Origin of the sequence: Avibacterium sp. 20-129, assembly GCF_026226845.1 — a bacterium.
Taxonomy (GTDB): domain Bacteria; phylum Pseudomonadota; class Gammaproteobacteria; order Enterobacterales; family Pasteurellaceae; genus Avibacterium.
The window spans coordinates 230,687-288,079 of sequence record NZ_JAKKOE010000003.1; the positions used below are offsets into that span (position 1 = coordinate 230,687).

59 protein-coding genes, 1 tRNA gene and 1 riboswitch (2 of these 61 only partly in view) are annotated in these 57,393 nt (G+C 40.2%); of the genes, 24 read left to right on the forward strand and 36 right to left on the reverse strand.

Annotated elements, in window-relative coordinates; all coding sequences use genetic code 11:
• Window positions 1–707 carry the 3' portion of a divergent polysaccharide deacetylase family protein gene (locus L5B90_RS10685; RefSeq protein WP_265762922.1) on the forward strand. Its footprint begins 169 nt before the window's first position, so 707 of the gene's 876 nt are visible here — the last part of the coding sequence; the start codon falls outside the window, past its left edge; the stop codon is at window positions 705–707.
• 17 nt (window positions 708–724) lie between these two features.
• Here L5B90_RS10685 and L5B90_RS10690 read toward each other — a convergent pair.
• Window positions 725–819, reverse strand: a tRNA-Sec gene (locus tag L5B90_RS10690).
• A 244-nt stretch (window positions 820–1,063) separates the two neighbouring features.
• Here L5B90_RS10690 and selA point away from each other — a divergent pair.
• A complete protein-coding gene (gene selA, locus L5B90_RS10695; protein ID WP_250363703.1) occupies window positions 1,064–2,449 on the forward strand; it encodes an L-seryl-tRNA(Sec) selenium transferase in 1,386 nt (461 codons plus the stop codon).
• Window positions 2,446–4,305, forward strand: a complete 1,860-nt coding sequence (gene selB / locus L5B90_RS10700; RefSeq protein ID WP_265762923.1) for a selenocysteine-specific translation elongation factor — start codon at window positions 2,446–2,448, stop codon at window positions 4,303–4,305. The genes selA and selB overlap by 4 nt, the downstream gene beginning before the upstream one ends.
• Before the next feature lie 205 nt (window positions 4,306–4,510).
• On the opposite strand, the gene cysE is transcribed toward selB, so the two are convergent.
• Together cysE and gpsA are read right to left on the reverse strand one after the other, a co-directional pair.
• On the reverse strand, window positions 4,511–5,308 hold the full coding sequence (cysE, locus tag L5B90_RS10705; RefSeq protein WP_250363705.1) for a serine O-acetyltransferase: 798 nt from the start codon (window positions 5,306–5,308) through the stop codon (window positions 4,511–4,513).
• Between the two features lies 1 nt (window position 5,309).
• The gene (gpsA, locus tag L5B90_RS10710; RefSeq protein ID WP_265762924.1) at window positions 5,310–6,323 is read right to left on the reverse strand and encodes an NAD(P)H-dependent glycerol-3-phosphate dehydrogenase; all 1,014 of its coding nucleotides are present in this window, start codon (window positions 6,321–6,323) and stop codon (window positions 5,310–5,312) included.
• A 191-nt stretch (window positions 6,324–6,514) separates the two neighbouring features.
• Between gpsA and L5B90_RS10715 the strand changes: the two genes are divergently transcribed.
• Window positions 6,515–6,811 carry a type II toxin-antitoxin system RelE/ParE family toxin gene (locus L5B90_RS10715; RefSeq protein ID WP_250363707.1) on the forward strand — a complete coding sequence of 99 codons (297 nt, stop codon included), beginning with the start codon at window positions 6,515–6,517 and terminating at the stop codon, window positions 6,809–6,811.
• 4 nt (window positions 6,812–6,815) lie between these two features.
• Window positions 6,816–7,118 carry an addiction module antidote protein gene (locus L5B90_RS10720; protein ID WP_250363708.1) on the forward strand — a complete coding sequence of 101 codons (303 nt, stop codon included), beginning with the start codon at window positions 6,816–6,818 and terminating at the stop codon, window positions 7,116–7,118.
• Between the two features lie 42 nt (window positions 7,119–7,160).
• Here L5B90_RS10720 and secB read toward each other — a convergent pair whose 3' ends face one another.
• The gene (secB, locus tag L5B90_RS10725; protein WP_250351438.1) at window positions 7,161–7,673 is read right to left on the reverse strand and encodes a protein-export chaperone SecB; all 513 of its coding nucleotides are present in this window, start codon (window positions 7,671–7,673) and stop codon (window positions 7,161–7,163) included.
• An 18-nt stretch (window positions 7,674–7,691) separates the two neighbouring features.
• Complete coding sequence (locus L5B90_RS10730; protein WP_265762926.1) at window positions 7,692–8,138, reverse strand: rhodanese-like domain-containing protein; 447 nt, start codon at window positions 8,136–8,138, stop codon at window positions 7,692–7,694.
• Between the two features lie 269 nt (window positions 8,139–8,407).
• On the opposite strand from L5B90_RS10730, the gene L5B90_RS10735 reads away from it, so the two are divergent.
• From L5B90_RS10735 to L5B90_RS10745, 3 genes are all read left to right on the forward strand, one after another.
• Complete coding sequence (locus L5B90_RS10735; protein WP_250351436.1) at window positions 8,408–9,721, forward strand: anaerobic C4-dicarboxylate transporter; 1,314 nt, start codon at window positions 8,408–8,410, stop codon at window positions 9,719–9,721.
• A 144-nt stretch (window positions 9,722–9,865) separates the two neighbouring features.
• A complete protein-coding gene (locus L5B90_RS10740; protein WP_250351435.1) occupies window positions 9,866–10,534 on the forward strand; it encodes an NAD(P)H-dependent oxidoreductase in 669 nt (222 codons plus the stop codon).
• A gap of 92 nt (window positions 10,535–10,626) precedes the next feature.
• Window positions 10,627–11,088, forward strand: a complete 462-nt coding sequence (locus L5B90_RS10745; RefSeq protein ID WP_265762927.1) for a DMT family transporter — start codon at window positions 10,627–10,629, stop codon at window positions 11,086–11,088.
• 257 nt (window positions 11,089–11,345) lie between these two features.
• On the opposite strand, the gene pssA is transcribed toward L5B90_RS10745, so the two are convergent.
• On the reverse strand, window positions 11,346–12,707 hold the full coding sequence (pssA, locus tag L5B90_RS10750; protein ID WP_265762928.1) for a CDP-diacylglycerol--serine O-phosphatidyltransferase: 1,362 nt from the start codon (window positions 12,705–12,707) through the stop codon (window positions 11,346–11,348).
• A gap of 173 nt (window positions 12,708–12,880) precedes the next feature.
• Between pssA and L5B90_RS10755 the strand changes: the two genes are divergently transcribed.
• Entirely contained in the window at window positions 12,881–13,915 is a 1,035-nt protein-coding gene (locus L5B90_RS10755) for a TrmH family RNA methyltransferase (protein ID WP_265762929.1), read from the forward strand.
• Here the strand turns inward: L5B90_RS10755 and L5B90_RS10760 are convergent.
• On the reverse strand, window positions 13,910–14,170 hold the full coding sequence (locus tag L5B90_RS10760) for a YfhL family 4Fe-4S dicluster ferredoxin (RefSeq protein WP_250351636.1): 261 nt from the start codon (window positions 14,168–14,170) through the stop codon (window positions 13,910–13,912). The genes L5B90_RS10755 and L5B90_RS10760 overlap by 6 nt on opposite strands.
• Before the next feature lie 73 nt (window positions 14,171–14,243).
• On the opposite strand from L5B90_RS10760, the gene L5B90_RS10765 reads away from it, so the two are divergent.
• The 3 genes from L5B90_RS10765 (at window position 14,244) to fbaA (ending at window position 17,439) form a co-directional block, all read left to right on the forward strand.
• Entirely contained in the window at window positions 14,244–14,957 is a 714-nt protein-coding gene (locus L5B90_RS10765) for a ribonuclease T2 family protein (RefSeq protein ID WP_265762930.1), read from the forward strand.
• A gap of 159 nt (window positions 14,958–15,116) precedes the next feature.
• Entirely contained in the window at window positions 15,117–16,286 is a 1,170-nt protein-coding gene (locus L5B90_RS10770) for a phosphoglycerate kinase (RefSeq protein ID WP_265762931.1), read from the forward strand.
• 73 nt (window positions 16,287–16,359) lie between these two features.
• The gene (gene fbaA / locus L5B90_RS10775; protein ID WP_250351429.1) at window positions 16,360–17,439 is read left to right on the forward strand and encodes a class II fructose-bisphosphate aldolase; all 1,080 of its coding nucleotides are present in this window, start codon (window positions 16,360–16,362) and stop codon (window positions 17,437–17,439) included.
• A gap of 245 nt (window positions 17,440–17,684) precedes the next feature.
• Here fbaA and L5B90_RS10780 read toward each other — a convergent pair whose 3' ends face one another.
• The 9 genes from L5B90_RS10780 to L5B90_RS10820 form a co-directional block, all read right to left on the reverse strand.
• Window positions 17,685–18,041: a diacylglycerol kinase gene (locus L5B90_RS10780; protein ID WP_250363716.1), complete on the reverse strand. Its 357-nt coding sequence runs from the start codon at window positions 18,039–18,041 to the stop codon at window positions 17,685–17,687.
• A gap of 85 nt (window positions 18,042–18,126) precedes the next feature.
• Entirely contained in the window at window positions 18,127–20,358 is a 2,232-nt protein-coding gene (relA, locus tag L5B90_RS10785) for a GTP diphosphokinase (RefSeq protein ID WP_250363717.1), read from the reverse strand.
• A 13-nt stretch (window positions 20,359–20,371) separates the two neighbouring features.
• On the reverse strand, window positions 20,372–21,685 hold the full coding sequence (gene rlmD / locus L5B90_RS10790) for a 23S rRNA (uracil(1939)-C(5))-methyltransferase RlmD (RefSeq protein ID WP_265762932.1): 1,314 nt from the start codon (window positions 21,683–21,685) through the stop codon (window positions 20,372–20,374).
• A gap of 3 nt (window positions 21,686–21,688) precedes the next feature.
• Entirely contained in the window at window positions 21,689–22,399 is a 711-nt protein-coding gene (gene recO / locus L5B90_RS10795) for a DNA repair protein RecO (RefSeq protein ID WP_265762983.1), read from the reverse strand.
• A gap of 175 nt (window positions 22,400–22,574) precedes the next feature.
• Window positions 22,575–23,702: a sugar ABC transporter permease gene (locus tag L5B90_RS10800; RefSeq protein ID WP_265762933.1), complete on the reverse strand. Its 1,128-nt coding sequence runs from the start codon at window positions 23,700–23,702 to the stop codon at window positions 22,575–22,577.
• A gap of 2 nt (window positions 23,703–23,704) precedes the next feature.
• Complete coding sequence (xylG, locus tag L5B90_RS10805) at window positions 23,705–25,219, reverse strand: D-xylose ABC transporter ATP-binding protein (RefSeq protein WP_265762934.1); 1,515 nt, start codon at window positions 25,217–25,219, stop codon at window positions 23,705–23,707.
• A gap of 73 nt (window positions 25,220–25,292) precedes the next feature.
• Window positions 25,293–26,291, reverse strand: coding sequence for a D-xylose ABC transporter substrate-binding protein (gene xylF / locus L5B90_RS10810; RefSeq protein WP_250363720.1), 999 nt, complete (start codon window positions 26,289–26,291; stop codon window positions 25,293–25,295).
• Between the two features lie 213 nt (window positions 26,292–26,504).
• Entirely contained in the window at window positions 26,505–27,920 is a 1,416-nt protein-coding gene (gene nhaC, locus L5B90_RS10815; RefSeq protein WP_265762935.1) for a Na+/H+ antiporter NhaC, read from the reverse strand.
• A gap of 11 nt (window positions 27,921–27,931) precedes the next feature.
• Entirely contained in the window at window positions 27,932–29,098 is a 1,167-nt protein-coding gene (locus L5B90_RS10820) for a MalY/PatB family protein (protein WP_265762936.1), read from the reverse strand.
• 275 nt (window positions 29,099–29,373) lie between these two features.
• On the opposite strand from L5B90_RS10820, the gene xylA reads away from it, so the two are divergent.
• The 7 genes from xylA (at window position 29,374) to L5B90_RS10855 (ending at window position 36,212) form a co-directional block, all read left to right on the forward strand.
• Complete coding sequence (gene xylA, locus L5B90_RS10825) at window positions 29,374–30,693, forward strand: xylose isomerase (RefSeq protein ID WP_265762937.1); 1,320 nt, start codon at window positions 29,374–29,376, stop codon at window positions 30,691–30,693.
• An 85-nt stretch (window positions 30,694–30,778) separates the two neighbouring features.
• A complete protein-coding gene (gene xylB / locus L5B90_RS10830; RefSeq protein ID WP_265762938.1) occupies window positions 30,779–32,224 on the forward strand; it encodes a xylulokinase in 1,446 nt (481 codons plus the stop codon).
• 129 nt (window positions 32,225–32,353) lie between these two features.
• Window positions 32,354–33,535, forward strand: coding sequence for a XylR family transcriptional regulator (locus tag L5B90_RS10835; protein WP_265762939.1), 1,182 nt, complete (start codon window positions 32,354–32,356; stop codon window positions 33,533–33,535).
• A 100-nt stretch (window positions 33,536–33,635) separates the two neighbouring features.
• Window positions 33,636–34,370, forward strand: a complete 735-nt coding sequence (rsmE, locus tag L5B90_RS10840; RefSeq protein ID WP_265762940.1) for a 16S rRNA (uracil(1498)-N(3))-methyltransferase — start codon at window positions 33,636–33,638, stop codon at window positions 34,368–34,370.
• A gap of 24 nt (window positions 34,371–34,394) precedes the next feature.
• Window positions 34,395–34,952, forward strand: coding sequence for a YqgE/AlgH family protein (locus L5B90_RS10845; RefSeq protein WP_250351118.1), 558 nt, complete (start codon window positions 34,395–34,397; stop codon window positions 34,950–34,952).
• On the forward strand, window positions 34,952–35,371 hold the full coding sequence (gene ruvX / locus L5B90_RS10850; protein ID WP_250351119.1) for a Holliday junction resolvase RuvX: 420 nt from the start codon (window positions 34,952–34,954) through the stop codon (window positions 35,369–35,371). The genes L5B90_RS10845 and ruvX overlap by 1 nt, the downstream gene beginning before the upstream one ends.
• Before the next feature lie 235 nt (window positions 35,372–35,606).
• Window positions 35,607–36,212, forward strand: a complete 606-nt coding sequence (locus L5B90_RS10855; protein WP_250351120.1) for a YagU family protein — start codon at window positions 35,607–35,609, stop codon at window positions 36,210–36,212.
• A gap of 72 nt (window positions 36,213–36,284) precedes the next feature.
• Here the strand turns inward: L5B90_RS10855 and L5B90_RS10860 are convergent, their stop codons facing one another.
• Together L5B90_RS10860 and L5B90_RS10865 are read right to left on the reverse strand one after the other, a co-directional pair.
• Complete coding sequence (locus tag L5B90_RS10860) at window positions 36,285–36,740, reverse strand: NUDIX domain-containing protein (RefSeq protein ID WP_265762941.1); 456 nt, start codon at window positions 36,738–36,740, stop codon at window positions 36,285–36,287.
• Window positions 36,733–37,434: a pseudouridine synthase gene (locus L5B90_RS10865; RefSeq protein WP_265762942.1), complete on the reverse strand. Its 702-nt coding sequence runs from the start codon at window positions 37,432–37,434 to the stop codon at window positions 36,733–36,735. The genes L5B90_RS10860 and L5B90_RS10865 overlap by 8 nt, the downstream gene beginning before the upstream one ends.
• Before the next feature lie 110 nt (window positions 37,435–37,544).
• Between L5B90_RS10865 and icd the strand changes: the two genes are divergently transcribed.
• On the forward strand, window positions 37,545–38,801 hold the full coding sequence (gene icd, locus L5B90_RS10870) for an NADP-dependent isocitrate dehydrogenase (protein ID WP_265762943.1): 1,257 nt from the start codon (window positions 37,545–37,547) through the stop codon (window positions 38,799–38,801).
• A gap of 76 nt (window positions 38,802–38,877) precedes the next feature.
• Here icd and L5B90_RS10875 read toward each other — a convergent pair whose 3' ends face one another.
• The 3 genes from L5B90_RS10875 to L5B90_RS10885 are packed head-to-tail and all read right to left on the reverse strand — an operon-like array spanning window position 38,878 to window position 43,610.
• A complete protein-coding gene (locus tag L5B90_RS10875) occupies window positions 38,878–41,358 on the reverse strand; it encodes a GIY-YIG nuclease family protein (protein WP_326938242.1) in 2,481 nt (826 codons plus the stop codon).
• Entirely contained in the window at window positions 41,345–42,856 is a 1,512-nt protein-coding gene (locus tag L5B90_RS10880; RefSeq protein ID WP_265762944.1) for an Eco57I restriction-modification methylase domain-containing protein, read from the reverse strand. The genes L5B90_RS10875 and L5B90_RS10880 overlap by 14 nt, the downstream gene beginning before the upstream one ends.
• A gap of 4 nt (window positions 42,857–42,860) precedes the next feature.
• Complete coding sequence (locus tag L5B90_RS10885) at window positions 42,861–43,610, reverse strand: hypothetical protein (RefSeq protein ID WP_265762945.1); 750 nt, start codon at window positions 43,608–43,610, stop codon at window positions 42,861–42,863.
• A 122-nt stretch (window positions 43,611–43,732) separates the two neighbouring features.
• On the opposite strand from L5B90_RS10885, the gene L5B90_RS10890 reads away from it, so the two are divergent.
• From L5B90_RS10890 to L5B90_RS10900, 3 genes are all read left to right on the forward strand, one after another.
• Window positions 43,733–44,179, forward strand: coding sequence for a hypothetical protein (locus L5B90_RS10890; RefSeq protein ID WP_265762946.1), 447 nt, complete (start codon window positions 43,733–43,735; stop codon window positions 44,177–44,179).
• A gap of 133 nt (window positions 44,180–44,312) precedes the next feature.
• Window positions 44,313–44,945 (forward strand): ribosome biogenesis GTP-binding protein YihA/YsxC, encoded by a 633-nt coding sequence (gene yihA, locus L5B90_RS10895; RefSeq protein WP_250363743.1) that lies wholly within the window; start codon window positions 44,313–44,315, stop codon window positions 44,943–44,945.
• Between the two features lie 343 nt (window positions 44,946–45,288).
• Window positions 45,289–46,824: a YifB family Mg chelatase-like AAA ATPase gene (locus L5B90_RS10900; RefSeq protein ID WP_250363744.1), complete on the forward strand. Its 1,536-nt coding sequence runs from the start codon at window positions 45,289–45,291 to the stop codon at window positions 46,822–46,824.
• Window positions 46,825–46,887: 63 nt separating this feature from the next.
• Here the strand turns inward: L5B90_RS10900 and L5B90_RS10905 are convergent, their stop codons facing one another.
• The 3 genes from L5B90_RS10905 to ubiK all read right to left on the reverse strand — a co-directional run bounded on the left by L5B90_RS10905 (window position 46,888) and on the right by ubiK (window position 49,198).
• A complete protein-coding gene (locus L5B90_RS10905) occupies window positions 46,888–47,574 on the reverse strand; it encodes a metallophosphoesterase family protein (RefSeq protein ID WP_250363745.1) in 687 nt (228 codons plus the stop codon).
• A gap of 8 nt (window positions 47,575–47,582) precedes the next feature.
• A complete protein-coding gene (gene nadR / locus L5B90_RS10910; RefSeq protein ID WP_250363746.1) occupies window positions 47,583–48,854 on the reverse strand; it encodes a multifunctional transcriptional regulator/nicotinamide-nucleotide adenylyltransferase/ribosylnicotinamide kinase NadR in 1,272 nt (423 codons plus the stop codon).
• An 80-nt stretch (window positions 48,855–48,934) separates the two neighbouring features.
• Window positions 48,935–49,198: a ubiquinone biosynthesis accessory factor UbiK gene (ubiK, locus tag L5B90_RS10915; protein ID WP_250363747.1), complete on the reverse strand. Its 264-nt coding sequence runs from the start codon at window positions 49,196–49,198 to the stop codon at window positions 48,935–48,937.
• Window positions 49,199–49,294: 96 nt separating this feature from the next.
• Window positions 49,295–49,440: riboswitch (FMN riboswitch) on the forward strand.
• A gap of 116 nt (window positions 49,441–49,556) precedes the next feature.
• Here ubiK and ribB point away from each other — a divergent pair.
• The gene (gene ribB, locus L5B90_RS10920; protein ID WP_265762947.1) at window positions 49,557–50,204 is read left to right on the forward strand and encodes a 3,4-dihydroxy-2-butanone-4-phosphate synthase; all 648 of its coding nucleotides are present in this window, start codon (window positions 49,557–49,559) and stop codon (window positions 50,202–50,204) included.
• A 677-nt stretch (window positions 50,205–50,881) separates the two neighbouring features.
• Here ribB and rplQ read toward each other — a convergent pair.
• From rplQ to rplF, 12 genes are all read right to left on the reverse strand, one after another.
• Window positions 50,882–51,271 carry a 50S ribosomal protein L17 gene (gene rplQ, locus L5B90_RS10925; RefSeq protein WP_250363749.1) on the reverse strand — a complete coding sequence of 130 codons (390 nt, stop codon included), beginning with the start codon at window positions 51,269–51,271 and terminating at the stop codon, window positions 50,882–50,884.
• Window positions 51,272–51,310: 39 nt separating this feature from the next.
• Window positions 51,311–52,300: a DNA-directed RNA polymerase subunit alpha gene (locus L5B90_RS10930; RefSeq protein WP_126371196.1), complete on the reverse strand. Its 990-nt coding sequence runs from the start codon at window positions 52,298–52,300 to the stop codon at window positions 51,311–51,313.
• 32 nt (window positions 52,301–52,332) lie between these two features.
• A complete protein-coding gene (rpsD, locus tag L5B90_RS10935; protein WP_250351134.1) occupies window positions 52,333–52,953 on the reverse strand; it encodes a 30S ribosomal protein S4 in 621 nt (206 codons plus the stop codon).
• 28 nt (window positions 52,954–52,981) lie between these two features.
• Entirely contained in the window at window positions 52,982–53,371 is a 390-nt protein-coding gene (rpsK, locus tag L5B90_RS10940) for a 30S ribosomal protein S11 (protein WP_012072238.1), read from the reverse strand.
• Window positions 53,372–53,386: 15 nt separating this feature from the next.
• On the reverse strand, window positions 53,387–53,743 hold the full coding sequence (rpsM, locus tag L5B90_RS10945; RefSeq protein WP_017805524.1) for a 30S ribosomal protein S13: 357 nt from the start codon (window positions 53,741–53,743) through the stop codon (window positions 53,387–53,389).
• A 140-nt stretch (window positions 53,744–53,883) separates the two neighbouring features.
• On the reverse strand, window positions 53,884–53,997 hold the full coding sequence (gene rpmJ, locus L5B90_RS10950) for a 50S ribosomal protein L36 (protein ID WP_005548767.1): 114 nt from the start codon (window positions 53,995–53,997) through the stop codon (window positions 53,884–53,886).
• 26 nt (window positions 53,998–54,023) lie between these two features.
• Window positions 54,024–55,349: a preprotein translocase subunit SecY gene (secY, locus tag L5B90_RS10955; protein ID WP_250363751.1), complete on the reverse strand. Its 1,326-nt coding sequence runs from the start codon at window positions 55,347–55,349 to the stop codon at window positions 54,024–54,026.
• A 7-nt stretch (window positions 55,350–55,356) separates the two neighbouring features.
• On the reverse strand, window positions 55,357–55,791 hold the full coding sequence (rplO, locus tag L5B90_RS10960; RefSeq protein ID WP_250351136.1) for a 50S ribosomal protein L15: 435 nt from the start codon (window positions 55,789–55,791) through the stop codon (window positions 55,357–55,359).
• Between the two features lie 4 nt (window positions 55,792–55,795).
• Entirely contained in the window at window positions 55,796–55,975 is a 180-nt protein-coding gene (gene rpmD / locus L5B90_RS10965; protein ID WP_103854522.1) for a 50S ribosomal protein L30, read from the reverse strand.
• Window positions 55,976–55,981: 6 nt separating this feature from the next.
• A complete protein-coding gene (rpsE, locus tag L5B90_RS10970; RefSeq protein WP_103854523.1) occupies window positions 55,982–56,482 on the reverse strand; it encodes a 30S ribosomal protein S5 in 501 nt (166 codons plus the stop codon).
• A 15-nt stretch (window positions 56,483–56,497) separates the two neighbouring features.
• A complete protein-coding gene (gene rplR, locus L5B90_RS10975) occupies window positions 56,498–56,851 on the reverse strand; it encodes a 50S ribosomal protein L18 (RefSeq protein WP_046098797.1) in 354 nt (117 codons plus the stop codon).
• Window positions 56,852–56,864: 13 nt separating this feature from the next.
• Window positions 56,865–57,393, reverse strand: partial view of a 50S ribosomal protein L6 gene (rplF, locus tag L5B90_RS10980; RefSeq protein WP_046098796.1) — the 3' portion only. Its footprint extends 5 nt past the window's final position; only the last 529 of its 534 coding nucleotides appear in the window; its start codon lies off the right edge, out of view; the stop codon is at window positions 56,865–56,867.

The window sequence follows — 57,393 nt, forward strand, 5'->3', positions numbered from 1 at the left end:
CAGTTTATGCGATGCCAAAAGAAATTTCGGTAGCAATCATTCCTTCCGCCCCCTATGCCAAACAACGCAATCAACAAGCAATGCAACAAGGGCGAGATGTGCTTATTCATTTGCCTATGCAACCTATGGGGAATCATAAGATTGAATCTGGTGGTCTCACTCTCGGAATGTCGCAACAGACAGTACGAGAAAACGTGCAAAATGCCAAGAAAATTGTTTCTGCTGCCATTGGCTTAAACAATCATATGGGTAGTGCTGCAACCGCAAATCAAGATTTAATGAATAAATTAATGACCGTGCTACAAGAGCAACATCTCTTTTTTCTAGATAGCCGCACTATCGGGCATTCTGTCGCAAGTAAAACCGCAAAACAATACGGCATAAAAGCACTAGATCGCCATATTTTCCTTGATGATAGCGATGAATTTAACGACGTTCAACGTCAATTTCAACAAGCCATTACCTATGCGCGTAAACAAGGCACCGCTATCGTTATCGGACATCCCCGAAAAAATACGATTGCCGTGCTACAAAATGGCTTACATCACCTCCCTCAAGATATTCAATTAGTGAATATAGGCAGTCTATGGCGTGGTGAAAAAATCGTCCCACAAAAACCATTCATTATGCTCTTTAATGCAACACCCGCCCCGACATCCGTCGCCCCTTTTCGCGAAATACCATTACTAAGAGGGATACCAAAATAGAAGAGATCAAAAAGAAGTGGCGGAAGATAATGGGAGTCGAACCCACCCAAGATTGCTGGCAACCTTAACAGGATTTGAAGTCCTGCCGTTTCACCGGAAACGCCTATCTTCCAACAGTTTGCTCACTTTAAAGGAAATTTGTTGATTATTCAAGCCTATGTGAAAGTAAAATTATCGGTCCACATTTTATTGTTATTTTAATGTGCAATAACATAAGATCATTTTAGTAAAGTGCTACCGAAAAACACACCAATGCCATATCCTTTCAACATCTCTCGGCAAGACTTCCAGTTAAAAGCTGAATTTTTGATTAAAAAACAGTATGATTACAAGTAAAAGTTTACTAGGACGATAAAATGAGCAGCCTTTTTCAACAACTTCCTTCAATAGATAAATTGTTAAAACAGCGTGAAATTGCCCCACTGATTACAATGTTCGGTCATCGTGCGGTGGTTAATGTATGCAGAAAACTCCTTGAAGATGCCCGTTCTCAGATAAAAAAAACACAAACACTTCCCGATATTTTTCTTAATCAGGAAAACTTGCTTACCGAAATTCAGCGAACCCTCACCATACAACAACAAGTAAAAATTCAACCTGTGCATAATTTAACGGGAACTGTTTTACATACGAATTTAGGTCGGGCTTTGTGGGCTGAGGCTGCACAGCAAGCCGCATTATTAACGATGCAAGAAAATGTCGCATTAGAATATGACTTGCTCGCCGGAGAACGTAGCCACCGCGATAAGTATATTAGTGAGCTATTATGTAAGCTTACCGGAGCAGAAGCCGCTTGCGTGGTGAACAACAATGCAGCAGCCGTGTTACTAATGTTAGCTACCTTTGCAGCGGGTAAAGAAGTGGTTATTTCTCGTGGTGAGCTAATTGAAATTGGCGGTTCGTTCCGTATCCCTGATATTATGCAACAAGCAGGCTGTAAGCTAATTGAAGTTGGTACAACAAATCGCACCCATTTAACTGATTATCGCCGTGCGATCAACGAAAATACCGCCTTTTTAATGAAAGTTCATAGTAGTAATTACCAAATTTGTGGCTTTACGCATTCTGTCAGCGAAGCCGAATTAGCACAACTTGGTCAGGAAATGAATGTGCCTGTGGTAACCGATTTAGGCAGTGGAGCATTGGTGGATCTTTCACAATATGGCTTGCCGAATGAACCTACCGTACAAGAAAAATGGCAGCAAGGTGTGGATTTAATCTCATTTTCTGGGGATAAATTGCTAGGTGGCCCACAGACAGGCATTATTGTTGGAAAAAAAGAATTTATCGATCAACTACAAGCGCATCCGCTCAAGCGCGCGTTACGCTGTGATAAAGTCATTTTAGCGGGGTTAGAAGCAACGTTGCGTTTATATCTTCAACCTGAAAAATTGACAGAGAAACTGACGAGTTTGCACTTACTCACGCAGCCTGTCTCCGTATTACGCCAACAGGCAGAAATACTGAAAGTGCGGTTGGAAAATCAGTTAGATTTTGCCTATACCGTCCGTGTGGAACAAAGCCAAGCACAAATTGGCAGTGGCGCCCAACCCCTCGCCACGCTCCCTTCCATTGCGGTAACCATAGAAGAAAAAACATCGCAAAAATTGACCGCACTTATTGAACGCTTCAAACAACTCCCCCACCCTATCATTGGGCGAATTGAACAAAATAAATTATGGCTCGATCTACGTAGCCTTGCCAATTTTGAACGTTTATTAAATACCGTGGAGCAACTATGATTATTGTTACCTCAGGCCACGTCGATCACGGCAAAACCGCTTTGTTACGCGCTTTAACGGGTACTGATGCGGATCGCTTGCCAGAAGAAAAGAAACGTGGAATGACGATTGATTTAGGTTATGCCTATTTACCTTTACCACAGAAAACGCTGGGTTTTATTGATGTGCCGGGACACGAAAAATTTCTCTCAAATATGCTTGCCGGGCTAGGCGGAGTAGATTATGCAATGCTTATCGTTGCCGCAGATGAAGGTATTCAGCCACAAACCGCAGAACATCTCGCCATTTTACGCTTATTGCATTTTAAGCAAATTATTGTTGTCATCACAAAAGCGGATAAAGTCAGCGAAACACATATTGCAAACACCAAGCAACAACTGATGCAAGCATATCCATTTTTGGAAGAAAGCCCTTTTTTCATTACTTCCGCTTATACAGGGCAAGGTATTGACGAATTACAAGCACATTTAGCAAATTTGCCTTCTCTTTCTGATAACCAGCTGCCTTTCCGTTATGCGATTGATCGCATTTTTACGATTAAAGGGGCAGGAACTGTGGTAACAGGCACGGCATTCAGTGGGCGTATTGCTACGAATGAAGAACTGTACTTATCCACAGGAAAAAAAGTGCGTATTAAAAATATTCATAGTCAAGATCAACCATCAATGGTTGGAGAGGCCGGGCAACGTTTAGCCTTAAATATTCAAACCGATGTAGAACGAACTGAAATTCAGCGTGGAGACTGGCTTTTCTCTCATCCACCAACAGTTGCCACTGATCGCATTACCGTAGAAATCGAAGCGGCACAATGGATACAAGAAAGCCAAGCGGTGCATAGTTATCACGCCGCCTCGCATACAACAGGTAAACTCACATTGCTCGAAAATAAACAACTTTATCCACAGCAAAAAGCCCTAGCAGAACTCACTTTACAAGATCCATTATACTTAACCTATAACGATAAATTAATTTTACGTACAGGCGATGCCAAATCCTTATTAGCCGGCGCAAGGGTGATTGAAATTCACTCGCCAAAACGTTACAAGCGTACTGAAGTGCGGTTGAATTTTTTACATCATTTACTCACAACGCAAAACGTAGCTGAACGTTTAAGTTGCTATTTACAACATCGCCCAATGCCACTTACGGAATTAGCGTGGTTAGCACAACGTAAAGAAGAGGATTTACCCGATTTACTTGCAGAACGTCATATCGAAACCTGGCAAGGGTGGGCATTTACGCGCAGTTATCAACAACAGCAAAGTGAAAAATTAATTGCCACATTGACAGATTACCACCAACAATCTCCCGATCAACTTGGCTTAAGCAAAGCACGTTTATATCGCATTACGGCTATTCATCAGCCAGAAGCCTTAATTTATTATTTTATTGCTGACTTATTAGCCCAAGAGAAGCTTCAGCAAACGCGCGGTTGGTTGCATTTACCAGAACATAAAATTCGTTTTAATACAGAAGAACAGCAGTTATGGCAACAAGTCCTCACGCATTTTGAACAACAGCACGGACAAGCATTATGGGTGCGAGATTTAGCGAATTTGCTGGATTTAGATGAAAGCACGATGCGTAATTTTCTTTATAAAGCAGGGAAATTGGGCTATTTAACGCCTATTGTACGAGATCGTTTTATGCTTACAGAAACCCTGTATGCGTATGCCCATTGGGTAAAAAACATTATCTTGGAGAAGGGAGACATTTCAGTAAATCAACTCCGCGATGAATTACAATGGGGCAGAAAAATGACGGTACAACTTATGGAATATTTCGATCGCTGTGGTTTTTTACGCCGTAAGGGAAATGTGCATTTATTACGAGATGGCGATCTCTTTGATTACTAACCATAAAACACAAGTACGGTGAAAAATGGAGAAATTTATCACCGCACTTTTCTTAAATGCAAACACATTTTTATTGCCATTTATTTTTTCATCAATCCTTTTGCAAGCGGGATAAGATAACATCCTCACAACGTCCATTTATTTCAAACTAAAGCAACGATAAAGCAGATCAAGTATCAACCTATGTTGAACCTATGTTATTCCACTAAATATTCAAATTGATTTTCTCATCAATAAAACATTGATCCATTTCAAATGCCGGTTTTGCTGCTTTATCTTTACCAATGGTTTTTGAAGGAACCCCCGCAACAGTGGTATATTCAGGGACGGGTTGTAACACCACAGAATTGGCGCCAATTTTGGCATAACGCCCAATTTCAATATTACCGAGAATTTTTGCCCCAGCTCCAATCATCACCCCCTCCCTTACTTTTGGATGACGATCACCAGATTCTTTACCAGTTCCGCCTAGGGTAACGCCTTGTAGAATAGACACATCATTTTCGATAACAGAGGTTTCACCTACCACAATGCCAGTGGCGTGATCGAACATAATGCCACAGCCTATTTGTGCAGCGGGGTGAATATCTACATCAAACGCAACAGAAATTTCATTTTGTAAATAAATCGCCAACGCTTTACGATTTTGTTGCCATAAATAATGGGTAATACGGTAACTTTGTAAAGCGTGAAAACCTTTTAAATATAATAACGGCGTAGTCCATAACTCCACTGCGGGATCCCGCTGACGCACCGCACGAATATCACAAGCCGCACTGCCAATGATATCAGGTTCTGCTTGGTAGGCATCTTCAATAATTTCACGCAAGGTGATCGCGGGCATAATGGGATTTGCTAATTTATTAGCTAAAATATAACTTAATGCGTTACCAAGATTCTGGTGTTTTAGAATAGTGGAATGAAAAAAACTCGCGAGCATTGGCTCACATTCCGCTAATTCTTTTGCTTCTTGACGAAGTAAACGCCAAACTTCAACAGGCATTTTATTCTCCTTTTCGTTCTCGCCCAAGCAGACTGAATGCAACATCTTTGGCATTTTTAGCACAAAATAGGACTTGGTAAATTTGTTCGGTAATTGGCATTTCTACACCTTGTCGCTGAGCAAGTAAATAGGTTTCTTTGGTGTTATAAAATCCTTCCACCACCTGACCAATTTCAGCTAATGCCTGCTCGGTGCTTTTCCCCTGACCAAGCATTAACCCAAAACGACGATTACGCGATTGGTTATCGGTACAAGTTAGCACTAAATCACCTAAGCCTGACATTCCCATAAATGTATTGGGGTTTGCCCCGAGTGACTCCCCTAATCGGCTAATCTCCGCTAAACCACGTGTGATCAAGGCAGTACGCGCATTTGCGCCAAACCCCATTCCGTCTGACATTCCAGCCCCAATGGCAATCACATTTTTAATAGCTCCGCCAAGCTGAACACCGATCATATCTTGATTAAGATAAACACGAAAATGTTTACTGCAATGAATACGCGCTTGAAATTCTTGGGCAAACGCCAGATCGTGAGAAGCTAAGGTGATTGCCGTTGGCAGCCCTTGTGCAAGCTCTTTGGCAAATGTTGGGCCAGATAAAACAGCTAATGGATATTGCGTGCCAAGTTTTTCTTCTACCAGCTGTTGCAATAAACGCCCTGTATCTCGTTCTAAACCTTTCGTCGCCCAAACAATTCGATGCTCTGGCTGTAAGTGCGGTCGGATTTTTTCTAAAACTTCGCCAAAAACGTGGCTAGGTACAACAATCAATAAATCTCGTGATTTTTGCACCGCACTCGCTAAATTTGTTTCAATTTGTAATGCTTCAGGAAACGGAATATCTGGTAAAAAAGGCTGATTACAGCGTGTATCCGCCAACGCTTGCATATGTTCGGCATTATGTCCCCAAAGATAAGTAGGTGAACCGTTACGAGAGAAGCTGATTGCCAATGCCGTCCCGTAAGATCCTGCGCCAATGACAGTAATGGGTGAATTGGAAATATTGTTGTGCATTAATCATCTCCATAATGAAAATAAAAGTGAATCACACTCACTATTAATGCCTTGAGTTTAACCTACTTGAATTAGACTGAAAATAGAATTTTTACAGAAGTGAGTTAGTGGTGGGGCGTTATATAAAGCAGTGGATAGATTACCTTGCCAAATTGTATCCTATCTAATACAATTTATAAAAGGAGATGGGTATGGAAAAAATAAATGAAATAAGAACAACAGCCGAATTTGACCACTGGCTAATGAATTTAAAAAATCGCATAGCAAAAATGGCAATTATCAAGCGCATAGAACGAGCTGAGCAAGGAAATTTCGGTGATCATAAACCATTAGGTGGTGGGCTTTATGAAATGCGAATAGCAACGGGAGCAGGTTATCGTGTTTATTACATTCAAGATGGCAATACGTTATATTTTTTGTTGTGTGGTGACGATAAATCAACACAACAGGCAGATATTAACAAAGCAAGAATGATGATCGAGGATTAACATAATGAAATTAAAAGCAAATATTAAAACAAGTCATTTTGACGCAGCAAAATACCTTACTACGGAAGAAGATATACAGGCTTATTTAGCTGAAACCCTAAAAAGTGGAGAGCAAGAAGAATTTTTAACCGCACTTTCAACAGTTGCAAGAGCAAGAGGAATGACAGAGCTAGCTAAACAAACAGGTTTAGGGCGTGAAAGTCTGTATAAAACCCTATCCAAAGGCAGTAAACCGAGATTTGAAACCATACAAAAAATTCTCTTGGCGTTTAATTTGGAACTCGTGCCAACAATTAAAGGGCGGTGATTTTTTCCATAAAAAAGTGGGTCTTTCACCCACTTATTTTGATTAATTAACCGTTTCTGGTTTCTCGTCCTGTGCTTGCTCCGCTTGCTGACGCTCTAAATATTCCATAAAGAGTGCATCAAAGTTTACAGGAGAAAGATTTAATGGCGGGAAAGTGCCACGGTTTACAAGGCTTGCAATTAATTCACGCGCGTAAGGGAACAGCATATTTGGGCATTGTGAAGTTAAGCAATGGGCAAGTTGAACGCCTTCCAACCCACTTACTGTGAACACACCTGCTTGTTTTACTTCACAAATAAACGCCACATCACCACTTTCTTCAAGGGTGGTTTCGGTGGAAATGTTTAAACAGACCTCATAAAGATCTTCACCTAATTCAACCACTTCTGTGTTTAAATCAAAAGAAAGTTGAGGTTTCCATTCTTGTTGGAAAATATGGGGAAGATTCGGCGCTTCAAAAGAGACATCTTTAATATAGATACGTTGAATTTGTAATACAGCTTCTGTTTGTTGTTCTTGTGCTTCCGTTGCAACTTCTTGATTTTGCTCAGTCATTTTCTATTCCTCTATGAGTTATTTATCTTTTTTCACTAATGGCAAATTCGCTGAACGCCAACCTGCAATCCCTTCTTTTAACGCGTACACTTCTCGAAATCCTTGTTTAGCCAAAAGCTCTGCGGAAGTGCCAGCAGCCATTCCCGTGGCACACACAACCACAACGGGCTTGTCTTTATGCTGTTCAATTTTACCAATATTCTGATTTTTAATTTCGCTAGGTAATAAATGAATGCTGTGAATAATATGCCCACGTTCAAATTCATCAAGGGTACGCACATCAATTACTGTCGCCTCTTTATTATTCATTAAGCTAACGATCTCAGCATTCTCAATGGTTTTCACTTTGGTGGTGAACGCCTTGAAATAGGTGTAAATAACGAGAAAAAATACGGCTATCCAAGAAATAACCATTAATGTGTGATTTTTTGCAAAGGCGATTGCCATCGGTAGAAATTCTTGCATTTTACTCTCTATGTTTTAGTTCAAAATAAAGACCTAAGTATAACCGCACTTTATTCATCTTTCAAAGAAACTCTGTGAAATTCCCCACTTGTTAAGGTGGGTTTTATTCTAAATCAATGAATAAATAAAAATAATTAGAGCTTATATAGCGATTCACCGCGTTTATTGCTATATTATTGCGCGATTTTAAAGAGATTTTTCTCTTTTCATCATTGTATGTTCTTTTTGCAAAGAAATTATCTAATCAATATATTAAAAGAGGTTCGATTATGTTTTTTCTCCAATTTGCCATCGTATTGGTGTGCATTTTGATTGGTGCGCGCATTGGCGGTATCGGCTTGGGAGTGATGGGCGGTATGGGGCTTGCTATCCTCTCTTTTGGCTTCGGCTTAGCGCCTGCGGGTTTACCGATTAATGTAATGCTAATGATTATGGCGGTCGTTTCTGCCGCAGCGGCAATGCAAGCCGCAGGTGGTTTAGATTATATGATCAAAATCGCCACCAATATTTTACGTAAACACCCGAAATACATCACCTTTATTGCGCCTGCAGTAACTTGGACATTCACCGTATTAGCAGGAACAGGTCACGTGGCTTATTCTGTATTACCTGTGATTGCAGAAGTGAGTCGCCACAATGGTGTGCGTCCTGAACGTCCGCTTTCAATGGCGGTAATTGCTTCACAATTTGCCATTGTCGCTAGCCCGATTGCTGCTGCGGTGGTTGCGGTGGTTGCTTATCTTGAGCCACAAGGCATTCACTTAGGTGATGTGTTAATGGTAACCATACCTTCAACCATTTTAGGCTTAGCGCTTGCTTGTATCTTCGTCAATAAAATGGGTAAAGAATTAAAAGATGACCCAGAATATCAACGTTTATTACAAGATCCTGAGTATGTAAAAGAAAACCATACAGATGTTAATCCTGACAACATTCAATTAAAACCAACTGCGAAATTATCTGTCGGTTTATTCTTATTTGGTGCGTTATTAGTAGTATTAATGGGGGCATTCCCTGGCTTACGTCCAGTTTTTGATGGCAAACCAATGGGAATGGCACACGCCATTGAAATCGTGATGCTGACTGTAGGTGCATTAATCATTTTAACTTGTAAACCAAATGGTAACGCCATTACACAAGGTTCCGTGTTCCACGCGGGAATGCGTGCTGTTATCGCTATTTTTGGTATTGCGTGGTTAGGTGATACCCTGATGCAAGCGCATATGGTGGAAGTCAAAGAAAGTGTGAAAGTGTTGGTTGAAACCGCACCTTGGACCTTTGCTATTGCACTATTTGTGCTTTCTGTTTTAGTAAATAGCCAAGGCGCAACAGTTGCCACTTTATTCCCAGTTGGGATTGCATTGGGCATTCCAGCACCTGTGTTAATTGGGGTATTTGTTGCGGTAAATGGTTACTTCTTCATTCCAAACTACGGTCCAATCATTGCCTCAATTGACTTTGATACCACAGGAACAACACGTATTGGTAAATATATTTTCAACCATAGCTTTATGCTACCGGGGCTATTAAGTATGGCATTCAGCCTTGCGTTTGGCTTGTTGTTCGCCAATATTTTGCTGTAATTTTTACCGCACTTTATGCTATCAACTGGGGGCGTTGCTCCCAGTTTTTTTATGCCCTCATTCTGATACAAAAAGTTAGCTATGGCATTCCTTGCCAAACTTTCGCATAATATGGCCAGCTTTTTTAACAAGAGGAATATAATAATGACGATTTCCAAACAACAAATTCTTGATGCTTACCATTTTCGCCACGCGTGCAAACAATACGATCCCACAAAGAAAATCAGCGAGGAAGATTTTCGCTTTATCCTTGAAACCGCACGTCTTTCGCCAAGTTCCTTTGGATTTGAGCCGTGGAAATTTTTAGTGATTGAAAATCAGCATATTAAAGAACTCATCCGCGATACCGCGTGGGGAGCGAAAGATAAAATTATGGATTGTAGCCATTTTGTCGTTATCCTCGTTCGCCAACCCCAAACTCTTTTAGCAGATGGCGAATATGTCCCACATATTATGCGTGATGTGCATCATATCCCTGAAGATGCCCTTAAATTGCGTCAAGGTTTTTATCGCAACTTTACAGAAAACGATTTTGCGCTCACCGACAATCCCGTTGCGTTTTATCATTGGGCTTGCCGTCAAAGTTATATCGCCTTAGGCAATATGCTCACTAGCGCGGCAATGATTGGTATTGATAGCACCCCGATTGAGGGCTTTCCGCTAGAAAAAATGAATGATCTTTTTGTTGCAGAAGGGTTATACCGTGCAGATGAATACAAGCTCAGTGTAATGGCGGCATTTGGCTATCGCGTAAATGCACCGCGAGAAAAAACACGCCAAGCATTTGACGAAATTGTCGAATGGGTAAAATAAAAACCCCGTAAAATCCTACCGCACTTTATCCTATCAATAAAAATAAAGTGCGGTGCGAATTTTCTTCTTTTTAATCATTCTTTGGAATAGGTATGCTCATTTCATTTATTCTAATTGCACTTTGTGCAGGCGTTGCTCTTGCCACGCAAGCGGCGATTAATAGCCAACTGGCAGGCTCATTAATGGGACAACCCGTGGTCGCTGCATTGATTTCTTTTGCAATGGGAACCCTATTGCTGTTTTTTATTTGTTGGTGGAAAGCTGATTTATTCACCGCCTTGCAACAAGTGCCAAAACAACCAATATGGAAACTCATTGGTGGCCCGCTCGGTGCGTTAGTGGTCTTCACAACCATTTTTCTCGCCCCTAAAATGGGCGTAACCAATATGCTGTTTTTCATCATTATCGGGCAACTTATTGCCGCAGCGGTGATTGATCATTTTGGCTTGATTGGTATGACAAGTCGTCCAATCCAAATCTGGCAAATAATTGGCTTTGTGTTTATGGGCGCTGGATTAGTGCTATTTTTCTTTGGCAAAAAATTGTTTGGCTAGCTTTCAACACATCGATCGATAAGTGCTATCCTCATCTCAGGTAAAAATACTATAAAAAATTACCGCACTTCTTCATTGTCTTCCTATTTTCCCGTAATGGCGGGCTGGTGTGTCCGCCTAAAAAATATTGCCACACAAGCAATGTAAAGGCGATCATTTGGAAATGAGTTAGGATTTCCCAAAAAATTCCCCTCTTGCATCAAGAGGGGAAGAGTAAAAGTGTGGTAAGAACACATTGAAATGTAAAAAGTTTTCTTCTACAAAATCATCTTCACTAATTTATCCGCTTTAATACGGGCAAATTTTTTCAGCAGTTTTTGCACTGGTTCTGGATATTGCGAAAGTGCCTCCAGTTCTGTGTAGTGTGTGAGCTGTATGGTATGTTGGCGAATACAATCTAATTCTTGTTGTACTTGGGATTGCAGTTGTTGTGCTGGATCTTGAATGAGCAAGCCATTTTCTGCGTCTAAACGCCAAGCACGCGGGTTAAGATTGTTGCCGGTTAAAAGCATATAATGATCATCTACCCACACCCCCTTTAGGTGATAGCTGTTATCACCGTCTTTCCAAGTGCGAATAACCAGCTGACCTTGGTTGAGTTGTTGCTCAAATTTTTGGCTAAAACGGCGTAAATTACTTTCATATAAATAAGGTAGCGCGCCAGCCATTTTAAATGGCTGTGAAGGGGGAATATAAAAATCATTGGCAGTTTTATCCCCCACAATAATTTCAATTTGCTTGCCTTTTTGTAATAAACGCCGAATTTTTTGTTGCAATGGGCGAGGGAAATTAAAGTAAGGCGTACAGATCACCAATTTTTCCTGCACAATCTGAAAAAGATCTTCAATCGTACGGTTAAGCAGATTTGCACCACCGCCTAAGCCAAAAAGTGGGGTGATTTTTAGGCCAGAATTTTCTTCGTTTGCAAACTTATATTGTCCATCACTTGCCAAGCCTTTACGGAAAGCACGAATATGTTGGCGAATTTCTTTGGTTTTAGGACGCTCAACATTATCCAACGGTAATACTGCTTGATTACTCAGCAAATGCTGTTTGAGAAAATCTACCATTGAGTCTGTTAAAGCCGAATGAGTGATTTTATGATAACGATCGTAGCGATATTTTTCATTTTGCTGTAAATAAACATTATTGATACTCGCCCCACTGTATAGCAACGTATCATCAAAAATAAAGCCTTTAATGTGTAAAACGCCAAAAACTTCTCGTGTATTTACGGGAACACCGAAAAATAAATGAGCGTGTTCACCATATTGATGAATTGCCCGTTGATCACAATACCAGTCCGCATTTGTGGCTGTCTTTTCTGCCCCGAGTAAATTACGTTGAGCGCGATGCCAATCCACAAAAATTTTCACATCAAGATTCGGATTACGGCTTTTCGCGGCAAAGATCTCATTCAAAATCGCTTGCCCTGCTTCATCATTTTGCCAATAAAGTGCGGTGATATAAATGCGCGTTTTTGCTTCACGAATAAGCTGAATAATCTGTTGCTTAAATTCCGCAGGGTGATGAAGAAAATCAATTTGTGTTTCCTCTAAAGCCAAATAAGGCAAGGTTTGTAGATTTTCTTTCGCCCGTTTCGTTTTATTTATCAACATAATTTTTACTCTAATTTTAGTAATCTTTTTTGTTCAGCTCGCTAGTTTACAATATTTACTTCTCCGCTTGGTAGAAAAAAGATATTTTTTCGCTATAATGCTCACACTTTCTGACAAAGTGCGCTGAAAATTCGCCCACTTTTCTTATTTTTATCACAATTTGGTAACGCAAAATGAACGCAAAAAAACCAACCTTCCAACAAGCGGATTCCACAAAACGTTTCAATGAACGCTACGCTGGCGAAAAACAAGACAAAAAAGCACCGCACTTTTCGCGTGGAAAAAAGGAAGATAAACGCCCTTTTTCTCGAGAAAAGACAGCGTTCAAAGCAAGCGAAAAAGTACAACAACGTACAGAATTAACGATGGATAATGCACGTGGCACAGCCAATGTCAAAGTGGTAATTAAACGAACTGGGGAAAAAGAAAAACAGAAAAAAACAGGCCCTCTTTCCCCACGCGCGCCAGAAAAAATTAAGAAAAATCGCGCAGAAGAAATTAAAGTTTATGGTGAAAACACCTGTTTAGCACTTTTTGCTCAGCGTCCTGAAAGCATTGTTCGCGTATGGACTACCGTGGAAATGGCGCACCGTGTCGGGGAATTATTCAGCTATTTGGCGGCAAATAAAAAAGTCTATCACGTTGTAGATAATAAAGAACTTGCGTTAGTGAGTGGTACAGAACACCATAACGGCATTTGTATGCTGGTGAAAAAACCTCGTCATTTTACCCTTACTGGGTATCTAGACATTCCACGTCAAAAAGATGCCTTAGTGTTACTTGATAATGTACATAATGCCCATAACATCGGTGGCATTGTGCGAACTTGTGCGGTATATGGCGTGAAAGGGTTAGTATTGAGTGAAGCCGATTTACTTAACTCTGCTGCGGCAATGCGTGTGGCAGAAGGCGGTGCTGAATACATACATACGTTACTGACCAACAGCACAGAGCAGGGTTTAACTGAGTTGCGTGAAAAAGGCTATCAAATCGTACATCTAAGCCAAAACAAACAAGCCAAACCTTTCGCTCAGTTGAAATTAAGCGATAAAGTGGTCTTTGTATTAAGCGAAAGTGCGGGAGAAAATTTGGTAAAAAATCACGATGATATCGTGAATTTATCCCTTGCTAACCCACTTAACGCAGGTTTGAATGTTGCTGTTGCTGCGGGTGTTCTATTGGCAAAATGGGCAGAAAAATCCTTATAATTGATCCGCGTGATGAATAAGGACAAAGCGTTCCCATAACTGGGCTTCGCTTTCTTGATGATTAGGATCAGGCTTAATGCAGTTGCTGATTGGGCAAACTTTTTGACAGGTTGGGGTATCATAATGCCCCACACATTCGGTACAAAGATTTGGATCGATAAGATAAATATCTTCGCCCACAGAAATGGCATCATTCGGGCATTCAGGCAAGCACATATCACAATTTGTGCATTTCTCTGTAATTAAAAGTGCCATCATTTCCCCATATCATCATTGAAAGGGCGAGATTATAAAGAATCAGCAAGGAAAATTAAATAGGCAAAACAAGATGAGCAAGAAAAACAATAAAGGACTTTCTTTTTTAAGTACCCTAATCATTGCGGGCATTGCATTGATTTGGAATTATTTTCAACCTTCCGAAAAAACACCTAAACCGCAACCCACCTCACAATCGCAACCAAATACAACCGCACCACTTGGCAATAATTATGATTACATTATGCGTGATGATGCCATTGGACAAAATAAAAATGCGCCGGTGGATTATTATATGCTGGCATTGTCTTGGTCGCCGGGGTTTTGCCAAGCACAAAAGGAACGCTATAACGGTAAATTGCCACAATCGCTGATGAGCCAATGTGGCACGCAGCAGTATGGCTGGGTGATCCATGGATTATGGCCACAAAATGGCAATGCTCATTCCGTCAGTGATCATCCTCGTTTTTGTCAAGGGGATTTACCTATGGTTGATCCTAGCTTGATTAAGCCTTATCTTGCCGATAGCCCAAGCGCCAATTTATTACAAGGCGAATGGGAAAAGCACGGCGCTTGTGCGTTTAATGACGCCAAATCATATTTTGAAAAACAGCAAAATTTATACCGCACTTTAACCTTGCCAGATCGTGATTTACCACGCAAAGAATTATTTGCTTGGCTGAAAAAACATAACCCACAATTAAAAGGAGCCTACTTGAGAGCAAGCCATAATGAATTATTTATTTGTTATGACCTGAATTGGCAAGTGAGAGATTGCCCACATTAGTGCGCGCTTTACTCTATTTGGAGTAACAAAAGATCTATTATTTCTCAGAATTAAAAAAATCTGCCTGATTATTTGATCTAAAGCAGTTACAATCTAGTAATAACTGGGTATAATGCCATCCAGTTCTATTAATTTTTAAACAAATAAAGAGGGTAAATTATGTCAGTAATTAAAATGACCGACCTAGATTTAGCAGGTAAACGTGTGTTTATTCGTGCCGACCTTAATGTGCCAGTAAAAGAGGGAAAAGTAACCTCTGATGCACGTATTCAAGCAACCATTCCAACCTTAAAATTAGCCCTTGAAAAAGGGGCAAAAGTGATGGTTACCTCTCATTTAGGTCGCCCAACTGAAGGCGAATTCAAACCTGAAGATTCCCTCCAACCCGTAGTTGATTACTTAAAAGATGCAGGCTTTAATGTACGTTTAGCACGTGATTATTTAGACGGCGTAGAAGTGAATGACGGTGAAATCGTTGTACTTGAAAACGTCCGTATTAACAAAGGCGAAAAGAAAAATGATCCTGAATTAGGTAAGAAATACGCCGCACTTTGTGATGTATTTGTAATGGATGCCTTTGGTACCGCACACCGTGCGCAAGCTTCAACTTATGGCGTAGCAGAATTTGCCCCGATCGCTTGTGCAGGCCCGCTATTAGCAGCAGAATTAGATGCTTTAGGCAAAGCCTTAAAAGAGCCACAACGTCCAATGCTTGCTATTGTTGGGGGATCAAAAGTGTCAACCAAATTAACTGTGTTAGATTCTCTTGCTAAAGTCGCTGATCAACTGATCGTCGGCGGAGGGATCGCAAATACCTTTATTGCCGCAGAAGGCAAAGATGTAGGTAAATCCTTATACGAAGCGGATTTAATCCCTGAAGCACAACGCTTAGCAAAAGCAACCCAAATTCCTGTCCCAAGCGATGTGCGTGTTGGCTTAGAATTCTCTGAAAACGCACCAGCGATCGAAAAATCTGTTGATGATGTGCAAGCAGAAGAATCTATCTTTGATATTGGTGATAAAAGCGCAGAAGAGCTGGCAAACATTATCCGCAATGCGAAAACGATTCTGTGGAATGGTCCTGTAGGTGTATTTGAATTCCCTAATTTCCGTAAAGGAACTGAAGTGGTTGCCAATGCTATCGTTGAAGCAACCCAAAATGGTGCATTTTCTATTGCAGGCGGTGGCGATACCTTGGCTGCAATTGATTTATTTGGCATTAAAGATAAAATTTCATACATCTCAACAGGTGGCGGTGCATTCTTAGAATTCGTAGAAGGTAAAGTATTACCTGCTGTTGAAATCTTAGAAAAACGTGCGAAAAACTAATTTAATTCGATTGAAATAAAGGGGAATGTTCTTCCCCTTGAAACATTCCCAAAACTATATAGGAAATATTAATATGGCAAAATTACTAGACATCGTAAAACCGGGTGTATTAACAGGCGATGACGTACAAAAAGTTTTCAATTATGCAAAAGAGCATAACTTTGCATTACCTGCGGTAAACTGCGTAGGTACGGATTCCGTTAATGCGGTATTAGAAACCGCTGCACGCGTTAAAGCACCTGTGATTATTCAATTCTCTAACGGTGGCGCGCAATTCTATGCGGGAAAAGGGATTAAACCTGCAAGTGGCGCACGTCCTGATGTGCTTGGTGCGGTAGCGGGTGCAAAACACGTTCACGAATTAGCCGCTGAATACGGTGTACCTGTAATTCTTCACACCGACCACGCAGCGAAAAAATTACTTCCTTGGATTGATGGCTTATTAGATGCAGGTGAAAAACACTTTGCGGAAACAGGCAAACCGCTTTTCTCTTCACATATGATCGACCTTTCTGAAGAGCCAATGGAAGAAAATATGGCAATCTGCCGTGAATACCTTGCTCGTATGAGCAAAATGGGAATGACCCTTGAAATTGAAATCGGTATCACAGGTGGAGAAGAAGACGGCGTAGATAACTCAGATGTTGATGAATCACGTTTATACACACAACCTGAAGATGTACTTTACGTGTACGATCAATTAAACCCTGTAAGCCCACGTTTTACCATTGCAGCCGCCTTTGGTAACGTACACGGCGTTTACAAACCGGGTAACGTAAAATTAAAACCATCAATTTTAGGCGCATCACAAGAGTTTGTATCTAAAGAACGTGGTCTTCCAGCAAAATCATTAGATTTCGTTTTCCACGGTGGTTCAGGCTCATCAACCGAAGAAATCCGCGAAGCAATCAGCTATGGTGCGGTGAAAATGAACATTGATACTGATACCCAATGGGCAGCGTGGGAAGGCATCTTAAACTTCTACAAAGCGAACGAAGCATATCTTCAAGGCCAACTTGGTAACCCAGAAGGTGAAGATGCACCAAACAAAAAATACTATGACCCACGTGTTTGGTTACGCAAATCTGAAGAATCAATGTCTAAACGTTTAGAAAAATCGTTCCAAGATTTAAATTGTGTTGATGTTTTATAATCAGTAAAAGCAATTTCAAATATAAAAGCACTGACTAACCTCAGTGCTTTTTTCTTGTTGCATATTTTTTCTGTTGTTATCAAGAACAATGCACAGAATATAAAAAATCCCGAAAAGATTCACAATCTTGCAGAAAAATTGATAGATTTTGCTCCGCACTTTTACTTTATATAAAAGCCAAAAAGTGAGCCTCTTATCCTTAAGTGCGGTAAAAAAACAGTAAATTTTACACCGCACTTCTTTTGTCAGAAAAAGAGAATCCCTCCCCAAGTAATCACAACAAGGATCAGTGTCACAAATACCGCGGCGGAGCCTTGATCTTTCGCGCGCCCTGAAAGCTCGTGATATTCTTTACCAACGCGATCCACCACGGCTTCCACTGCACTGTTGAGCAATTCTACTGCTAGCACTAATAATACGGAGCCAACCATCAAGATCAATTCAATTTTGTCATCTGCGAGCCAAAAAGCCAGAGGGATTAAGATGCACGCGCAGAATACCTCGTGGCGAAACGCGGCTTCGTTTTTAAATGCACTTTTTAGCCCTTTTAATGAATAACCTGTGGATTTAATTAAATGGGTTAAACCCGTTGTTTTTTCCAATTTTCTTTCCTTATTAAATACGTTGAGTGTGATGGTTATATTTGTGCCGCGTTAATACAACGCAAAACAATTACGTTTTATTTAGTTATAACCGTTTCGCTTCAATCACATCATCTAATTTTGCTAAACGTGCTAAGACTTTGCTTAATATTTGTACATTGTTTAACTCAATTTCCATATCAATGGTTGCAAGTTGTTTTTTGTTATCTGTACGGCTCGCTACCCCTGAAACACTGATTTTTTCATTGGCAAGCACGGTGGTAATATCACGCAACAAACCGTGGCGATCACTGGCGATAATACGAATACTAATACGGAAACCACTCGCATAATTATCTCCCCAAATGGATTCCACCACGCGCTCTGGGTGGCTTGCTTGCAATTCTAAAAATTGTTCGCAGTCGCTACGGTGAATAGAAATACCGCGTCCCATTGTGATGTAGCCCACGATGTCATCTCCGGGAATTGGCTGGCAACAGCGTGCAATGTGGTGCATTAAATTGCCCACACCTTCTACGATCACATAGCCCTTTGAGTCATTTTTTTGCGCAGAATTTACCGCACTTTTCTGTGTAACGTGGCGTAAAATCTGTTCATCGGTTTCTTGTGGCGTGGTTTTAATCAGTTTACTTTGCAAAAAGTTAATGAGCTGATTAAGGCGAATATCGCCCCCACCGATGCCAGCATATAAATCGTCTAAATTTTTCAGGTTGTAACGTGGTAAAGCATACTGTTCCACTTGCTTGAGCGCAATGCCTAAACGCGTAATTTCATTCTCCAGCATTTCTTTACCTGCTGGAATATTTTTATCGCGATCTAATTTCTTAAACCACGCTGCAATTTTGGCACGAGATTTACTCGTATTGGTGAAACCTAAATTCGGATTAAGCCAATCCCGACTTGGGTTTGGTGTTTTTTGTGTAATGATTTCAATTTGATCGCCCATTTGCAGCTGATAGGTAAACGGCACAATACGTCCGCCCACTTTTGCCCCAATACAGCGATGCCCAATCTCACTATGAATCGCATAGGCAAAATCCAGTGGTGTCGATCCTGTTGGTAGATCGATGACCTCGCCTTTAGGCGTAAACACATACACCCGATCATCAAACACTTGGCTACGTAACTCAGCAATCACTTCACCTGAATCTGTAATATCATCTTGCCACGCTAATAATTTACGCAACCAAGCAATTTTATCTTCATAGGCCGAATGCCCCGTTACCCCTTCTTTATATTTCCAATGTGCAGCCACCCCAAGCTCCGCATCATCGTGCATTTGCTGAGTACGAATTTGCACTTCAATGGGTTTTCCACCTTTACCCAATACCACCGTATGAATAGATTGATAGCCATTTGGTTTGGGGTTGGCGACATAATCATCAAATTCTTTTGGTAAATGTTTAAAATGGGTATGCACAATGCCAAGGGCAGAATAACAATCTTGCAATTTCTGAACGATCACCCGCACTGCACGAACATCATATAAATCACTAAATTCTAAGTGCTTTTTCTGCATTTTTCGCCAGATACTATAAATATGTTTCGGGCGACCATAAACCTCCACTTGATCGATATTTTCTTGTAAATAGTGCGTAAGATCCGCCACAAAATCTGCGATATATTGCTCACGATCCAAACGGCGTTCTTTCAATAATTTAGCAATCATTCGATACTGCTCAGGATGCAAATAGCGGAAACAATAATCTTCTAACTCCCATTTCAACTGCCCGATGCCTAAACGGTTGGCGAGAGGGGCATAAATATTGGCACATTCTTTCGCAGCAAGCACTTTCTCTTCTTCGGAACAGCAATTTTCCGCATCTCGCAAAAAGGCAATACGTTCAGCCAGTTTGATAATCACGCAACGGAAATCATCTACCATCGCCAACAACATACGGCGTACATTGTCCACTTGCAGCGAATTGGCAGAATGGCTTGCATTTAACTGGCGAATGTTATCCATTTCCAGCACACCTTTCACGAGCTTACCAATCGCAGTACCGAAATCTTCCTCAATTTGTGCTAACTCAACAATATTATGACTTACCACAGGATAAATCATTGCGGTGATTAGACTTTCGCTATCCATATTCAGGCTGTGTAAAATTTCCACCATTTCTACACCAGAAAAGAGCGAGCAATGCAGTTGTGGCTTTTCGTCCGTACTTTGCTGCTGTTGGATTTTCTCTTGCGAATAATGCCACGCCCGCACTAATTTTTCCGTCAGCTCAGAAGAAAGCCCTAAACTTTCACTCCATTGTTCAATGACAAAATCTTTCGGGTTAAGTAGATGAGAACCTCGAACAGCAACCATAACGCCTTCCTATTTATTTCCGTTCAAATAGACTAATACTTTCTAAATGCCCTGTATTCGGGAACATATCGATCATTGCCACTTGTTTTACTTGATATCCAGCCTGCAAAAGCATTTCTGCATCTCGCACCAGTGTTGCTGGATTACAAGAGACATATACTATTTTTTCTGCCTTTAATTCCGCTAAAAAGGGGATCGCAAATGCCGCACCTGCACGTGGCGGATCAAGTAAGATTTTATTAAATTGCAGGCTTGCCCATTGTTGGGCTGAAAAAGATTGTGCTAGATCAGCCTGATAGAATTGGACATTTTTACATCCATTTCGTTCCGCATTTTGTGTTGCTTTATGCACCATTTCCGCCACACCCTCTACGCCCACCACTTGCTTGGCTTGAGCGCTTATTGGCAAGGTGAAATTGCCCATTCCGCAGAACAAATCCAGTACCTGATCTTGATCAGTTAAGTCGAGCCAATTCAATGCGGTATCAATCATCACCTGATTGAGTTGCGGATTAATCTGAATAAAATCACGTACATCAAAATGTAGCCGTTGCCCCTTGTTCAATTCATAATAAGGGCTTTCACCATAAAGCTGCTGAATTTGCTCATCATCTTGCAAAAACAGCATTAAATGTTCTTTTTGGGCAAATTCAATTAACAAAGTGCGGTCTTTTTCTGCCAAATTTTTTTGATGACGTAACAATAATGCCACACCGTTATCCGCACGTACCAGCTCAAGATGCCCTAAATTTTTCGGGTTAGACCAGTGCTGTAAAAGTGCGGTGATTTTTGGCAACAAATTATCCAGAGGCTTTTCGATCACAAGGCAAGATTGCACAGGTTCAATATTTTGCGAATTTTTCTGCCGAAAGCCAATGCGCAAGCCGTGCCTTTTATCCCAATAAAGACTTAATCGTAAACGGCGGCGATAATGCCATTGTTCACCGACAATTCTTGGCATTAATGCGATAGGTTCGCCTTGCAGTTTGCTTAAACGTTGGAATAATGCTTGCTCCTTTATCTGACGTTGCATTTCCAATGGAATATGCTGGGTTTGACAACCACCGCATTTTTCATAATAAACGCAGGCAGGCGGCACACGTTGCGCACTGGTTTCCAACCATTTCTTCGCCACCCCTTTGCCATATTGACGCTTTTCTTCCAACACCGCAACCTGCACCTTTTCATCGGGTAACGCATTTTCAATAAACCACGTTTTCCCTTGAATTTTCGCCACGCCTAGCCCTTGATAATCCAAGCCTTGCACCTTAGCGGTAAAAGTGCGGTGGTTTTTTTCAACTTTTTTTGGGGTATAAAGTAATGCCATAGGTTATTTCTGATATAAAATATGTTGAGTAAATAATTCCCGACTTTTCAAAGGCTTACTGCCCAAATAAGGCTTCAAGGCAATGCGCGTAAAACGTTTTGCTGCTTGCAATACCGCTTGATCGCGAAATTCTCGCCGTTCAAATGCCAGCAATTCTCTGCCATAAAAAGTCAGATTATCTTTAATTAGGGAAGCAATAAAGCCTTTTTCCTCACGATAACGATAAGTCATATTTTCATCAACTGGCTCACCTGACCCTGCACAGTGGCAAAAGTCAATCCCATAGCCCATCGCAGTCAGTAATTGAAATTCAAAGGTACGCAGGCTTGGCTCAACAGAATGAGACACACTAGCCAACCCCGTAATACATTTTAAATAGTCTTGGAAAATATCAGGATAAGGCGTTTCCACTGCTAATAAACGCATCAGGAGTTCATTGACATAAAAACCACTATAAAGTGCAGTAGGCTGCATAGGTAAGGTAAGCGAAGCGGCTTCAGCTTTGGTTAACGTTTTCACCTCGCCTCGTCCAGTCCAGCGCAACAGCAAGGGGGTAAATGGCTGCAAAATGCTTTTCCACGCTGAACGTTTCGTTCTCGCGCCTTTCGCCATCACGGTTAAACGTCCTGTTTCTTCCGTAAACAAATCCACCAATAAGCTTGTTTCACTGTATGCCCTACGATGTAAAACAAAGCCCCGCTGCCAGTTTTCGATAACATTATCCTTAGCTAATCATTCGTTGAAGTGCGGATATTTTAACAGATTTTTTGCAAAGTGAGGGGGAAAAGTGCGGTGGGATTTTTTTGTGTTTTTTAATAAAAATTTCATAAAAAAGCACCGCACTTTATGATTATCACAAGTACGGTGGCATTATAAGAGCGTTTTTCAATTACATTTTCTTTTTACTCATTGTATCCATCCAAACAGCAAGTAGTAAGATGCCGCCTTTGACAATATATTGCCAGAATGTAGGGACATCTAGCATACTCATTCCATTATCTAACAGGGCGATAATGAATGCGCCAATGACGACACCATAAACACTGCCGATACCACCAGCTAAACTTGCCCCACCAATGACACAGGCAGCAATGGCATCAAGTTCTGCATTTTGTCCTGCAGAGGGCGCACCTGCACCTAGACGAGCGCTTAAAATAAGCCCTGCAATCGCAACCATAAAGCCATTTAAGGAAAAAATAATTAATTTGACTTTCTCAACACTAATGCCTGACAATCGGGCAGCGTCAATATTCCCACCAATTGCATAAATATGACGGCCAAATGCGGTTTTTCTTGCCATAAACATTCCTATTACAGCTAACAAAGCCAGTAATAAAACAGGGAATGGAATACCGCGGTAGTCATTTAATAGATAAATGGCGCCCAAAATCGCTAAGGCAAATAACGCATATTTTAAGGTTTCTTGTGCGTTAGAAGGGACGGCTAAGTGTAAGTGCTTTCTTGCTTTTCTTTGGTAGATTCCCCAGCTTATAAAACCTAAAATCGCGATTGTACCAATCAAGAAGCCAGCGAGATCAGGCAAATAACCTTGTCCGATCATCGTCATCTCTGTGCTAATTGGGGAGACGGTTGTACCATTTGTTAAGCCAATTAAGATCCCTCGGAACGCTAACATTCCCGCTAAGGTAACAATAAATGAGGGGACTTTGCGATATGCAACCCACCAACCATTCCAAGCCCCAAACAAAATGCCGAGCAAAATAGTGGTAATAATCGTTAAAGACAGAGGCCAATCCCACCAAACATTTGTAATGGCAGCAAAGCCTCCTAATAAGCCCATTAATGACCCCACTGAGAGATCAATTTCTGCGCAAATAATCACAAAAACCATTCCAATAGCGAGGATTCCTGTGATGGAAGTTTGACGCAATAAGTTAGAAATATTTCTTGCACTTAAATATGCCCCATCGGTGGCGAATGAGAAAAATGCCATAATCACAATAATGGCAATGAGCATAATATAAACTTGTAGATTAATGGATTTTAGCTTAGACATAATTACTCCTTAAGTGCGGCTTCCATCACTTGTTCTTGCGTTAAATGATCGTTGATGAGATCGGCTTTGATTTGTCCTTGGTGCATCACTAAAACACGATCGCTAATGCCCAATACTTCAGGTAATTCAGAGGAAATGACGATAACTGCCACACCTTGTTGCGCTAATTGACTGATGAGTTTATAAATTTCATATTTCGCCCCAATATCAATGCCACGAGTAGGCTCATCTAAAATGAGAATTTTAGGATTGAGCAATAAGCATTTTGCTAAAATCGCTTTTTGTTGGTTTCCTCCACTTAAGCGTCCAATTGCTAAATCAGGGCTAGCGGTTTTTACGGTTAGTTTCTCAATAGATTGCTGAATGATGGTCTCTTCTAGTGGTTCATTAATGATATTGCCGAGCATACAATATTTTTTTAATGAAGAAAGCGTAATGTTTTTTCCTACTCCCATAATGGGAATAATGCCGTGTTTTTTACGATCTTCTGGCACCATAACAATTTGCTGTGCAATGGCATCAGCACAATGGCGAATATGAATAGAATGGCCTTGTAAAAAAATTTTTCCTTGATATTTCCCTTGATATGAACCAAATAGGCATTGTGCCATTTCAGTACGACCTGAGCCAACTAACCCTGCAACGCCTAATATTTCTCCTTTATGCAGACGGAAACTGACATTATCAACACGTTTAATATGGCGATTAATCGGATGCCAAGCCGAAAGCTGTTCAACGCGTAACATTTCTTCTCCGATAGGACGCGCTTCATAAGGGTAAAGTGAGGTAATTTCACGACCGACCATCATAGTAATGATGTCATCTTCTGTCATCAAGGCAGCAGGTTGCGTACCAATATGCTCACCATCACGGATAATACAAATTTTGTCAGAAATCGCTTTTACTTCATTTAATTTATGAGAAATATAAATACAAGCAATATTATGGGCTTTAAGATCTTGAACTAAGTTAAGCAGTATTTCGGTTTCTTTTTCAGTTAAACAGGCACTGGGTTCATCAAGGACTAATAAACGAACTTGTTTATTTAATGCTTTTGCAATTTCCACTAATTGTTGTTGCCCTAAACCTAATTCAGCAACCTTAATATTCGGATCGATGTCTAACTGAACTTGTTGTAAAATGGTTTTACAGCGTAGATACATTTCATTATCGTCCGTAATACCTAATTTTGTTCTTTCATTACCTAAAAACATATTTTCCAAAATGGTCATATTTTTAACTAATGTCAGCTCTTGATGAATAATTGCAATGCCTTTTTCTTCCGTATCTTTAATAGTTTTAGCGATTAAAGGTTCATTAGAAAAATAAATTTCACCAGAATACTCACCATAAGGATAAATACCACATAACACCTTCATTAAGGTAGATTTACCAGAGCCATTTTCACCACAAAGAGAAAGAATCTCTCCTTCATTCAGCTCAATAGAAATATGGTTTAATGCAGTAACATCACCAAACTTTTTAGTAATATTTTTCATTGATAATAATGTTGGCATACTAGAACCTCCTGATAAAGTGCGGTCTTTTTTTACCGCACTTTTTATACCGCTTTATTTCGCAGAAGTGAGATTATTTTTCAATTTGTGCTTTACTGTGGAATCCATCTTTAATAATGGTTTCTTCAATATTTTCTTTTGTTACGGCAATTGGATTTAATAAATAAGCCGGAACGTCTTTTAAGCCATTATTTAATACGGCATTTGATTCTGGTGTTTCATTTTTGGCTAATTGGACGGCGATTTCAGCTGCTTTATCCGCTAATTTAGTAATCGGTTTATAGACTGTCATCGTTTGCGTCCCTTGAACAATACGTTTAATTGCAGCAAGATCCGCATCTTGTCCTGAAATAGCCACTTTTCCTGCTAACCCTTGCGCACTCAAGGCTTGAATTGCTCCGCCTGCCGTTGCATCATTAGACGCGACTACGGCATCAATATTATTTTTATTTGCAGTCAAGGCATTTTCCATAATTTGCAGGGCTTTTTCGGCTAACCAAGAGTCCACCCATTGATCGCCTACAACCTTAATTTTTCCACTATCAATCAATGGTTGTAAGACTTTCATTTGTCCTTTACGGAATAATTTTGCATTATTATCAACAGGTGAACCTCCCATAAGGAAATAATTTCCTTCAGGTTTGACTTCAATAATACTTTTTGCTTGTAATTCACCCACTTTTTCGTTATCAAAAGAAACATAAAAGTCTAAATCAGCATTATTAATAAGACGGTCATAAGCTAATACTTTAATGCCCTCACGTTTTGCTTCACCAATAATATTACCTAATACTTCCCCATTGAATGGAATAATTACTAAGACATCGACATTACGGTTAATCATATTTTCAATTTGTGATATTTGTGCTGTTGCATCGCCATTGGCAGATTGAACAAAAACTTTTGCCCCTAAACTTTCTGCTTTTTTCACAAAAATATCACGATCTTTTTGCCAACGCTCCAAGCGCAAATCATCAATGGACATACCTATGGTGAGATCTTTAGCGAGAACAGGATTGGTTAATAACGTTAAAGAAGCTGCAAGGGAAAGGAAAAGATGTTTGATTTTCATAATAGCACCTCATATTAGGTTAAATTAATGATAGTTGAGCGCAACAACTTATTCACTCAATCCCTAGTTTGCTGAGGTTAAATTAATAATTCAATTATCAGATTTATTAATCCTATTATGTTTTTTCTTTTTTGTGATGAAGTACACAATAATAAAAAAATCGTTATTTCTTATCAAAGAGATAACGATTTTTACTTATTTTACCTATTTAACTTATACTTTATTTAATTTAGCAATACCAAATCCGGTGATCCCCCATAACATCGCAAATACGATACCACTCCAGCATAAAATTGCCCAAGGAAGATAAGATAGGGTCGCCACGCCAAGCGTTCCTGCCATATAAGCACCTGCTGCGGTCCAAGGTAAAATTGGCTCAATAATGGTTGCGGAATCTTCAGCCGTACGGCTTAGATTTTTTGGATGTAAGCCACGTTCTATATAAGCTTCGCGTAACATTTCGCCCGGAATTAAGATAGAAATTTGTCCATTACAAGTTACCCCAATCATCGTTAAACCACAAAGAATGGTGGTAAAAATTAAAGAGGCGGTTGAACGCACTAATTTTAATAAGTGTTTAATAATCACTTCTAAGGCACCGCTAAGAGATAAAATACCTGCAAATGAAAGCGCACAGAAACAGATCAATAATGTGCCCATCATTGAATTCATACCACCACGATTTAGTAGGCGAGCTAAATCACTACTAACCTGAATATCATTAGGAATCATCGATACATTAAAACCATTCACAGCACTATTCACCACATCTGCTAAGGCAAACTTCTGAATAAAAATCGCATTGAGTATGGCAACAAAGGCAGACAGTAACATAACTGGAATGGTTGGTTTTTTGCTGATAGACCCCCATAAAATAATGGCAACAGGGATAAGTAATAAAATGACATTAAAGTGATAAACTTGTTCTAAACCAGATATCATTTCAACCACTTTTGCCGGTGTGGCGGCATCATGTAAATTACCAGACATACCGTAAAAAATATATACAATAGCGGCAACGATAAAAGAAGGTAACGTAGTATAAAGTAAGTGGGCAATATGCTCATATAAATCCACTCCCGCAGCTGCTGAGGCAATATTTGTGGTATCAGAAAGCGGAGAAAGTTTATCACCAAAATAAGCCCCAGCGACAACAGCACCGGCGGTTGCCGCAAGATTCGCATCTAGACCTATTGCCACTCCCATAAAGGCAACCCCGACTGTTCCTGCGGATCCCCAAGACGTCCCCGTACAAACAGACACAATAGAGGTAAGTAATAAGGCGGTAATATATAAGAATTTAGGATCGATGACTTTTAAGCCATAATAAATCATCATTGGAATCGTTCCGCCAGCAATCCACGTCCCAATTAACAGCCCCACTGTAATTAAAATTAAAAGTGCGGGCATTGTTTTGGCAATTTTTCCTGCAATTGCCCCGAGCATTTCATCATAACTATAGCCAAGATACTTCACTAATCCACCGGCAAAAACACAAGAAATGATCATTAATGGCTCAGGTGGTAAATCGAAAAAGGCATAACCTAATCCGAGTAAGATAAGCATGACCAAAATTGGTGATAATGCTTCCATTAAACTTGGTGTTCGATGTAATTTAGTTGTACTCATCGTTATTCCCCTTATGCTTGTTGTTTTAACCCATCTCGAAGTTGAATTAAAGCCTGTTGTAATAAAGCCCGTGGCATTGCAATATTCATTCGGAAAAATCCCATTCCTTCGATCCCAAAATCTGTTCCCCAAGCCAGCTCCACTTGTGCAAGGTTGGTTATGCGATTTTTTAATGTTGCTTCATCTATCACTAATTTTTGATAATTCACCCATAGCAAATAAGTTCCTTCAGTACAAACCACATCAAATTGTGGTATTTCTTGGGCAAAAAAATGTGTTACGAATTGTTTATTTTCGGCTATTTCATTTTTAATTTGTGTTATCCAGCTATCACATTGTTGATATACCACCATAATAGCTGGAATAGAGAAATAATTAGGATTATGGATGCCAAGCTGCAATAAATTGCGGTGTAATTTTTCTCTAATTTTACGATTATGAATTAACAGGTTCGCAATTTCTAATCCCGGGATATTGAATGTTTTTGCTGGAGAGGTACAAATCATAGAATGATTTTTCACATAAGGCGTAATGCCCGCAATAATTTGGTGTGCTTGTTGGGTAAAAGTAAAATCAGCGTGAACATCATCAGAAATAATAAAAACCTGATATTGTTCGGCTAATTGTGCAATTTTTTGTAATTCTTCAAATGTCCATACTCTCCCTGTTGGATTATGAGGGGAAAGTAAAATAAATGTTTTAGCTTGCTTAAAGCAGGCTTCCAAACTTGTAAAATCAATATGATAACCATTATTTTTATAGACTAAAGGACAGCTTAGTAGCTCACGTTGGTTATCGGTTATGATATTGGTAATGGGGGAATAAGATGGCGTGAATAAACAAATTTTATCAGACGGTTGCGTGAATTCCCGTAAATAAATGGCAATGCCCTGAATAATTCTGGGACAAAATACAATCTCATTTTTATCAACGGGATAATGATAATGGCGTTTAATATAGTTTGCGACGACGTCAAAATAATTTTCAGGTAATAATGTATAACCATAAATGCCCGTTTTATTTGCTTTATCAAGTGCTTCAATCAATGCTTGGGGGGCAGGTAAATCCATATCAGCCACGGACATTGAAATATAGTTTTCGCCTCGATAATTATGCCACTTCGCACTATATTGTTCGATGCGTTCAGCTATTTGTTTTTTATAGGCTTTATGTGTCATATTCTTCTCCTTGTTTTAGAATTAGAAATACCCAGCTGATTACATAGCAAATTTAAACGCACTAAACGCATTTTTATTTTCTCCTAAGGTTAATTTAAAGTTTGCTGCTTTGTTTTACTATTCAGAAAATTAATATTGCTATTATGTTTTTTCTTTTTTGTGATCTTCTGCACAATAAAGAATAATCTTAATGAATAAATAAAATAACGTAATTGCTCCCTTTGCATTTTTAGTGAATGATGCGAATGAACTTAATGCAATAAGGAGAAAGAACGATGACAAACTATTTTGATAAAATTGATAAAATCCGTTATGAAGGGGTAAACTCAACCAATCCCTTGGCATTTCGCTATTATGATGCCAATCAAGTCATTTTAGGCAAAACAATGGCTGAGCATTTGCGTTTAGCAGTTTGTTATTGGCATACCTTCTGTTGGAATGGTAATGATATGTTTGGTGCCGGCTCGCTTGATCGTCATTGGCAAAAAAATAATGATCCGCTTGTTGGGGCAAAACAGAAAGCGGATATTGCGTTTGAATTTTTTACTAAATTAGGTATTCCTTACTATTGTTTCCATGATGTTGATATTGCGCCAGAAGGAAACTCCTTTAAAGAATATTTATATAATTTCCATACTCTTGTAGATGTTCTGGCTCAAAAACAAGCAGATACAGGCATAAAATTATTATGGGGAACAGCGAATTGTTTTACTAACCCACGTTATATGGCGGGGGCTTCGACCAATCCAAATCCAGAAGTCTTTGCTTGGGCTGCCGCACAAGTTGTCAATGCAATGAATGCAACCCAAAAATTAGGTGGTGAAAATTACGTATTATGGGGCGGTCGAGAGGGCTATGAAACCTTACTTAATACCGATCTAAAACGGGAACGTGAGCAAATAGGACGTTTTATGCAAATGGTTGTTGATCACAAGCATAAAATTGGTTTTAAAGGCACATTATTGATTGAACCAAAACCGCAAGAACCAACCAAACATCAATATGATTATGATGTGGCAACGGTTTATGGATTCTTAAAACAATTTGGTTTAGAAAATGAAATCAAAGTGAATATTGAAGCGAACCACGCCACACTTGCCGGCCATACATTCCAACATGAAATTGCAAGCGCTTATGCTTTAGGTATTTTTGGATCTATTGATGCAAACCGCGGTGATCCTCAACTTGGTTGGGATACCGACCAATTCCCAAATAGTGTTGAAGAAAATACATTAATTATGTATGAAATCTTGAAAAATGGTGGCTTTACTACAGGGGGATTTAATTTTGATGCCAAAATTCGCCGCCAAAGTTGCGATCCTTATGATTTATTTTATGGGCATATTGGTGCTATTGACGTACTTGCTTTATCACTCAAACGTGCAGCTAAAATGCTTGAAGAACAGCAATTAGAAAAAATTGTTGCGCAGCGTTATGCAGGTTGGGAAGGTCAATTAGGACAGGAAATTCTCTCTGGTCAAGCCTCTTTAGCAAGCCTTGCTGAACTTGTTGAACGCCAAAATCTAAATCCTCAACCAATTTCAGGTCAGCAAGAATATTTAGAGAATTTGGTTAATCGTTATATTTATGACTAATATTAAGGATTAAGAAACGCGGAATAATAAGGCTTGTAGGATATATAGTACGCTGCAAGCCTTTGTCCTATCAAAAGGAGTGATTATGTATATTGGTATTGATCTCGGCACCTCTGGGGTAAAAGTTGTATTACTTGATGAACAACAGCGTATTCTCGCCACCACACATCATCCTTTATCTGTTTCTCGCCCACATTCACTGTGGTCTGAACAAGATCCTGAAACTTGGTGGCAAGCAACAGAGCACGCAATGCTTAACTTAGCACAACAACATCCGCTGAATGATGTTAAAGCCATTGGTTTAACTGGGCAAATGCACGGTGCAACATTACTTGATAAGCAAGATCAAATTCTTCGCCCAGCTATTTTATGGAATGATGGGCGTAGTGCAAATGAGTGTCTGGAATTAGAACAAAGCGTCCCCGAATCTCGTCAAATTACTGGCAATTTGATGATGCCGGGGTTTACCGCGCCTAAATTAAAATGGGTAAAAAAGAATGAGCCTGCATTATTTGCCAAAATTAACAAAGTATTATTGCCAAAAGATTATCTCCGTTTAAGAATGACGGGGGAATATGCCTCTGATATGTCAGATGCCTCAGGAACAATGTGGCTTGATGTTGCACAACGCCAATGGAGTGAGACTCTTCTCAATGCTTGCGAACTCAGTATTGAACAAATGCCGAGATTATTTGAGGGCAACCAAATTACAGGCTATTTACGTCAAGATATTGCTCAACAATGGGGAATGAAATCCGTTCCTGTTGTGGCAGGTGGTGGCGATAACGCAGCAGGTGCAATAGGAATAGGACTGTATCAAGCTGGGCAAGCAATGTTGTCATTAGGAACATCAGGGGTTTATTTTGTAGTAACGGATCAATTCAGCGCCAATCCACAAAAAGCCGTGCATAGTTTCTGCCACGCCCTCCCTGAACGTTGGCATCTGATGTCGGTGATTTTAAGCGCCGCTTCTGCGATTGATTGGGTAAAAAATATTACGGGAATTCGCGATATCGCACAACTCTTCAACCAAATAGAGCACTGTAAAACCCCTTCCGATGCACTTTTTTTACCTTATCTTTCTGGTGAACGTACGCCGCATAACGATCCTTATGCCACAGGAGTATTCTGGGGACTCAACCACAATGATGATGCGATTACTATGGCGAGAGCAGTGCTTGAAGGCGTTAGTTTTGCCCTTGCTGATGGCATTGATGTTTTACACGAAACAGGCGCAGAAGCAACGAGTATAAGCCTTATTGGCGGAGGAGCCAAAAGTGCCTATTGGCGACAATTATTAGCAGATATTACGGGAAAAGTATTTGAATATCGCACAGGAGGAGATGTTGGACCAGCTCTTGGAGCAGCCAAATTAGCCCAAATTGCATTAAATCCAACGCAACCGCTTGCTGACTATTGTAAGCCACTCCCACTTGAAAATATTTATCAACCAAATAGTCAAATTTATCAGCAATATCAACAAAAACGAGAAAAATATCATCAACTTTATCAACGATTAAAAGGGCTTTAAGTCAGTAAAATCAAGTGCGGTGTAAAAATGGGCTAAATTTATACCGCACTTCAAATGAAAACAAACGGTTTAATTTTTTCTAAATTTCGTTATGCTATTCATCAAATGGAGATAGGTAGGAACGGAAATATGCAACATACAGGAAAGTTTTATCGTATCGCACTACTTTTTAATGCTAATAAAGTTTATGATCGCCAAGTTGTCGCAGGTGTCGGTCAATATTTACAGGCCTCTCAATGCACGTGGGATATTTTTATGGAAGATGATTTTGTTTACCATAAAGAAACCATCCAACGCCTTTCCATTGACGGAATTATTGCTGACTTTGATGATCCAGAAACCGCCGAATTACTGAAAAATATAGATGTTCCCCTTGTCGCCGTGGGCGGTTCTTACCAAAATCCTGATTTTTATCCACATTTCCCTTATGTTGCTACCGATAATTACGCATTAATTGAAACCGCTTTTTTACATCTCAAACAAAAAGGATTAAATCACTTTGCTTTCTATGGCTTACCCACAGAAAATCAGCAAAAACATTGGGCGATTGAACGGGAAAATGCGTTTATTCACTTAATGCAAAAATACGCTTATCCTATCCGCCTTTATCAAGGCGAACAAACCAATTCACAAAATTGGCGCACAGCACAAGAAAAGTTAATTCAATGGATTCAATCACTTCCACAACATACGGGAATTATAGCGGTTACCGATGCAAGGGCAAGGCATCTGTTACAAGCCTGTGAAACAGCAAGAATGGCGGTGCCTGATCAATATTGTGTGATTGGTATAGATAATGAAGAAATTATACAATATCTCTCTCGCATTTCACTGTCATCCGTCTCTCAAGGCACAAAACAAATTGGTTATCAAGCAGCAAAACTATTGCACCATCAACTGAATCACCTGCCTGTTAGTAATAAACCTCTACTTATTCCCCCATTAGGCGTTGAAGAACGCAATTCTACTGACTATCTTTCTTTATGTGATCCTCTCGTTATACAAGCAATGCATTATATTCGACAACGTGCGTGTCAAGGGATAAAGGTTGAGCAAGTACTAGATCATTTAAGAATTTCGCGTAGTAATTTAGAACTCCGTTTTAAAGCCGAAATGAATAAAACCATTCATCAAATTATTCATCAAGAAAAAATGAAAAGAGCCATTCATTTACTACGATTTTCTGATATTGCAATTACTGAAATTGCCGAAGTGTGCGGTTACCCCTCCTTGCAATATTTTTATTCCGTATTTAAAAAAGAACAGGGCAATACGCCCAAAGCATTTCGGGCATATTGGCAAAATAAATAATCCTTTATTATTACTCAAATAAGGAAAAGTGCGGTGCTTTTTCCCAAAGTTTTTTTGATTTCTGATATGATAAACATCCCTTAATTAAAAGTAAGAAAAAATGCGAATACCAAGAATTTATCACCCTACTTCTCTGCAGCAACAAACTCAGTGTGAATTAACGGAAGAAGCGGCAAATCACGTTGGGCGGGTGTTGCGAATGCAGGAGGGGGATCGCCTTGAATTATTTGATGGCAGTAACCATATTTATCCTGCTGTGATTACGCAAGTGAGCAAAAAATCCGTGGCGGTGGAAATTTTAGATCGCCAATTTGATGATCGGGAAAGTCCGTTGCCCATTCATCTTGGGCAGGTGATGTCCCGTGGTGAGAAAATGGAATTTACTATTCAGAAATCCGTTGAACTTGGTGTGAAAGTCATCACGCCATTGTGGTCGGAACGTTGCGGTGTGAAGTTAGATGCGGATCGTATGGCGAAAAAAATTCAACAATGGCAAAAAATTGCGATTTCTGCTTGTGAGCAATGCGGGCGAAATGTGATCCCTGAAATTCGTCCGATGATGAAATTAGAAGAATGGTGTGCCGAGCAAGATGGAATGTTAAAGTTGAATTTGCACCCAAGAGCGAAATATTCTATTCGCACCTTACCCGCCCTACCCGCTGAAGGTGTGCGCTTACTGATTGGCTCAGAAGGGGGCTTGTCGCCACAAGAAATTGCTCAAACCGAGCAGCAAGGTTTCACGGAGGTGTTGCTTGGCAAGCGGGTGTTACGAACAGAAACCGCGGCATTAACGGCAATTACCGCATTACAAGTTTGCTTTGGGGATTTAGCCTAATCCCTTAAATTTAGGAAAGAGAATATGCAATTACAAAACCATTTTTTAATCGCAATGCCCCATTTGGAAGACGATCATTTTTATCGTTCTGTGGTATATCTTTGCGAGCATAATGAACAAGGCGCAATGGGATTAGTCCTTACCCAGCCAACGGATCTGAGCATTGCAGAATTATGTATTAAGATGAATTTTATGATGGCGGATAACCGTAAATATCCTGATGATCTCGTTCTTGCAGGCGGTCCAACCAACCTTGAACGGGGCTTTATTTTACACACGGAAAGTGCCAAACCCTTTATGAATAGCCATAAAGTGGCTGATAATTTATGGCTGACGACCTCTGCGGATGTGATTGATACACTTGGCACACCACAAGCTCCAGAAAAATGTCTAGTAGCATTAGGTTGTGCAAGTTGGTCGCCAGATCAATTAGAAAGGGAAATTGCTAATAATGATTGGCTTGTTGTACCAGCGAATGAACATATTTTGTTTGATGTCCCTTATTTAGAACGCTGGTTAGCTGCCAACCAATTATTAGGTATTCAACAGCACAATTTTGCTTATCAAGCGGGGCATTGTTAATGGCTATTACCGCACTCGCCTTTGATTTTGGTACAAAAAGCATCGGTTGTGCCGTCGGGCAAAGTATTACAAAGTCTGCGCAACCTTTGCCAGCCTTTAAAGCACAAGATGGAATTCCCAATTGGGAAGCCATTGAAAAATGCTTAGCTGAATGGAAACCTGATAAGGTAATTGTGGGCTTACCTTTAAATATGGACGGCACAGAACAGCCCCTCACCCAACGGGCAAAAAAATTCGCGAACCGTTTACACGGACGATTTGGCGTAGCAGTGATCTTACAAGATGAACGCCTTACCACCACGGAAGCGCGCGCAGAAATTTTCCAACGTGGTGGCTTTAAAGCCTTAGAAAAAGGCAAGGTCGATAGCATTTCTGCCTGCATTATTTTAGAAAGTTGGTTTAACAATTTTGAAGAATAATACTTTAAAAACAAGGTATTATGCAGAGTTTGTAAAATATTACTAACTCTGCGCGTTCTTTTTTGCTTATTTTTCACCTCACTCAATCATACTTCTTTTGAATTATCTCTTTAGGGGTAGAAAATTGCTTGACTAATTCTCAATTAGGCATAGAATTGCTAGCGATTTTATTTATTTAATCAAATTTAATAAATAAAGAAATCACTCACAATTATCATTTTATTTGGAGAATTATATGTCAGGTATTTTCACTCAAACCGATCCTGCACGCCGTCGCTATGGTGTGGCAATTTTTGTTGGTTTTATCGGTGGTTTAATTTCTGCCTTTGTAAAATGGGGGGCAGAACATCCATTCCCACCACGTAGTCCATTCGATTTATTCGTTGCGGCTTGTCAAGATCCTTCACAAGCATTAGAAGTGTGTTCTCGTGCGTTTTTAAACCCACCACACGTTTTCTTACGTGATTATATTGGCATCGATCCAACGGCTGCGGTATTCACTTTTGCAGATCACGGGTTTGACTGGATTGGTGTAACTCACATCACCTTCTCTTTAGTTTTTGCAATTGGTTACTGTATTGTGGCAGAACGTTTTCCTAAAATTAAATTCTGGCAAGGTATTGGTGCAGGTTTAATCGCGGATATTTGTGTGCATTACATCACATTCCCAGCATTAGGTTTAACCCCACCTGTTGCAGAATGGCCATTATACGAACATATTTCTGAATTAGTAGGACATATCTTCTGGTTCTGGACAATTGAGATTATTCGTCGTGATCTACGTAACCGCATCACGCATCAACCAGATCCTGAAGTTCCATTGGATCAACCTTATCGTTAATCAAGTAAAGCCCGAGCCATTCGGGCTTTATTTTTATGTGAAAAACAAAGTGCGGTGCAAATTTCACCAATTTTATTCAAACAGCCTCAGCACTTCTAAACTTACCCCCTCGCCATTTAAATAATCTTGCAATGCTTGGCTGACTAACGGATTGCGTTCTGCCTGCCCGGCTTGTTGGATATAATGTTGAAACGCTTCGGGTGTGAGCCAGACACCGCCTTCAATATCCGGATCACTCGGTACAATGGGCAAACATTCCGCTAATTCCACCGCAAAGACAAAACGTAAATAATCTTTTTGGCTACGTGGTGCGTGCCACTGATAGATTTTAATCAGCTTGCTTGGCGTGGCTTGAATACCCGTTTCCTCTTTTAATTCACGCATTGCCCCTGCAAGAATGCTTTCATTCTGCTCTAAATGCCCTGCGGGCTGGTTTAACGTCATTTTGCCGTATTCAAATTCTTTCACAAACAGAAATTTGCCTTGGCAATGGACGACGCACGCCATCGTAATATAAGGTCTATGCATTGGATTTCCTTAATTTTAACCTTTGATAAAGGGCTTCAAGTTCTTGAGCCGTCAATTGATAATACTGCCCTAATGGCAAATTTTCCACGCTAAATCCCGCCATTTTGCCACGAATTAAACGCAATGTGGGAAAGCCAATATGTGCGGTCATTCGGCGAACTTGGCGATTTTTGCCCTCGCTAATTTTAATTTCCAACCAACTTGTCGGAATGCTTTTGCGTACGCGAATAGGCGGATCCCGTTGCCATAAAAAAGCTGGCTCAGAAATTACCCGCACTTTTGCCGGTAACGTTTTGCCCTCTTTTAATCTTACCCCTTGGCGTAGTGGTTCAAGCTCAGGCTCTGTCGGCTCGCCTTCCACCTGCACGAAATACGTTTTTTCCGTTTTGTATTTAGGATCGGCTAAGCGATGCTGAATTTCACCGTTATTCGTGAGAATTAACAGCCCCTCGCTATCGCGATCTAAACGTCCTGCGGGATAAACCGATAAAATAGGAATAAAATCTTTAAGTGTTTGTCGCCCGTTTTCATCGCTAAATTGACTCAGCACATCAAAGGGCTTATTAAACAGCACCACTTTGGTGTGTGCAAAATCTGGTACGATTGTTTTTTTACGCGCAAAATGCTGAACCGTTTTTTTGCGTAAATTTTGCCGTTCTTGTTGATTACGGCTTGAAAGAAATTTTGCCTTCATATATGTTATGAGAATGAATAAAGATCAATCTAAACGCACATTTTTACCAAACTATCAATGTGCTTTCTCTGCTCACTATAACACAACATCAACCATTAAAGGAGAATCCAATGAGTCAAACCCAATCCGCCGTTGTTATTCCTCAGGGGGAAAAAATTCGTTTAGACGCACAAGGGGGATTGATTGTCCCTGATAACCCTATCATTCCTTTCATTGAAGGTGATGGCATTGGCGTGGATGTCACACCAGCAATGCAACGCGTGATTGATGCCGCGGTGGAAAAAGCCTATCAAGACAAACGCAAAATTGCTTGGTTAGAAATCTATGCGGGAGGCAAAGCCAATGAAGTTTATGGCGAAAACACTTGGTTACCTGAAGAAACCCTTGATTTTATTAAAGCCTATCACGTTGCCATTAAAGGCCCGTTGATGACGCCTGTTGGCGGTGGCATTCGCTCTTTAAATGTGGCAATGCGTCAAGGTTTAGATCTTTATAACTGTTTACGTCCAATTCGCTATTACAGTGGCACGCCAAGCCCAGTTAAACACCCTGAAAAAGTCAATATGGTTATTTTCCGTGAAAACTCTGAAGATATTTACGCTGGGGTGGAGTGGAAAGCAGGCTCGCCTGAAGCAGATAAAGTGATTCAGTTCTTACAGCAAGAAATGGGGGTAAACAAAATCCGTTTTCCACAAGACTGTGGCATTGGCATCAAACCCGTATCAAAACAAGGAACACAACGCCTAGTGCGTGCTGCCTTACAATATGTCATTGATAATGATAGAAAATCCCTCACATTAGTGCATAAAGGCAACATTATGAAATTCACCGAAGGCGCGTTTAAAGAATGGGGCTACGAAGTGGCGAAAGAATATGGTGCAACGCTCATTGATGAAGGCCCGTGGATGAAGCTGACTAACCCCAAAACTGGGCGTGACATTATCATCAAAGACGCCATTGCCGATGCGTTCTTGCAAGAAGTGCTACTCCACCCTGCGGATTATGATGTTATCGCTACCCTCAATTTAAACGGTGATTATATTTCTGATGCCCTTGCCGCCCAAGTGGGTGGAATCGGTATCTCACCGGGGGCAAATATCGGGGCTGATGCCGCAATTTTTGAAGCCACTCACGGTACTGCCCCAAAAATTGCGGGGCAAAACAAAGGCAACCCGGGGTCATTAATCCTCAGTGGTGAAATGATGTTGCGTCATTTAGGCTGGACTGAAGCCGCTGATTTAGTCGTCAATGCAGTTGCTAAAACCATTGAAAACAAAACGGTCACCTTTGATTTTGCCGAAATGCTAGCAGGGGCGACATTACGTTCAACCTCAGAATTTGCCGAAGATATTGTGGCAAATATGTAGCATTTTCGTCTAAAAGATAAGTGCGGTAAAAAAATGAAGAATTTTTCACCGCACTATTTTTTCGCCCTTAATCGCGTTAATACAACTGCTGATATTCGTCTTTACTAATGGCTGTGTCATAACCGCCGATAAAATTGCCTTGGTGCTTACGAATCCCTGTATATTCAAGGCTTGCGTCTTCGTAACGTTTAAAGCTAAATACCGCTTCGTTCATTTGTGATTGGTTAAACACGTTGAGATTGACGAGCAATTGAAAATCTTTTTGCGTTAAACCTGTTACCGTGAAAAATAGCTCTGGCTCTAGCACCTCAATCACTTCTCGTAAGGAATGTTCTCGGAAATCAGTAAGATACATAAACACAGGAACACGGGTGGCAAATTTAATTAATTTTTCCTGAATTTGTTTGCGTAAGGATTTCCGCTCTTTTTCTGCCGAATCAATTTCTTTTTTCTCCGTTGCGGTTAGCTCTCGCCCCTCTTTTTCTGCTTCTGTTTTGGTTTTTTTCACCGTTTCGGTGCGATTAATAATGGTGGTAATATCCTGATTTAGCGAACGAAATCCCTCTATCTTCGCCAATGCCGCCATCGCTTCTTGACTATTTCTTAAACGATCTAAGGTGAGATTATCCACATTCACCAGCATTGCGCTTTCCCAACGGCGCGCCAGTAAGGTGGCGGTGATACCACTTAAGGCATAATCCAAAATATCCCCTGCGTCAAAGCGTTTCATTGCACCGCCATCATAGGAAATCACCGGTAGAAAATGGATAAATTCTGCCACTTGTTTTTCTGGATTGTCTTCTTTTGGATTGAGTTTGGTGCTGTAATCGCTCACTTGAGTTAAGGCACGATTTAACGCAAAATCAAAGACATAACAATATTCTTTGATAACCACTTCCTGCTGATTATCATCACGCATTACCCACGGCGTCTGTACACGAAAAGCGGCTTGGAAATAGGTTTCGGGGCTTTTTAGATTACATAACATAAAAATGCCCGACCATTCAGGAATAGAAATGCCCGTTAATAATTTTCCACAACTTAGGGTGATACTTTTACTTTTCAATGGGTTAGAGCCAATGGCTTGGCGTACAGGGGGTAAGACTCTCTCGCCAATGCCTGCTTGCGCCCCTGCCGCCACGACTACGTTATAATCGTGATAAAACTGATTTTGTGGCATTGCTAATAAATTCCGCATAGCAAAACAGCTTGTTACTGTTGGCAAAAACCAGACCGTATGTAATAAATTCGCCAGCAAATTCACATCACTATAAGGCATTGGTGGGGGATCTAAACGTAAATTAAGCTGATGTTCTCCGCCATAACGCAACCAATTGAGCCATTTTTGCACCGCATCTTGGTGTTTAAATTGGGCTTGCTCGCCCTCACCGGTGGTAGCAAAAAACTCATTTAAATCAAATTCATTACGCTCGCCTTTTTCTGCCACCACGCGCAAATCTTCCGCCATTTGGTAAGTCATCATCACCATTTTCGGCAAGGCGCGATAAGGATTATCAGGCTTATTTCCCCACTGCATTTTGGCTTGCTGTTCATCGCTGTATGTCCAGCTAAACACTTGTTCTTCAATAAACTCGCCATTATTTAATGCACGAAATGGCGTGCCAGAAAGATAAAGATAATGGTATGTTGTCAGCCCTAAGAAATCTTCATCAAATTCAATTTGATCGCTCAATTCGGTGTTAAGCTCACCATCATCAAACTGTTCTTTGGTTTTGTTTCGCCACGCACCATAATGATATTCATCAAATACCACACAATCCCAGTTAATATCATAAAGCCAACGGTTGCGTGCTTTCACTTTGCCTTTTGCGGTGCGTCCGTGAAGATCTTGCAATGAAAGAAAACAAATCAACGGTTTATGCAAGGCTTCGCTTTTTTGCTTAATGCTTTCCCACTCGTCCATATTTTCTTTGGCTAAAAATTGCCAATTGATAAAATCCTTATGTTGCTGTAAATCTTCTTGCCACGCGGTTTTTACCGCTGGTTTAAAGGTGAGAATAAGCACACGACGCCAATTCATTTGCTTGACTAATTGATAGGTCGCGAAGGTTTTACCGAAACGCATTTTGGCGTTCCATAAAAATTTAGGTTCTTTATTGGCATTTCTCGGATCGGCAGTAAAGGCGTTGAAATATGCGACGGCACGTTGCACCGCGGTTTGCTGTTCTGGACGCATTGCGAAATCTAAAGTGCGGTGCATTTCGGGGGCAATTCTATTGCGTACAGCGACAATCGCGGTTTTAACTTGTTCCACGTTACAATGAAACCATTCCCCTTCTGCGCGCACGATGCGCATTTTGGCTAATGCTTGATGCACATCGTGATCGGTAAAATAAGAGCCGTCCTCACGAATTGCCAATTCTTCAAGCTGAAGCTGATAACTCTGATTGGGTGTTTTTACCGGATATTGTTCTGCAATCCGTTCGGCAACGTTGCGTGTTGTATAACCCACTTTGAGCATATTAGGAAAACGCACATCGCTGTACGCATAAATTTTCGGTTGTTGTAGGGGTAAGAGTAAATTATTCGACATCATTTCTTTCCATTGGGCGTATCATTGCCTCAATAAAGGCAATTTCATCGGGGGTTAAGCCATATTTTGCGTACAGTTTTTCGTCATTCCACGATTGTGAGAAATCTTGCATTGGAATAAATTCATATACTTTTTTTGTGGCATCTTGCGTATTCTTTTTGATTGTTAGCATAAAATGGAAAAATTTAGTTTGAATATAAGAAATAACATTTCTGGCTGTTCTCTCATCATCAAAAGGTCCAAACACTAAATAGGTTTCTGAACAACAAGAATTAGGTTCAGCTAAAATCGGTTTAACTAAATCTTCTCGACCATCACCTGAACCAATGGCTTTAGGTACAAATAATTTATAGCGATCAATCCAATCGCGATTTACGCTCACTTCACCACGACTAATATAATTTATCGCTTTATTGGCGTAATATTTCACCGTATTATCTTTGTTTTTTGCGTAGCCTTTAAACTTTGTATCAAATCCAAAAGGCTTACGTGAACTTATCCATTCATTAAAGCTCACCTCATTAAACCCTTTTACCTTATGATAAATTTCCACTGCCTCGTTACTGCGAATAAAAATATCCAGATTTTCTTCTTGTAAATAACGCTGAGCGTGAGACACCAAATTATTTCCCTCATAAGTGAATATCTCTGCCTTACCCGTTGAGTCTTTTTGCCATAAGAAATAACACACGCCCCCTTTAATCTCCACGCCAGTAAAACAATCTTGTGAATTAGGGAAATCGTGTAACTGGCGAATTTGGCGGTCTTGCAACATTTCCGCACGAAATTCATCAAGCCCTTTTCCCCCCGCATACCAACGCGCGGGGATAATCATCACTAAATATTCCGGTTGCAACGCTTTCGCTTGTGCCACAAATTTTTGATAAATAGGTCTGGCACTGGCTTGTGCGCCACCATCGCTTAACTGATAAGGCGGATTGCCGATAATGACATCAAATTTCATCTTGTTATATTGCTCAAAAAAAGGACTATAAGAATGGATAAAATGGTAGGCGTGGCTTTCTAATTTCTCATCACGCGCAAACACCTCTTGACTTGCGCCACACTCAATACAGCGACCATTCTCCCATTGATGGGATAAAGTGCGGTAAAAAATATTGCCGTTTTCATCATCAAAGGCTGTACATACGGAATATTCACCGTTGGCTTCACGGCTACAATACAAACTACGACGGCTTAATTGTGCGGTAAGCGTGGTAATGCCTATGCCGAAAAGTTGCTTGGTAAAAATATGGTTTAAGCGTTCTTGCAAATTCGGGAAATGTGGCGCAAGCCCTTTAATTAATCGCTTGGCGATTTCACGCAAAAACACCCCTGATTTGCTACAAGGATCGAGAAATCGCTTTGTGGGATCGCAAAAAAAGTGCGGTGGAATGAGATCTAGCATTTTGTTGGCTAACTGTGGTGACGTAAACACTTCATCACTTGATAAATTAGCAATACAAGAAAGTACATCAGGGTTGTAATTATTAATTGTCATTCCATTACTCACTTTGTTCATATTCGTTGGCATATTGCTGTTTTAATTGTAAGAAATCACAAAGACTTGATTGAAAAACGGTGCGGTAAGGGTGCGGTAACAGGCTGTTCCCATTGGGTTGATAGGCTCTATCCACTAATCCCCAATAAATAAAAGGCACACGTTTGATTTTGCGTTCAGTCACAAAACTCCATTGATAAAAAATAATCGCTTTTTTTGACCGCTCTTTCTCTTCTTCGGTAACTAAGCCATCAAGAGGTATTGAATGTCGTGGCGTTTCCACTTCCATTGAAAGGGCGTTGCCCCACACAATATTAAAATGTAGCAGGCATTCAATGGCGTCTAAGCAGGCTGTTTTTTGGCTGTCAGGAAAAAGCCGTGCATATTCCGCTGTGGCAAAATCAAACAGCCGTTTGCGACAGGCTTTCACGTTATCTTCCAGCAATTCAATGCCGTAAATGCTACTTACCGCAAGGATTAAATCTCGTTCGTAGGAAAGCTGGCTGGGTGATTTGACGTACTTTTTACGCTTATGTTTATCTTGGTAATTTTCAGCTGCCACCGCCAACTTACGGCGTAAAATTTCGATCAGAAAATTGCCCGTTCCGCACGCAGGTTCTAAAAAAGTGGCAGAAAGTGATTGCGTTTGCATTGCCACTAAATCCAGCATTGCATTGACTTCTTTTTCTCTTGTATAAACTTCACCGTGATCGGCAACTCGCTTTTTTGAAACTATTTGTTTTTCTTTAATCATTATTAATAGATTTAAAAAATAGGATTTTTCTTATTTATTTTTGTAATTATTTTTGATCAATTTGTAACTTTTATCAATTCATAGTTACGATTTTTTATGTGGGAGTGATAGCTTTCGCAATTATGAAGAAAAATGAAAAAACGCAACAAGATCGGCGAGAAAAGCAACGTTTTGCTGATAATTTAAAAAAAGGATTGCTTGCTAAGGGTTACTCAGCACGGGGCAATGTTCTTGAACGTGAATTTAATTTGCGTTATTACGGCACATCTATTACACCACACACCGCAGGAAAATGGTTGCGAGGTGAGAGCATTCCTCGCCTTGATAAATTAAAAACCTTAGCCAATTGGTTGCAAGTTGATCTGACTGATTTGGTTTCATCAGAAAAGCTGGAAAAATTGGAAGCTGGTGAACTTCGACGTTCCGATATTTTACAACAACACCGTTGGGAAAACCTTGCCACACAACAAGATAAAACCCTGTTCAATCATTTCCTTGATCTCCCTGAGCCACAACGCAATGTGGTACGCGAGGTGATTATTGCTTTGCATAAACAGCATTGTGAGTAATGCGTTTTTTCCTTTCATTTATTTGTGATAGAAATGTCGCTTTTTTATCATTTTTTATCGTGGTTTTGTGATTTATAAGGTATGCTAGGCACTTTCCTTTATGAGCTGAACATTTTGATAAAAGATCGATAAAATGAGCAACAAAATGAAATTGAATTATCATAAAACCCATTTTCTTACCAGCGCCCCGAACATTCGCGTGTTACCCGAAGATAAGGGGATGGAAATCGCCTTTGCAGGGCGTTCTAATGCTGGCAAATCTACCGCACTGAATGCCTTAACAAATCAAAAAAACCTTGCTCGCACCTCCAAAACACCCGGGCGAACACAATTAATTAATGTGTTTGAAGTCGAGCCTTTATGCAAATTGGTTGATTTACCCGGCTACGGTTATGCCGCTGTACCAGAGCAAATGAAAATTCAGTGGCAAAAAGCCTTAGGTGAATATTTGCAAAAACGTGAATGTTTAGGCGGTGTTGTGATTTTGATGGATATTCGCCACCCGCTAAAAGACTTAGACCAGCAAATGATCGAATGGGCTGTCTCTGCGGATCTGCCCGTGCTGTTGTTGCTCACCAAAGCCGATAAGCTGAGCCAAAGTGCGGTGAGTAAACAAGTCAAAATGGTGCGTGAAGCCATTCTTCCTTTTCAAGGTGATGTGCAAGTAGAAGCCTTCTCTGCCTTGAAAAAACAAGGCATTGATAAACTCGCTGGAAAATTAGATAGCTGGTTTAGTGCGCTGATTGAAGAAAGTGAAAATGCATAAAAATAAAGTGCGGTGAGATTTCCGCACTTTTTTCATCAGTGACCATTGAGTAAAAATACGCCTATCTGAAAATGTTTTCTCACCGCCTCAATCGTTCCTTCTATTTGCAATCAATAAGAAAAGCCAATATTCAAAAAATCGCCTAGCACGTTGTTTTGTAACTCACGACAGGGAAGAGGTGGGGTTACCTACGATGAACAATCATTGCTCATAAACAGCGTTTAATCTCATCTTATTCTTCTATTTTCTCGATCTTGATCGCAAAAAAGTGCGGTGAGCATTTTCTTTCTTTTTCGCTTTTTCTATATTCATTGTTCAAATTAAGTAAAATGAAGGATGATGAATGTCATTAGCGATTGTTTATAGCCGTGCGTCAATGGGCGTGCAAGCACCGCTAGTTACGATTGAAGTACATTTAAGCAATGGAAAGCCGGGATTTACCCTTGTGGGCTTACCTGAAAAAACCGTGAAAGAAGCCCAAGATCGGGTACGCAGTGCGTTGCTCAATGCCAATTTTAAATATCCCGCTAAACGTATTACAGTAAATCTTGCACCAGCGGATTTACCCAAAGACGGGGGACGCTTTGATTTGCCTATTGCCATTGGCATTTTAGCGGCCTCGGAACAAGTTAATCCTGAACGCTTAAAACAATTTGAATTGTTAGGCGAGCTTGCTTTAACTGGTGAATTGCGAGGCGTTCACGGTATTATTCCGGCTATTTTGGCGGCGAAAAAAGTACGTCGTTGCCCAATTATTGCCCAACAAAATGCGAATGAAGCCTCGTTGGTGGCGGATCAAAAAAGTTATTTCGCCCCGCATTTATTAGACGTGGTGCAATTTATTAATGAACAAGAAACCTTGCCCCTTGCCAGCGATTTAACCACGCAAAGTGCGGTGGATTTTTCCTTTAAAAATCAAGCGGATTTAACTGATATTATTGGTCAGCAGCACGCTAAACGCGCATTAACTATTGCAGCAGCGGGACAACATAACCTCTTGTTACTTGGCCCGCCTGGAACAGGGAAGACGATGCTTGCCAGTCGTTTAACGGGATTATTGCCTGAAATGACCGAACAAGAAGCGATTGAAACCGCCTCTGTGGCTAGCCTTGTGCAAAATGAATTGAATTTTAAAAATTGGAAACAGCGTCCTTTTCGCGCCCCTCACCATAGTGCCTCTTTGCCCGCGTTAGTTGGTGGAGGGACGATACCAAGACCCGGCGAAATTTCCCTTGCGCATAATGGTGTGCTGTTTTTAGATGAATTGCCAGAGTTTGATCGCAAGGTGTTAGATGCGTTGCGTCAGCCGCTAGAAAGTGGCGAAATTATTATTTCTCGAGCCAATGCAAAAATCTGTTTTCCCGCCAAATTTCAACTAATTGCGGCAATGAATCCTAGCCCGACAGGGCATTATACTGGTGTGCATAATCGCACCTCACCACAGCAAGTAATGCGCTATTTAAACCGTCTTTCAGGGCCATTTTTAGATCGTTTTGATTTATCTATTGAAGTGCCACTTTTACCTAAAGGGGCATTGCAGCACATTGAAAATAAAGGCGAAAGCAGCGAACAAGTGCGGTCGAAAATTATTAATGTGCGGGAAATTCAATTTGCCCGTGCGGGTAAAATTAATGCTCATTTGAGCAGTAAAGAGATTGAACGAGATTGTAAAATTAGCCCTGAAGACGGTATTTTCCTTGAAAATACACTCACGCAATTAGGGCTGTCTGTGCGTGCTTATCATCGTATTTTAAAAGTGGCACGCACCATTGCAGATCTGAATAATGAAAGGCAAATACAACGCCCTCATTTGGCAGAAGCACTTTCCTATCGGGCGATGGATCGGTTATTGCAGAAACTTTCAAAGAATTTAGTTTAAGCTAAAATTTTATAACATTTTTGACCGCACTTTATCCTTGATAAGAATAAGCAAACGAGAAAATTATTTTCTATCATCAATGTTCTTCAATAAATAATTTCCTTGTTCATCGCATAAACTGCGGAAACCTACGTTGGTAATGTTGAGATTAACATCGCGATTAATGGAGGAGTAATCAACGTTTTCGTGGTGATGACCGTGGAAAATATGCGTAACGCCCATTTTTTTCGCTAATTTGTTAAACACAGAAAAGCCAAGTGGGTGGGGTTTTGGCGCTTCGTGAGAAACAAGAATATCCGCTTGCAGATTTTCTAATTGTTCAAAATCTGAAGGGAAAAGGGAGGTGCGGTGCCGTAACGGCAAGCCTCCTCGCCAAATTTTCTCTTGTGGACAATATTGGCAATAATGAATGGGATCAAAGAAAACTGGCTTATTTGGTGGCATCCAAATTTGCCCACGGAATACACCACCTAATCCTGCAATGCGTTTACCTTGAATGGTTTGCACACGCCCGTGTAGGTTTCGCTTTTTCCATTCTGTTCCCCAGAGTGCTTCAAAGGCGGCAACGGTTTTGCTGTCGTGATTACCGTGAATAAACCAAAGATCGCAATGTTGTGCTAATTTATCCAATTCTTCTGTGCTGGTGAGTTGTAAATCCCCAAGTATGACAAGGGCGATCCCCTCTTGTTCTTGCACAAAAGGGTAAAGATGGTCATATCTTCCGTGTGGGTCGCCTGCAAATAAGATCATAGGGGCTGTTATTCCTCAAAAATCGATTTATCGTTGTTAAGTTCGGGTAGCTCTTCTTCGTTGAGAATTTTTTCTACAATGGATTTCACCTTATTATAACGCTCTAAGTAGCTCGGTGATTCGATTTCAATATAAGGCACATTATATTTATCCAATAATTTTTTCAATAATTGTTGGAAACGTTGGCGCTGTTTGTAGCTACCAAGACTGCGTAAGCCGTCATCCACCCATTTGGTATTGTTATTCAATAAAATGGTAATATCAAAAGGGTATTCTTTAATCATTGAATCTAAAAATGGGTGAGCTTTGCCTTCATATTGAATGCAAAATGCCTGCGTGGTAATAAAATCCGTATCCACAATCGCCACTTTATGGGCGTGGCGTACGGCATAGTCAATATAACGTTGATGTCCTAGCGCCATTTGTGGGTAGTCGGAATATTGCATCGCTTGCTCATCGCCGCCCAGTTTTTCAAACACAAATTCACGCCCATATTCCCAAGCGGAAGTTGTATTAAAAACAGTCGCTAATTTATTCACTAAAACGGTTTTTCCGCTGCTTTCTCCACCTAAAATGGCAATGGTTTTGGCAAAGAATGGACGCACTTCTTTTGGGATAAATTTCCAATAATGGAACGGTGTATTACGAATTTTGGTGGCAGAAACGTTAAAAAACTGACGTTGTGGATCAACCAACTCCACCTGTAAATTCAAATATTTTTCGTAAGGGGCTTTGTCTTGCGGTTCGCTACTAAAAACCACACTCGGATTTACCTGCTTTTCTTCAAAAAGCTGTTTAACACGCTCTGCCCACGCAGACCAACCATTTGGATAACTCGGTAAACCGTCTTCGACTAAATGATGAATAAAAATTTGGTTTTTCTGATATTTAAAAATTTGTTGCATCCAACGTAGGCGATCTTGCACTGTTGGCATTCGCTTCATTTTACTGTCGTAAAAGAGTTTCAGATCGCGCTCAGTATCGCTACACACCACAACGTGGACTTCATCAACTTTACTGAATGCTTCATAAATCATATTGATGTGTCCCGTATGCACAGGGTAAAACTTACCAAAGATTACCCCCACTTTTTTATCTTGCAAATCAGTGATTTGTAACACTTTATGCAAGGCAGATAATTTGGTTGCACTTGGGTTTTTGATTTTGCCACTAACGAGCTGATTAAAATAAGCGCGAGTAATGTGAGCTTGCTCACAAACCTCATTGACTTTTAAGTTTAATTGCTTGCGTTTTTGTTGTAGATAGGCGAATGCGGACATCACGAAATTCCTTATATTGCCAAATTTATTTAGAAAAAAGACCGCACTTTTCACTTAATAAAACCAAGTGCGGTGAGATTTTAGCGAGTTTTTTGTGCTTGATTTTGTTCTTCCAATAGGGCATCAATGCGTTTTTCTAACTCATTAAGTTTTTCACGTGTACGCATTAATACTTGGGTTTGTACATCAAACTCTTCACGGGTAACAACATCTAATTTTGCTAATTGTGCCTGCAAAACTTGCTTAAATTTTGCCTCTGCATCTTTGCCAAGCTCTTTCACTCCTTGCGGTAGGGAATTTTGTACTTGTTGTATAATTTGCTCTATTTTTTGTGGATTTAGCATAAAGACCTCACATTATTGCACTAATGTGGCATATTGTATGCAATATCTGCGTAAAGAAAAACATTTTTTCTCTATTTAGATTGCGTTATACTATGCCCTCATTCTCAGGGCAGGGCGAAATTCCCTACCGGTGGTAAGTGCATCACGCATAAGCCCACGAGCGTTTACTTGCAAAAGTAAAGTCAGCAGATTTGGTGAAAATCCAAAGCCGACAGTCAAAGTCTGGATGAAAGAGAATCAAATGGGTTTTATCTTTGGATAAAATCTATTTTTGTTATTTTGTTTTTTATCATAACGAAAAACTTCCCTCATCAGCCCTGATTCAAGTATCAATTTATTATTAAAAGGTTTTTTTACTATGAATCAGTCTATTTTATCTGCTTTTGGGACACCGCAAGAACGTGTTGAAAAAGCCATTGAAGCGTTCAAACAAGGCAATGGCGTACTTGTTTTAGATGATGAAGATCGTGAAAACGAAGGCGATTTAATTTTCCCCGCACAAACCATTGATGCAGCACAAATGGCAAAACTTATTCGCTACGGCAGTGGGATTGTTTGCTTGTGTTTAAGCGATGAGATTTGCCAACAACTTGATTTACCCCCAATGGTGCAAAACAACACCAGTGTCAATAAAACCGCATTTACCGTAACAATTGAAGCGGCAGAAGGGGTATCAACTGGGGTTTCCGCCGCAGATCGAGTAACGACCATTAAAGCGGCTGTTGCTGATAATGCGAAACCACAAGATTTACACCGACCGGGACATATTTTTCCATTAAGAGCGACGGAAGGGGGCGTGCTAAAACGTCGGGGTCATACCGAAGCTTCTGTTGATCTTGCCGTGCTTGCAGGCTATAAACCCGCCGCAGTAATTTGTGAGATCACCAATGATGACGGTACAATGGCGCGTACAGCTGAAATTATCAAATTTGCCGAAGCATTTGGTTATCCCGTGATGACAATTGAAGATTTAGTGCAATATCGTTTAGAAGCGAATAAAAAATAGTGAAAATAGCAGGGTTTATTCCTGCTATTTTTTTATCTACGCGTTTAAAGCGTCTATGGCGATGTAGTTATGTAATATAAATTAACAAATCAAAACAACGAAATAGCCTACACAATCTCTTCTGGCATAATAAATTATTTGCTAATAAAAGACCTTTATTAAAAAGCAAAAGGTATATGGCAAATTTTAAGGCTTTTTCTCACTTATTGTATTAGTTATAACGCTATTGTGAATGCAAGAAATCAATATATGAAGGATTAGATGCGTAAGCGATATAATTGAAATAACATAGCATTGGCTCAGCTTTTCCTACTCTTTACGCTATCTGCCAGAAGCTGGCTTACCCTATTCCAAACTTAAATGGTGATATCTTATTGCTATTTGACTTCAAGTAAATGCAATCGGTGGTCTCCCCATATATCACTTATACCCTTCTATTATTACCACTTTATCTTTATCTGCATTTAAACAACAATTATCACCAATGCAAATTATTCTGACACAAAGAGGTATTCGAGTAATAAAAACTTTATCCAAAAGAGAGGTATGCTGGGCATTTTGAAAATTATTCCAATGGCAGATACTATTGTGTTATAGATATAATTTTCAATTGATACCTGAAATAATAATAAATAAAAAAGCCTGCATATAGCAGGCTTTTTAACATCAAAATTCGATTATTCAGCTGATGAAGTTTCTTCAGCAACTGCTGGACGATCGACTAACTCAATGTATGCCATTGGTGCATTATCACCAGCGCGGAAACCACATTTTAAGATACGAGTATAACCACCCGCACGTTGTGCAAAACGTGGACCTAATTCATTGAATAATTTAGCAACAGTTTCAATGTTGCGAGTACGAGCAAAAGCTAAACGACGGTTTGCAACACTGTCTTCTTTTGCTAATGTAATTAACGGCTCAACTACACGACGTAATTCTTTTGCTTTTGGCAATGTTGTCTTAATGATTTCATGACTAACTAATGCACTTGCTAAATTACGGAACAGCGCTTTGCGATGGCTGCTATTACGGTTTAGTTGACGACCACTCTTACGATGGCGCATGATCTTATCCTTCTCAGAAAAATCTTAACCTAATGACCACTAATCTTCAGCGATACTTGCTGGTGGCCAATTTTCAAGGCGCATACCAAGTGATAAGCCACGAGAAGCCAGCACATCCTTAATTTCAGTAAGTGATTTCTTACCAAGATTAGGCGTTTTTAATAACTCAACTTCTGTACGTTGTACTAAATCACCGATATAGTGAATTGTTTCTGCTTTCAAACAGTTAGCAGAACGAACTGTCAGCTCTAAGTCATCAACAGGACGTAGAAGAATCGGATCAAATTCCGGTTTTTCTTCCTTGACTTCAGGCTGACGAACATCTCGCAAATCAACGAATGCATCAAGTTGCTCTGCTAAAATTGTTGCTGCACGGCGAATTGCTTCTTCTGGATCAATAGTGCCATTTGTTTCTAGCTCAATCACTAACTTATCTAAGTCAGTACGTTGTTCTACACGCGTTGCTTCAACATTGTAAGCAATACGTTGAACGGGACTATAACAAGCATCTACTAATAAACGACCGATAGGACGTTCTTCATCTTGAGAATGAACTCGAGCAGAAGCAGGAACATATCCTCTACCACGTTGTACACGAATACGCATATTAATTGATGCATTTTCATCAGTAAGATGGCAAATGACATGTTCAGGATTCACAATTTCGACATCACCATCATGGGTAATATCTGCTGCAACAACAGGGCCAATTCCAGATTTGCTTAGTGTCAGAAATACATTATCTTTATTCTGTACTTTAACCGCTAGGCCTTTTAAGTTTAGAAGTACTTCAAGAATATCTTCTTGAACCCCTTCTTTGCTACTATACTCATGCAACACCCCATCAATCTCTACTTCAGTCACAGCACAACCTGGCATTGAAGATAGAAGAATTCGGCGCAATGCATTACCTAGAGTATGGCCGAAACCACGCTCTAACGGTTCTAAGATCACTTTAGCATGAGTAGAGCTAATTTGCTCAATATCAACTAAATGTGGTTTTAAAAATTCTGTAACAGAACCCTGCATTTTATCCTCTCTTTGCTACGAAGCTTTAACTATTATTTAGAGTAAAGCTCTACGATCAGATGTTCGTTAATGTCTGCTGATAAATCAGAACGTTCAGGAACACGTTTGAACACACCTTCCATTTTAGCAGCATCAATTTCTAACCAAGTTGGTTTTTCTTTTTGCTCTGCTAATTCTAATGATGCTTTAATACGAGCTTGTTTCTTAGATTTTTCACGAATAGCTACAACATCATTTACTGAAACTTGGAAAGATGGAATGTTAACCACACGACCATTAACAACAACTGCTTTATGGCTCACTAATTGGCGAGCTTCTGCGCGAGTTGCAGCAAAGCCCATGCGATAAACAACGTTATCCAATCGACCTTCTAATAATACTAGTAAATTTTCACCAGTATTACCTTTTAGACGGTTTGCCTCTTTATAGTAGTTACGGAATTGACGTTCTAAAATACCATAGATACGACGAACTTTTTGTTTCTCACGTAACTGACTACCATAGTCTGACAAACGAGGTTTACGAGCACCATGTTGACCGGGTGCTGTATCAATTTTACATTTTGAATCAATCGCGCGTACTCCTGACTTAAGGAATAAGTCAGTACCTTCACGACGGCTTAGCTTGAGTTTTGGACCCAAATATCTTGCCATTTTCTTTCTCCAACTATCCTAATACGTCTTATACACGACGTTTTTTCGGTGGACGACAACCGTTATGTGGGATCGGGGTAACATCAGTAATATTCGTAATACGGAAACCCGCTGCATTTAATGCACGGATTGTCGACTCACGACCTGGCCCCGGCCCTTTTACCATAACTTCCAAGTTCTTTAAGCCAAATTCTTTGACCATTTCTGCACAACGCTCAGCAGCTACCTGAGCAGCGAACGGAGTGGATTTACGAGAACCACGGAAACCTGAACCACCAGCAGTAGCCCATGCTAGAGCATTACCTTGACGGTCAGTAATCGTAACGATTGTATTATTGAAAGATGCGTGAATATGAGCAACGCCATCTACTACTTGTTTTTTTACACGTTTACGTGCACGAACTGGTGTTTTTGCCATTTAATTTACCCCGACTTATTTCTTGATCGGCTTACGTGGACCCTTACGGGTACGCGCATTAGTTTTAGTACGTTGACCACGCACCGGTAAGCTACGACGATGACGTAAACCACGATAACAACCTAAATCTAATAGGCGTTTAATGTTAAGTGTTACTTCACGACGTAAGTCACCTTCAACGGTAAATTTACCAACTTCGTCACGCAGTTTATCAATCTGCTCTTCAGACAATTCTCTGATCTTAACGTCTTCAGCAATTCCTGTTGCAGCACAAATAGCTTTTGCTCTAGTTTTGCCGATACCGTAAATTGATGTTAATGCAATTACAGTATGTTTTTGATCAGGAATGTTAATGCCTGCAATACGGGCCACTATGCACTCCTATTATTTTAACTAATTTGACATACTGATCTTGAAAAGCCCGTTTTCAGGATACTCAAACAGTATGCCAAGGACATAAATGAGCTGAGCATTATATATGCCCAGCTGGTTCTTTGCAAGAAAAATATCAATTAACCTTGACGTTGTTTATGTTTAGGGTCGCTACATAATACACGAACAACACCTTCACGTTTAACAATTTTACAGTTACGACATAATTTCTTTACGGAAGCACGAACTTTCATTGCTTATCCCTTTTACTATATGAGCATTACTGCCCAAAACCTTTAAGGTTTGCTTTTTTCAACGCAGATTCATATTTTGTTGACATTAAATGACTTTGAACCTGAACGATGAAATCCATAATTACCACTACAACAATCAGCAAAGATGTACCACCGAAATTGAACTGAACATTCCACGCTGACGTCATAATATAAGGAACTAAACACACGAATGTAATATATAGACCGCCAATCAAAGTTAAACGGGTCATAATTTTATCAATGTAACGTGATGTCTGTTCACCTGGTCTAATTCCCGGAATAAATGCACCAGATTTCTTCAAATTTTCTGCTGTATCACGCGGGTTATATTGCATCGCTGTATAGAAGAAACTAAAGAAGATAATAGCTACTGCATAAACGATCAAATATAAAGGCTGACCTGGATGCAATAACATCGATAAGTCAGTTAACCAATCTAAACTTGCTCCTTGCCCAAACCAAGATGTAATGGTAGCAGGAAACAAGATGATACTCGAAGCAAAGATAGCAGGAATTACGCCCGCCATATTCACTTTAAGTGGTAAATGAGTGGTGTGACCGCCAAGGATTTGACGACCTTGTTGACGTTTTGCATATTCAACTTTAATTCTACGTTGTCCTCTTTCAACGAAAACAACAAAATAGGTTACTGCAAAAACAATAACTGCGATGAGCAACAGAACTAACAAGTGCATTTGCCCTTGACGCGCTTGCTCAATTGTTGCGCCAATTGCTGATGGTAAACCAGCAACAATACCTGCAAAAATAATTAAAGAAATACCATTACCAATGCCGCGTTCGGTAATTTGCTCACCTAACCACATTAAAAACATTGTTCCTGTAACTAAACTAATTACAGCAGTAAAGTAAAAACTAAATCCCAAATTAGGTACTAATCCTGGCAACATATTAGGCAATCCAGTAGAAATACCGATTGCCTGGATCATTGCAAGAACTAATGTCGAATAACGTGTATATTTACTAATTTTTCGACGACCAGCCTCACCTTCTTTCTTTAATTCTGCTAAAGCAGGATGAACCGTTGTCAGTAGTTGGATAATAATAGATGCAGAAATATACGGCATAATACCCAATGCAAATACTGACGCTCGGCTCAAAGCACCACCAGAGAACATATTAAACATATCAATAATGGTGCCTTTTTGCTGCTCAAGTAATTGAGCTAAAACAGCAGCATCAATACCAGGAACCGGAATGAAAGAACCAATACGGAAAACAATAAGTGCACCGAGCACAAATAATAATCGACTTTTCAGTTCACTTGTACCGCTTTGAGTACTTCTATTTTGATAACCTGGTTGCTTAGCCATTTATTAATTATTCCTCAACTGAACCGCCAGCCGCTTCAATTGCTGCTTTAGCGCCTTTAGTTACGCGTAAACCACGAACAGTTACTGCGCATTTCACTTCGCCAGAAAGAATAACTTTTGCAAATTGAATATCTTTAGTTAATACATTAGCCGCTTTTAACGTTTCTAATGTTACAACATTTCCTTCAACTTTTGCTAAATCATTCAAACGAACTTCCGCAGTTACCGCTGATTTCATTGAGGTAAAACCAAATTTTGGTAAACGACGATATAAAGGCATTTGTCCACCTTCGAAACCGCGACGAACACCACCGCCAGTACGAGATTTTTGACCTTTATGACCACGTCCACCTGTTTTACCTAAGCCTGAACCGATACCACGACCTAAGCGTTTTGCACTATGTTTAGCACCTTCAGCCGGAGATAGAGTATTTAAACGCATTCTCTTATTCCTCCACTTTAACCATATATGAAACTTGGTTAATCATCCCACGTACAGCAGGAGTATCAATTAGTTCAACAGTATGGTGCATACGGCGAAGACCTAGTCCACGCAAGGTAGCTTTATGCTTCGGTAAACGAGCGATAGAACTACGAACTTGAGTTACTTTAATAGTTTTAGCCATTGTCCATTACCCCAAAATTTCATCAACGGTTTTGCCACGCTTAGCAGCAACCATTTCTGGTGATTTCATATTTGCTAGTGCATCAATTGTTGCACGAACAACGTTAATTGGGTTAGTTGAACCGTATGCTTTAGAAAGAACGTTACGAACACCAGCAACTTCTAGTACTGCACGCATTGCACCGCCTGCAATAATACCAGTACCCTCACTGGCAGGTTGCATAAATACGCGAGAACCTGTGTGAGTACCTTTAATTGGGTGTTGTAAAGTGCCTTCATTTAAAGCCACAGTAATCATATTGCGACGAGCTTTCTCCATCGCTTTTTGGATCGCTGCCGGAACTTCGCGCGCTTTACCATAACCAAAACCAATACGACCATTACCATCGCCAACTACTGTTAATGCAGTAAAGCTCATGATACGACCACCTTTAACTGTTTTTGATACACGGTTTACCGCGATTAGCTTCTCTTGCAGTTCACCAGCTTGTTTCTCGATGTTTGCCATCTCAAATTACCTCTATTAGAACTGTAGACCAGCTTCACGGGCAGCGTCCGCTAAAGACTGGACACGACCATGATATTTAAAACCGGAACGATCAAATGCAACATCTTTGACACCTTTTGCCAAAGCTCTTTCAGCAATGATTTTGCCCACTACTGCGGCTGCATCTTTATTACCGGTATATTTAACTTGCTCACTAATTGCTTTTTCGACTGTAGAAGCAGCGGCAAGCACTTCTGAACCGTTTGGTGCAATCACTTGTGCATAAATATGACGAGGAGTACGGTGAACAACTAAACGAGTTGCACCTTGTTCACGCATCATATGACGGGCACGAGCTGCACGACGGATACGAGCTGATTTCTTATCCATAGTGTTACCTTAATTATTTCTTCTTAGCCTCTTTTGTACGTACAACTTCGTCAGCATAACGTACACCTTTACCTTTGTAAGGCTCAGGACGGCGATAAGCACGAATATCTGCTGCAACTTGACCAATCAATTGTTTGTCAGCACTTTTCAGAACGATTTCTGTTTGTGATGGACATTCAGCAGTCACACCTGCAGGTAATGTATGCTCAACAGGGTGTGAGAAACCCAAACTTAATGCAACTACGTTACCTTTCATTTGTGCTCTATAACCAACACCCACCAATTGTAACTTCTTAGTGAAGCCTTCAGTAACACCGATAACCATTGCATTAACTAATGCACGCGCTGTACCCGCTTGTGCGTCTGCACCAACTACCCCTGCACGAGGAGCAAAAGTTAATTCATTATTATCTTGTTTAACTTCAACTGAGTTATGAATAGTGCGAGATAACTCGCCATTTTTACCTTTAACTGTTAGTAGCTGTCCGTCAAGTTTAACCTCAACGCCGGCAGGAATACTAACAGGTGCTTTTGCAACACGA

What these genes read in the sequence shown, in the direction of transcription:
- rplR (WP_046098797.1), bottom strand. Translation starts at nt 56,851, where the DNA reads ATGGATAAGAAATCAGCTCGTATCCGTCGTGCAGCTCGTGCCCGTCAT.
- xylB (WP_265762938.1), top strand. Translation starts at nt 30,779, where the DNA reads ATGTATATTGGTATTGATCTCGGCACCTCTGGGGTAAAAGTTGTATTA.
- L5B90_RS10755 (WP_265762929.1), top strand. Translation starts at nt 12,881, where the DNA reads ATGAACGCAAAAAAACCAACCTTCCAACAAGCGGATTCCACAAAACGT.
- rplO (WP_250351136.1), bottom strand. Translation starts at nt 55,791, where the DNA reads ATGCGTTTAAATACTCTATCTCCGGCTGAAGGTGCTAAACATAGTGCA.
- secB (WP_250351438.1), bottom strand. Translation starts at nt 7,673, where the DNA reads ATGACTGAGCAAAATCAAGAAGTTGCAACGGAAGCACAAGAACAACAA.
- rpmD (WP_103854522.1), bottom strand. Translation starts at nt 55,975, where the DNA reads ATGGCTAAAACTATTAAAGTAACTCAAGTTCGTAGTTCTATCGCTCGT.
- xylA (WP_265762937.1), top strand. Translation starts at nt 29,374, where the DNA reads ATGACAAACTATTTTGATAAAATTGATAAAATCCGTTATGAAGGGGTA.
- rlmD (WP_265762932.1), bottom strand. Translation starts at nt 21,685, where the DNA reads ATGGCATTACTTTATACCCCAAAAAAAGTTGAAAAAAACCACCGCACT.
- L5B90_RS10930 (WP_126371196.1), bottom strand. Translation starts at nt 52,300, where the DNA reads ATGCAGGGTTCTGTTACAGAATTTTTAAAACCACATTTAGTTGATATT.
- rplQ (WP_250363749.1), bottom strand. Translation starts at nt 51,271, where the DNA reads ATGCGCCATCGTAAGAGTGGTCGTCAACTAAACCGTAATAGCAGCCAT.
- rpsK (WP_012072238.1), bottom strand. Translation starts at nt 53,371, where the DNA reads ATGGCAAAAACACCAGTTCGTGCACGTAAACGTGTAAAAAAACAAGTA.
- rpmJ (WP_005548767.1), bottom strand. Translation starts at nt 53,997, where the DNA reads ATGAAAGTTCGTGCTTCCGTAAAGAAATTATGTCGTAACTGTAAAATT.
- ribB (WP_265762947.1), top strand. Translation starts at nt 49,557, where the DNA reads ATGAATCAGTCTATTTTATCTGCTTTTGGGACACCGCAAGAACGTGTT.
- L5B90_RS10880 (WP_265762944.1), bottom strand. Translation starts at nt 42,856, where the DNA reads ATGACAATTAATAATTACAACCCTGATGTACTTTCTTGTATTGCTAAT.
- pssA (WP_265762928.1), bottom strand. Translation starts at nt 12,707, where the DNA reads ATGTTGATAAATAAAACGAAACGGGCGAAAGAAAATCTACAAACCTTG.
- secY (WP_250363751.1), bottom strand. Translation starts at nt 55,349, where the DNA reads ATGGCTAAGCAACCAGGTTATCAAAATAGAAGTACTCAAAGCGGTACA.
- L5B90_RS10735 (WP_250351436.1), top strand. Translation starts at nt 8,408, where the DNA reads ATGTTTTTTCTCCAATTTGCCATCGTATTGGTGTGCATTTTGATTGGT.
- L5B90_RS10820 (WP_265762936.1), bottom strand. Translation starts at nt 29,098, where the DNA reads ATGACACATAAAGCCTATAAAAAACAAATAGCTGAACGCATCGAACAA.
- rpsE (WP_103854523.1), bottom strand. Translation starts at nt 56,482, where the DNA reads ATGGCAAACATCGAGAAACAAGCTGGTGAACTGCAAGAGAAGCTAATC.
- ubiK (WP_250363747.1), bottom strand. Translation starts at nt 49,198, where the DNA reads ATGCTAAATCCACAAAAAATAGAGCAAATTATACAACAAGTACAAAAT.
- relA (WP_250363717.1), bottom strand. Translation starts at nt 20,358, where the DNA reads ATGGTTGCTGTTCGAGGTTCTCATCTACTTAACCCGAAAGATTTTGTC.
- L5B90_RS10800 (WP_265762933.1), bottom strand. Translation starts at nt 23,702, where the DNA reads ATGTCTAAGCTAAAATCCATTAATCTACAAGTTTATATTATGCTCATT.
- L5B90_RS10865 (WP_265762942.1), bottom strand. Translation starts at nt 37,434, where the DNA reads ATGAAGGCAAAATTTCTTTCAAGCCGTAATCAACAAGAACGGCAAAAT.
- xylF (WP_250363720.1), bottom strand. Translation starts at nt 26,291, where the DNA reads ATGAAAATCAAACATCTTTTCCTTTCCCTTGCAGCTTCTTTAACGTTA.
- L5B90_RS10900 (WP_250363744.1), top strand. Translation starts at nt 45,289, where the DNA reads ATGTCATTAGCGATTGTTTATAGCCGTGCGTCAATGGGCGTGCAAGCA.
- L5B90_RS10890 (WP_265762946.1), top strand. Translation starts at nt 43,733, where the DNA reads ATGAAGAAAAATGAAAAAACGCAACAAGATCGGCGAGAAAAGCAACGT.
- rsmE (WP_265762940.1), top strand. Translation starts at nt 33,636, where the DNA reads ATGCGAATACCAAGAATTTATCACCCTACTTCTCTGCAGCAACAAACT.
- selB (WP_265762923.1), top strand. Translation starts at nt 2,446, where the DNA reads ATGATTATTGTTACCTCAGGCCACGTCGATCACGGCAAAACCGCTTTG.
- L5B90_RS10770 (WP_265762931.1), top strand. Translation starts at nt 15,117, where the DNA reads ATGTCAGTAATTAAAATGACCGACCTAGATTTAGCAGGTAAACGTGTG.
- L5B90_RS10875 (WP_326938242.1), bottom strand. Translation starts at nt 41,358, where the DNA reads ATGATGTCGAATAATTTACTCTTACCCCTACAACAACCGAAAATTTAT.
- cysE (WP_250363705.1), bottom strand. Translation starts at nt 5,308, where the DNA reads ATGCCTGTTGAAGTTTGGCGTTTACTTCGTCAAGAAGCAAAAGAATTA.
- xylG (WP_265762934.1), bottom strand. Translation starts at nt 25,219, where the DNA reads ATGCCAACATTATTATCAATGAAAAATATTACTAAAAAGTTTGGTGAT.
- L5B90_RS10740 (WP_250351435.1), top strand. Translation starts at nt 9,866, where the DNA reads ATGACGATTTCCAAACAACAAATTCTTGATGCTTACCATTTTCGCCAC.
- L5B90_RS10835 (WP_265762939.1), top strand. Translation starts at nt 32,354, where the DNA reads ATGCAACATACAGGAAAGTTTTATCGTATCGCACTACTTTTTAATGCT.
- selA (WP_250363703.1), top strand. Translation starts at nt 1,064, where the DNA reads ATGAGCAGCCTTTTTCAACAACTTCCTTCAATAGATAAATTGTTAAAA.
- gpsA (WP_265762924.1), bottom strand. Translation starts at nt 6,323, where the DNA reads ATGCACAACAATATTTCCAATTCACCCATTACTGTCATTGGCGCAGGA.
- nhaC (WP_265762935.1), bottom strand. Translation starts at nt 27,920, where the DNA reads ATGAGTACAACTAAATTACATCGAACACCAAGTTTAATGGAAGCATTA.
- L5B90_RS10885 (WP_265762945.1), bottom strand. Translation starts at nt 43,610, where the DNA reads ATGATTAAAGAAAAACAAATAGTTTCAAAAAAGCGAGTTGCCGATCAC.
- yihA (WP_250363743.1), top strand. Translation starts at nt 44,313, where the DNA reads ATGAGCAACAAAATGAAATTGAATTATCATAAAACCCATTTTCTTACC.
- L5B90_RS10855 (WP_250351120.1), top strand. Translation starts at nt 35,607, where the DNA reads ATGTCAGGTATTTTCACTCAAACCGATCCTGCACGCCGTCGCTATGGT.
- L5B90_RS10905 (WP_250363745.1), bottom strand. Translation starts at nt 47,574, where the DNA reads ATGATCTTATTTGCAGGCGACCCACACGGAAGATATGACCATCTTTAC.
- L5B90_RS10860 (WP_265762941.1), bottom strand. Translation starts at nt 36,740, where the DNA reads ATGCATAGACCTTATATTACGATGGCGTGCGTCGTCCATTGCCAAGGC.
- L5B90_RS10715 (WP_250363707.1), top strand. Translation starts at nt 6,515, where the DNA reads ATGGAAAAAATAAATGAAATAAGAACAACAGCCGAATTTGACCACTGG.
- ruvX (WP_250351119.1), top strand. Translation starts at nt 34,952, where the DNA reads ATGGCTATTACCGCACTCGCCTTTGATTTTGGTACAAAAAGCATCGGT.
- fbaA (WP_250351429.1), top strand. Translation starts at nt 16,360, where the DNA reads ATGGCAAAATTACTAGACATCGTAAAACCGGGTGTATTAACAGGCGAT.
- L5B90_RS10745 (WP_265762927.1), top strand. Translation starts at nt 10,627, where the DNA reads ATGCTCATTTCATTTATTCTAATTGCACTTTGTGCAGGCGTTGCTCTT.
- rpsD (WP_250351134.1), bottom strand. Translation starts at nt 52,953, where the DNA reads ATGGCAAGATATTTGGGTCCAAAACTCAAGCTAAGCCGTCGTGAAGGT.
- L5B90_RS10720 (WP_250363708.1), top strand. Translation starts at nt 6,816, where the DNA reads ATGAAATTAAAAGCAAATATTAAAACAAGTCATTTTGACGCAGCAAAA.
- nadR (WP_250363746.1), bottom strand. Translation starts at nt 48,854, where the DNA reads ATGTCCGCATTCGCCTATCTACAACAAAAACGCAAGCAATTAAACTTA.
- L5B90_RS10765 (WP_265762930.1), top strand. Translation starts at nt 14,244, where the DNA reads ATGAGCAAGAAAAACAATAAAGGACTTTCTTTTTTAAGTACCCTAATC.
- L5B90_RS10845 (WP_250351118.1), top strand. Translation starts at nt 34,395, where the DNA reads ATGCAATTACAAAACCATTTTTTAATCGCAATGCCCCATTTGGAAGAC.
- L5B90_RS10730 (WP_265762926.1), bottom strand. Translation starts at nt 8,138, where the DNA reads ATGCAAGAATTTCTACCGATGGCAATCGCCTTTGCAAAAAATCACACA.
- L5B90_RS10760 (WP_250351636.1), bottom strand. Translation starts at nt 14,170, where the DNA reads ATGGCACTTTTAATTACAGAGAAATGCACAAATTGTGATATGTGCTTG.
- icd (WP_265762943.1), top strand. Translation starts at nt 37,545, where the DNA reads ATGAGTCAAACCCAATCCGCCGTTGTTATTCCTCAGGGGGAAAAAATT.